This window comes from Flavobacterium sp. 83 (assembly GCF_000744835.1).
Classification (GTDB): Bacteria; Bacteroidota; Bacteroidia; order Flavobacteriales; family Flavobacteriaceae; genus Flavobacterium.
Genome location: NZ_JQMS01000001.1, coordinates 1,441,788 through 1,499,129, shown reverse-complemented (window position 1 = coordinate 1,499,129; position 57,342 = coordinate 1,441,788). Strand labels below are relative to the sequence as shown.

The window sequence follows — 57,342 nt, the reverse complement described above, 5'->3', positions numbered from 1 at the left end:
AATTTCCTAAATCTACTAAAAAAAAGATAATTATTCTACAAATGTAACATTTTAAACGAATTAAGCCACATCCTTGCCTTTTTTTAGTTCGATGACAGTGATTTCAGGCATTATTCCGACTCTACCCGGATAAGCATGAAAACCAAAACCTCTATTCACATAGACATATCGACCTAAATTTTCATATAAACCGGCCCACTGAGTGTATACATATTGCGCTAAACTCCATTTGAAATAACCTGGAATTTCAATCCCAAATTGCATTCCATGAGTGTGTCCAGATAATGTAAGATGGAAGTTTTTCTCATGATGCTGCACTTCGTAGTCCCAATGTGAAGGATCATGACTCATCAAAATTTTGAAATCTTCTTTATTTACATACTGTGATGCTTTATTGATATCACCCGCTTTCTTAAAATTTTGCCCCCAATTTTCCACACCAATCAGTGCAATTTTATCATTCCCTTTTTTGATAAAAGTATGCTCATTCAACATTAATTTAAAACCAATTTGCCCGTATAGATTTTTTATGTCTTGAAAATTTTTTTCTTTAGCCGCATCAGTTGGCCAAGTTACATATTCGCCATAATCATGATTCCCTAAAACTGAATATTTTCCATACTCGTGTTTTTTTATTCGGTTGAATGTTTCTATCCAAGGATGCATTTCTTTGGCATCTGTATTTACAATATCTCCGGTAAACAAAATCATATCTGAATTTTGCTCATTTACTAAATCTATTGCATAATTTATTTTTTCAGGATTATCAAAGCTGCCACTATGAACGTCAGATATTTGAGTAATCGTAAAACCATCAAAAGCATCAGGCAAATCTGGAAAAAAGATTCGTTGTTTGATTACTTTATAATTGTACTTACCAACGGTCACACCATATATTAAAGATAAAAAAGGAACTGCAGCCAACCCTAATCCAATCTGACTTACAAATTTTCTTCTAGAGGCTAAAAAAGTCACATTATCATTATTCTCAATAAAATAGTTTACTGATCCTGCTCCAATTCTAAAGATATCTTCTCCAAGTAATACGAGCGCTAAAACCATTTTTGGAACATACACTAGAAGCACTAAACCCATAGTAAACATTGTTTGCTTGGTCTGCCCTACTGAACGGTCAAATTGCATGAATGAATAAATAATAAATACTAATAGCAGAAAACTAATAATCTGATAACACACCAAAACCCACTTTACCTTTATTAAGGTTCGCAATGCTTGAAATGCATAAAGCTCAATAATAAGAAGTACAAAACACAATAACAGTATGCGAAGAATCATTTTATAATATTTTATACAAAATAACAAATTAAGAAAATACTTTTAGTTTTTATTAATCAAAATTTAACTAAAATCGCATCAAATATATCATTGCATCCCTTTTTTACAAAAAAAGCTGATAAATAAATTTATCAGCTCATCTTCAATTAAAAAAATCTTTAACAACTACCTTTTATAACCTATCTAAACAATTTAAAAAAGCAAAACAATAGTAATTAATTATTTTTTAGCTTTTGCAGGTTCGGCTTTAGCTGCTTCTACTTTTTTAGCTTTTTTTTCTGTTTTTTTAGTAGCTTTAACTTCTTTAGCAGGAGTTGTTTTTGCCGGAGCAGTTTGAGCGTTTACCATTACTGTAGTTCCTAAAACCATTGCAGCTAACATCAATACTTTTTTCATGATTGTGAATTTTATTATTAATAATTTGATTTATTTATAGACCAAATGTATTACCGCTAAATGAAGATTTAATGAAGATTCAGTACTTAGATAAATTTTAACTATTAATTATGTTTTTCATTATTGGCAAAACACAAACAAAATGTTGTCCCTTCATTAATTCTTGAAGTAACTTCTATTTTTATATGATGAAAAAGAGCAATACTATCAGCAATAGCAAGGCCTAAACCATTTCCTTCTTCATTAGCATCAATTCTAGAAAATCTATTGAATATCTGATCTTTTTGATTTTCATTCATTCCAATTCCAGTATCAGAAACTGACAAAAAATAATTAGAATCTAAAAATCCATCTATAATGGTAATGTTTCCGTTTTTTTTATTGTATTTAATAGCATTTACGATCAAATTATATAAAAGAATGTGAATTAGAGTTTTATTCCCAATAAAATGAAAATCATATTGAAGATTCATCGTAAAAGTCAATCTTTTTTCATCCATACGATCTTTCAAATCTTGATATAAATCAGTAATTAATTCTCCTAAATTTATGGTTTCATTAGACTCGTATTGATGGTTTTCAATTCTTGAAATAAGCAATAAATTATTGATTACTTTCTTGAGCATATCTAATATTTTTAAAGAATTTGCAATTTTATCAATAGCACTATCGTTTAGTGAATCATTCTGAAGTAAGTTTTCAAATTTGTTTTTTAATAATGCAATTGGGGTTAAAAGTTCATGAGAAACATTGGCAATAAATTGTTTCTCTTTCTTAAAAAGTTCACTTATCCGATTCATCATTTGATTCAAAACCATATCCAATTCCTGAAAATCTGCAGAATGAGAGTTTATAGGGGTATGATCAAACGTATCCGGTTCATTTACCCGACGGATTTTAGTATCGATAATTTTATAGAAAGGCTTCAATAGGTATTCTATATAAAAAGTATCTATCAAAAAAGTAACTAATAGAATAATAACAAGTACGATTAACACAAAAAATCGAATCGTAAAAGTTAGTTCCTCTACTTCACTCAGACTATTGCCTATTTCAAGCTGATAAGGCATTTTTTCATAAAGGAATTGGTATTGTAAAATTCTGTAGTCACCTTTTTCCTCCTCAATTATTCTAGGTTCATTGATAAAAACAGTTTTATCTATTTCGGAATTTATTGGCAATCTGGATAATTGCAAAAATTCATTATGTAATGTAGAAAAGCTTGCGTAGGTTTCCATTGAGTCATTTCTAACAATGAAATCATTGATTTCTTTCTTATCTAAATGTTCAATGAATTTTTGCTTTTTTTCTAATAAACTTTTATTAATATGCTTGTAAACTACTTTTTCAACCAAAATAGGTAACATCATCCATAAAACCAAAATTACAAGTAATCTGGTTATCGCATTGAAGATTGTTAATTGGTGTTTTATTTTCATAAATCAATCGTTTATCCGGTAACCAACACTTCTTACGGTCTCAAACCATTCAATAGGAGCATACTTTTCTAGTTTCTTACGCAAATTCCGTACATGCACATCAATAAAATTCGAATCAGAATTAACCTCAAGGATGTCACCCCAAATATGTTCTGTTAATTGTAATCTGGTAATTACTCGATTTTTATTTAAAACTAAATATTGAAATATATCAAATTCTTTTTTTGTGAGTTTAACTTGAATTCCATCACAATGCACTTTATAATCTTGAAGCTGTAAACTAAAGTCATGTATCTCTAAATCATTAACAACAAAACCGTGTATGCGTCTGATGATAGCAAATAAACGCGCGCCTAATTCTGTCAAAGCAAAAGGTTTTGTAAGATAATCGTCTGCCCCAAGCTGTAATCCATTAATTCTATCATCGAGTTCGCCACGAGCCGTCAATATTATGACTGCCATTTTAGATTGTATTTTCCGAACCGTTTTTAAAATCTCAAATCCGCTTCCATCAGGCAATCCTAGATCCAATAACATAATATCATAATCATTACTGCTAATTTCCTCTAATGCTGTGGCACAGTTTTTAGCAATTTTACAAACATAGCCACTCGTGGAAAGAAAATCTTTCAACTCAATAGCTAATTCAGCATTGTCTTCTACGATAAGAATATTCATAAATGATTTGTGTAGTAAAACTATTTAAAGTAACAAATAATGTAAATGTAACTGTTTTAATAGTTATAAATTTAACTGAAAGTTGGTAATAAAAAAAAGCTGATAAATTTATTTACCAGCTTTTTCAACAATTAACCCTTTTGTTTTGCCATCTTGGCAATTCATTTTACATTACTCAGAAAGCAAAACAAAAATGTTGATTATTTTTTTGCTTTAGACGTTTCTTTTGCTATAACAGCCGCTTTTTTCTCCGCTCTAGCTTTTTTGTGTTTTGAATGTTTTTCCATTCTCACTTCTTTGGCAGGACCTGTTTTTGCTGGAGTTGTTTTAGCATTTACCATAACACTTGTCCCTAACATAATTGCAACTAACATCAATACTTTTTTCATTTTTTCTAAATTTAATATTAATAATTTGTTATTTATAGATCAAATGTACTAGTGATAAATGAAGAAAAAATGAAGATTTGCTTGCCTAGGAAAATTTAACTTTTAATTAGATTTTAGAGCTTTATTAGAATTAAAAAAGACTTCACTTTTAATTAAAAAGTGAAGTCTTAAAATTATAAATACGCATTGGTTTTTATTTTATAGACAAATTCAACGAATACACATCCAAATTTATTTTTGTACCTGTATTTAGTCTTTTCACATGAACTTCTAGTGACTCATTATAATTTAAAGCAACTGTTCCCGTAACAGGAAAAGATTGAACATAACCGCTATTGGTATCAATATAAGTCTCTGTTTCTGGCAGAGGTACAACAGTAGTACCATTAGTTGAAATTTTTGCGATATAAAAAACATAGGTCGCATTTGTTCCACTAGTCACTTCAGCAAATGAAATCGAGGTATTTACCTGAAAAGTTCTCGTTTTTTTACCTACATATGTCAATCTTCCGCTAACATCTGATTTAACCCTAAATAAATTAGAAACACTTGTTGCATTAGTATTCACTTTATAATCTGTATTTTGAGCAGTTGCGGTAGTTCTTGTTGAAGAAGTGTTGTTACTATCATATAAAAAACCCGTAGCAAATGCATCTCCTTCATTTGGCACTCCTGCAGATCTAATTGCCCATCTATTATCAAAGTTATAACCAGTGTAACTACCAGTTGTATACCCTTTTATATATAGCCCAGTTGTAAGAGTTCCCGTAAAAACAACTGATTCTACTACTGCATCCCCTGTAATTGTTGGATTACTGGAAACATCAAGACCAACAACCGCACCATAAACTTCACTAAATCCTCCTGTTTTTTCAACTAAACCAAAAGTTCCTTGAAATGTTTCATAGGTTCCTGAATTATTTCCAAACCAAGCGGCATTACTAAGCAAGACTTTACTAATATCTTTATATACAATCCCAGTTGTATTCCCTAAATACTGAACAATACTTACAAAAGCTAATGCGAAATTTTCTATCTTACCTATATTAGAAGAACTTGCAATAATACAATCCCTCAAAACTAAACTTTGAGTTTGTGTTCCAGCCGCGATTGATCCTGTTCCAGTAACATTAAAAACATTCCCGCTTGTTGCTGTCAAAGTTAGTATCTTAATGGAACCTCCTGTTGTTCCTGTAAAAAGATCGCCTGACGCCTTAACTAATTTATCTTCCCCAGCATCCATACCAACAATATAAGAATTATTCAATTCAATTGGTAGATCAACATTAATAATGCCATTAATTTCATACAACGTATTTGCATCTAGCAGATATTTAGTACTTCCACCTGCTGTTTTTTCTGCAGCTAAAACTGTAGCTAAAACATCCGTAGATTTAATACGCTTGAACTTCAATCGCCCATCTTTATCTCCATATATTTTATTCCATAATGAGGCTGAAGAATCATAATATTGCAGCGCTTTGATATCCGTATCATAAACCATCAAACCATTTGCAGGGCTAACAATAGATGTCCTTTGCGCAGTTGTCATCCTTGGCGCTAACATCCCTTGGGTAGTAGAGCTTATATCTAAAACTGAACTCGCATCTGGCGTAACAGTTCCAATCCCAACTTGGGCAAACATACTTGTCGTTATTATCATGAAAAATAATAGACAGGCTGGCAATACCTTTTTAGAAGCGTAATTTTTTTTCATAATAAACAAATTAAAAGATTAAATATAAAGAATAACACGAGGACCTTATTCTGTACAATAAAGTTATAAAATATATCGTTTAAAAGCATAATTTAACCGATTAAATACATGATTTTTATTATTTTATATTTAAAATCATACAAATAATAAAATCTATTATAAAAAATTACTACTAATTAATATTGAAATTATTTTCACTCAAAATCAGTCCACTAAATAAATTTTAGTTAAAAAATTTGTTTAACATACTGATTTTGAAATACCCAACATAAGAATATGATTTCCAAGAAATATTCAAAACCCTCTTCTCTTTATCTGACAAGTTTTGTACTTTTGAAAACTATACAAAATTTCAATCATGTCACAACAAAAACGCCTGTTCCTTCTTGATGCTTATGCTTTAATCTTTCGTGGGTATTATGCTTTTATAAAAAACCCTAGAATCAATTCTAAAGGAATGGACACATCAGCCATCATGGGATTTATGAACTCATTAATGGATGTCATCAAAAGAGAGAAACCGGACCATTTAGCCGTTGCTTTTGATAATGGAGGCAGTCAATTGAGAAATGAAATATTCCCTGAATACAAAGCACATCGAGATGCAACCCCTGAAGCTATTAAAATTGCTATTCCATACATTCAAGATTTATTGAAAGCCATGCACATTCCTATCATAGAAGTAAAAGGGTATGAAGCTGACGATTTGATAGGAACTATTGCAAAACAAGCTGAAAAACAAAACTACAAAGTCTTTATGGTAACCCCAGATAAAGATTTTGCACAATTGGTTTCTGAAAATATTTTTATGTACAAACCCGCCAGAATGGGCAACGGAATAGAAATTTGGGGAATTCCAGAAGTTTTGGCAAAATTTGAAATTGAAAGACCCGATCAAGTAATTGATTTTCTTGGAATGATGGGAGATGCTGCAGATAATATCCCCGGGCTACCAGGTGTAGGAGAAGTAACTGCAAAAAAATTATTAAAGGAATTTGGAACAATGGAAAACCTTTTGGCAAATACAGACAAGCTAAAAGGCAAAATGAAGGAGAATATTGAAGCAAACAAAGAAAAAGGATTATTATCTAAAACTTTAGCAACTATTTTATTAGACTGCCCTGTAGTTTTTGATGAAACCGATTACGAATTATCAACTCCTGATGTGGAGAAAACAGATGCACTTTTCAACGAATTAGAATTCAGAAGAATGGCTGAGCAGTTTGACGCTATATTTAAAAAAGGTGGAACAGTAACAGTTACCAATCCTGTTGACGAAGCTAAATTATATAAAAAACCGCAAGCCAAGAACGAAGAGCAATTTGATCTTTTTGGAAGTACAATTCCAGATGAAACTTCAGATGAAACTCGTCATCAATATTACAATTCGTTAGAGAACTCTGAACATTCCTATCAAATTATTCAAGGTGAATTAGGGCTAAAATTATTATTACAAAATTTACGAAACCAATCTTCCGTTTGTTTTGATACTGAAACAACAGGATTAGATGCTTTGCATGCGGAATTAGTAGGAATCTCTTTTTCTTATGAAAAAGGAAAAGGATTTTATGTTCCCTTTCCAGAAAATCAAGATGAAGCACAATCTTTAATCGAAAAGTTCATTCCTTTTTTCGAAAATGAAAATATTGAGAAAATTGGGCAGAATTTAAAATACGATTTAAAAATTCTTTCTAATTACAACATTAAAGTAGAAGGAAAATTATTCGATACCATGATTGCACATTATCTGATTAATCCCGATATGCGTCATAATATGGATATTCTAGCAGAAACTTATTTGAAATATTCTCCGAAATCTATCGAAGCTTTAATTGGAAAAAAAGGAAAAAACCAGAAATCAATGCGCGACGTTGAACTGGAAGAAATAAAAGAATATGCAGTCGAAGATGCTGATGTAACTTTGCAACTCAAAGAAATATTCACTTTGGAATTAGACAAAACCGGTACCAAAAAGCTTTTTGAAGAAATCGAAATTCCATTGGTAAAAGTTTTGGCTGATATGGAAAAAGAGGGAATTCGTGTTGATGTAGCTTTCTTGAAATCTCTATCAAAAACATTAGATGATGATATTAAAATATTAGAAGCAAACATATTTGAAACTGCTGGAGAAAAATTCAATTTAGCCTCTCCAAAACAATTAGGCGATATTTTATTCGACAAATTAAAAATTGGAGGCGTTAAACAAAAGAAAACAAAAACTGGCCAATATGCTACAGGAGAAGAGATTCTAAGCTATTTGGCTTTGGAAAATCCAATAGTAAAAGACATTCTTGATTGGCGTCAATTAATTAAACTTCAAAACACTTACGTTGATGCTTTACCAAACCAAGTAGATAAAATCACGAACCGAATACATACCGATTATATGCAAACCGTAGCTGCAACTGGGCGTTTGAGTTCTAATAATCCTAACTTACAAAATATTCCGATTCGTACCGAACGTGGAAGACAAATCAGAAAAGCATTTGTAGCCAGAGACGAAAATTACACGATTGTTTCTGCCGATTATTCTCAAATAGAACTTCGCATTATTGCAGCATTGAGTGGTGAAGAAAACATGATTGCTGCCTTTCAAAATCATGAAGACATTCACAAATCTACCGCATCAAAAGTCTTTAATGTTCCATTAGAAGACGTTACTCGTGAACAACGAAGCCATGCCAAAACGGTAAATTTTGGTATTATTTATGGTGTTTCGGCATTTGGATTGAGTAACCAAACCTCGCTTTCCCGTTCCGAAAGCGCCGCATTGATTGAAGCCTATTATAAAACGTATCCAAGATTAAAATCTTACATACAAGAACAAATTGAATATGCACGAGAAAATGGATTTGTGCAAACAATTCTTGGCCGTCGCCGCTACTTGAAAGACATTAATTCCGCAAATGCCATCGTTAGAGGTGCTGCAGAAAGGAATGCCGTGAATGCTCCAATACAAGGAAGTGCTGCTGATATTATTAAAATTGCGATGATTAATATTCATGAAAAACTAACAGCCGAAAACTGGAAAAGCAAAATGTTATTACAGGTACATGATGAACTTGTTTTTGATGTTCATAATTCAGAGCTCGAAAAAATCCAACCTTTAATAAAATACGAAATGGAACATGCGTTTAAACTCGATGTTCCTTTGGATGTCGATTTAGGAGCCGGGAAAGATTGGCTAGAAGCGCATTAAGACAGTAATTTAAAACAAAAAAAGGCTAATTTAAATTAATAAATTAGCCTTTTTTTTTATAATTACAACTATTGAATGATCATCACTTTTTTCCAAGATTTTTCGTTTTCGTTTTGAAGTTCTATTAAATAAACTCCTGATTGTAAACCTCTCACTTCAAGATCTGAAGCTTTATTATTTTCGACATTTATAGTTTTTACCAAAACCCCAACTTGGGAATAAATACTAATTTTTCGTAAAGTTGATTTAGTTTTTATAATAAATTTATCATTCGCTGGATTTGGATAAATCACAGATGCATTCAAAGTAAAATCTTCTACTCCAAGAGTACTAAAATAATTAGAGAGGGAATATCCCCAATTGCTTTCGCCGTGATAACCCATTTGAAAAGCTGGCGCAATACCACTTCCTCTTGCCCAAGCAAAATCTATATTGGTATCAGAGAAATTGAAATTAAAATCGTTTACACCATCACCTAAAAAGTTTCTTTGTAAAATAATTGTCCTTACGCTTCCATTTACTGTGTCCGACAAAACAACCCAATTGTTTGTTACGTCAACATTTGGGGTAGTATAACCTCCAGCAAAATTGCAATCAATTATTGTATTTTGATTAACATAAACTATATCTTCTGCTGCTTTCATCCCTTCATTAAAGCCAAACTTTCCAAAATGTATTCCAAACCACCTGTCTGAAGGTCCCGTTATTTTTAAAGCAACCTTACTTGTTAAATTGTCTAAAGTTAAATTAGCCGTCATATCCGTAGTAAGGATCACTATTCCAGTAGATTTTTGTTGAGAAAAACCAACAAAGTAAAATAGTATTAATAATAAATTTACTAACTTTTTCATTTTTTACTTTAATAAATTTATTATTTTTTCATCTCCTAAAAATACAGCATACTCAAAAGCGGTTTTCCCTTTATTGTCAATTTTTGTTTTATCAGCATTATAAAATAAAAGTAATTTTACCAATACGATACTTTTAAACATAATGGCGAAAATCAAGGCAGTAGTTCCGTTTGAATCCGCACTGTTAACGTCCGCTTTGTTTTTTAATAACAACTGGGTTATTTGAATGTTCCCTTTAACAACTGCAGCCATTAGCGAGGTCCCCATAGGACTTGAAGTATTTACGTTGCTGTGGTGTTCAAGAAGAAATTTTGCCGTTTCGTAATTGTTGTGATAACAGGCTAAAATCAATGGTGAGAACCCATTTTCATTTGTCAAAAATATAGCTTTCGGGTTATTTTCGAAAATCTCTTTCATTTGTTTAAGATTTCCATTTCTTGACACATCAAAAACATCCAATTTCACTTGAGAAAAAGTAGTGTTGAAGAAAAGCAAATGCACAACAATAAAGTAGATTTTTTTCATACAGCTTTTATATAATACAAAGAAATATCTTTATATGCCTGAAAAAATTTAAACAATGTTATGTTTCTGTTATTTAACTAATTACTAAAGAGCCCTTGTAGATTCTCTTTCTTTCAATTTTGTTTTAATAACAACCGTCTCATACGGCAAATTCTCTTCTTTCGATTCTAATCTGTCAATAAGCAACTTAGCTGCAACTTCTCCTATCTCAATTCCATGCTGGCTAACAGTAGTTAGACTTGGCGATAACCTTCTTGATGCAAGAATGCCATCTGCAAAACCTATAATAGAAATTTCTTCCGGTACTTTATATCCTTTTTTGATAGCAATACGCAATGCAGCCACTGAGTCATTTTCCTCCAAGGCAAAAATCCCATCAATTATATTTTTCTCAAAAATGTTTTCAATTTTATCCTTTAAATCATCCTCTGAATCTGTACGAATAATTAAATTCTCATTCACAGGAATATTATTATTCGCCAATGCTTTAAGATACCCTTCACTTCGTAATATACCAACACTTAAATTATCTACCGAGGAGAATAAAGCTATATTCTTGCACCCTAAATCTATTAAATATTGAGTAGAATTTAAAGCAGAATCAAAATCATCAACTATTACTTTATCACAATCTACTCCCTCAGCAATTCTATCAAACATCACTATAGGAGTTCCATCATTAATAATTTCTTTGAAATGATTGTATTCATGAAGTTTTTGAGCTTCTTCTGAAACCGATAGAATAAAGCCATCAATTGTCCCATTACTCAACATTTCAAGGGTATGCGCTTCTTTTTCTAATGATTCATTAGAGATACACATTATTACATTATATCCTTTTTCATCAGCAATTTTTTCAATTCCGCTAAATACTTTTGCAAAAAAAGAATTCAGTATGTTAGGAATAATAACACCTATGGTTTTTGTCTTTCTGTTTTTAAGGTTTAAACCAATAACATTTGGTTTATAATTTTTAAGTTTTGCATATTCCTTAATTTTAATTTTTGTTAATTCACTTATTTCAGGACTATCGTTAAGTGCTTTTGAAACTGTTGAAACAGAAACATTTAATTCTTTTGCAATTTGTTTTAAAGTTGCTTTAGCTTTCATAGATCAGAATTTATTGTTTTTTGATGATTAAAAGAATCATTTAATTTATTTTCTTGTATAAAATTATAGTTATTTCGTAACATAAACCCCCTTTTACAAAACTATAATATACGTATTTTATTTCACAACAAATGTAATACAATTATTTAAAGACCTAATATAAGTATAATCCAAAAAACACATCATAAATTTATTTTAAATATACATTTGATTATCAGTACAAAAACATATAAAAAATATTCTTTTAAGGTATTTGTATTTAAAATAATTAATTGTACTTTTGCAACCCCTTTATTGGGGATGGAATGTTTAATTAAAAATATATTATGGACGCATTAAGCTACAAGACACAATCAGCAAGCAAAGCCACAGTTACAAAAGAGTGGATTGTTGTAGATGCTGATGGTCATAACTTAGGTCGTCTTGCTTCAAAAGTCGCTATGATTTTAAGAGGTAAGTACAAGCCAAGTTACACACCACACGTGGACTGCGGTGATAACGTAATCGTTATCAACTCAGAAAAAATCAACCTTACAGGTAACAAAATGGATGAAAAAACATACATCCGTCACACTGGTTACCCAGGAGGTCAAAGAACTTTAACTGCTAAAGTATTGCAATCAAAAAACCCTGCATTACTAGTTGAAAAAGCAATAAAAGGGATGTTACCTAAAAACAAATTAGGAGCTGAACTTTTTAGAAATTTAAATGTTGTTGTAGGATCAGAGCACAAACAAGGCGCTCAAAAACCTAAAACAGTTAACCTTAACGATCTTAAGTAATGGGAGTTATTCACAAAATCGGTAGAAGAAAAACCGCTGTTGCACGTGTTTATGTTTCGGAAGGAACAGGAGTAATCACTGTGAACAAAAAAGCATTCGAAACATACTTCCCAACTGCAACTTTACAATACAAAGTATTACAACCTATGTCTATGACAGAAAACGTAAGCAACTTTGACGTAAAAGTTAACGTTTATGGTGGTGGTTCAACTGGTCAAGCAGAAGCTGTAAGAATGGCATTAGCACGCGTTATGTGTGAAGTAAATGCTGAAAACAGAGGGATTTTGAAACCAGAAGGTTTATTGACAAGAGATCCAAGAATGGTTGAACGTAAGAAATTCGGTCAGAAGAAAGCTCGTAAGAGATTCCAATTCTCTAAACGTTAATATTACCTGTCTTGTTCAAATAGGACAAGACATTGTCAATTATTTATTGAAATTAAAAAAAACAGTTGTTGTTGCTCTCCTACTGAGGTAGGAAATAGTTTAGCATCTAAATGTATATAGCCGAGAAATCGCCATTTATGCATTGCTAATCAACAGAACGTAAACTAGAACAAAATGGCAAACAAAGTAGAAGTAAAAGAATTACTAGAAGCAGGTGTTCACTTTGGACACATGACTAGAAAATGGGATCCAAACATGGCTCCTTACATTTATATGGAGCGTAATGGTATTCACATTATCAATCTATATAAAACTGCAGCAAAAATTGAAGAAGCTAATGAAGCTTTGAAAAAAATCGCTGCATCAGGTAGAAAAATATTATTCGTTGCTACCAAAAAACAAGCAAAAGACATCGTTGCTGAAAAAGCAAAAGCTGCAAACATGCCTTACATCACTGAAAGATGGCCTGGTGGAATGCTAACTAACTTCGTAACTATCCGTAAAGCTGTTAAAAAAATGGCTACTATTGATAAAATGAAGAAAGATGGTACATTCATGACCCTTTCTAAAAAAGAGCGTTTACAAGTTGATCGTCTTCGTGCTAAATTAGAGAAAAATTTAGGTTCAATCGCTGACATGTCTAGACTACCAGCTGCATTGTTCGTAGTTGATATCAAAGCGGAACATATCGCAATAAAAGAAGCTCAAAAATTAAACATTCCAGTTTTCGCAATGGTGGATACTAATTCTGACCCAAGAGAGGTTGAATACGTAATCCCATCTAACGATGATGCTTCTAAATCAATTGATAAAATTTTATCTTTAGTTACAGCTGCAATTGTTGAAGGACTTTCTGATAGAGGTTCTGACAAAGAAGGTGACGCAACTGCTGAAGTTGTTGCTCCTGCTGCTGAAGCTGTAGAAGTTGCTCCTGCTGTAGAAGCTGCTGCTCCAACTGCAACTGAAGAATAAATAAACATTTAATTCCAAGTTTTAAATTCCTCTCCAAAAATAATTAGAAACAATATGTTGATAATTTAATAAAATTGGAAATTGGATTTAACACTTGGAATTTTTTACTTTTAACCTTAAAAAATAATACAACATGGCAACAATTACTGCTGCAGACGTAAATAAATTAAGACAAACTACAGGCGCCGGAATGATGGACTGTAAAAAGGCTTTAGTTGAAGCTGATGGAGATTTTGACAAAGCTATTCAAAACCTTAGAGAAAAAGGACAAAAAGTAGCTGCTAACCGTTCTGACCGTGAATCTTCTGAAGGAGCTGCTGTATCTTTTATTAATGCAGACAAAACTAAAGGAGCTATCATCACTTTAAACTGTGAGACAGATTTCGTAGGTAAAAACGAAGCTTTCGTAACTTTAGCTAAAGAATTAGTTGAAAGAGCGATTAACTACTCTTCTAAAGAGGAATTTTTAGCTTCAGATTTCAACGGAATTACTGTTGCTGAAAAACTAATCGAGCAAACTGGAGTAATTGGAGAAAAAATTGAAATCGGTGGTTTTGAAATTTTAGAAGGTGCTTTCGTTGGATCTTATGTTCACGTTAACAAAATTGCTGCTTTAACTGCAATATCTGCACCAATTGCTAATGGTGACGTTTTAACTAAAGACATCTCTATGCAAGTGGCTTCTATGGGAGCTGATACATTATCTTATAAAGATTTTGACCCATCTTTCGTTGATTCTGAACTTGCTGCTCGTATTGCTATCATCGAAAAAGAAAATGAAGAAGCAAAACGTTTAGGAAAAACATTGAAAAATGTTCCTAAACACATTTCTTTCTCTCAATTAACTGAAGAAGTTTTAAAACAAGCTGAAGAGGATGCTAAAGCTGAATTAAAAGCTGAAGGTAAACCAGAACAAATTTGGGATAAAATTATCCCTGGAAAAGTTCAACGTTTCATCTCTGACAATACTACTTTAGATCAAGAGAAAGCCTTATTAGATCAAAACTTCATCAAAGATGACAGTAAAAAAGTTAGCGATTATGTTAAAGGATTCAACGTTGAGATTACAGGTTTCAAAAGAGTTACTTTAGGATAATTTATTGCGAGGAACGAAGATTACATTAGTAAATTTCACAACCCGAATTTATATAAAATCCCATCTTATTTGAAAAAACGAGATGGGATTTTTCTTTTAAAAATAAAATCCTAAATTTGAAAAACTAATAATTTTTTATGTTTAGATCAAAAAAAGATGTTGTGTTTGTTATTCTAGCAGGAATCTTCATTACCAATGCAGTTGTAGCAGAATTAATTGGTGGGAAATTGATACAAGTTGGTCCTTTCGTTATGAGCATCGGAATTTTGCCGTGGCCAGTAGTTTTCCTAACTACCGACTTAATCAACGAATACTTTGGAGAAAAGGGAGTGAAAAAATTGTCCTATATCACCGCTTGCTTAATTGCCTATGCCTTCATCATTCTGCTTTTAGCAATACTTGTTCCCGCTGCAAAAGGAATTAGTCCCGTAAATGATTCCCAATTTTACGCAGTATTTGGTCAAAGTATGTGGATTATTGCCGGTAGTATAATTGCTTTTTTAGTTTCCCAATTAATTGATGTAACCGTTTTTTGGTTCTTCAAAAACAGAACAGGAGAACGAAAAATATGGCTCCGAACGACCGGTTCAACAGTAGTTTCACAATTATTCGATTCCTTTATTGTACTAGGAATTGCATTTTGGTTACCTGGAAAAATCAACTTTGACACTTTCCTTAGTTCTGCGATAACCGGTTATACATTCAAATTAGGAATTGCTATTTTATTGACTCCCTTGATTTATTTAGGACACCATTTAATAAAAAAATATTTATCAGAAGAAACAGAATAAATCATGCAAGAAAAAACAAGATGTAAATGGTGTGTTGGTATTGCTATTTACGAAAAATACCATGACGAAGAATGGGGTGTTCCAGTCTATGATGATCAAAAATTATTTGAATTCCTAATTTTGGAAACCTTTCAGGCTGGTTTAAGTTGGATTACAATTTTAAAAAAGAGAGAAAATTTCAAATTAGCTTTTGATAATTTTGACTATACGAAAGTTGCACTTTACACCGAAGATAAAATCCAAGAATTATTACAAGACACTGGTATTATTCGCAATCAATTAAAAATCCGTTCTGCGGTTTCAAATGCTATTTCGTTTATGAAAATACAGGATGAATTTGGCAGTTTTTCCAAATACATTTGGGAATTCACCGAAGGTCAACCAATAAATAACAATCGCAAAACGCTAAAAGAAGTTCCTGCCACCACTCCACTTTCGGACGCTATCAGTAAAGATTTAAAAAAACACGGGTTTAAATTCATGGGCTCTACAGTAGTTTATGCGCACATGCAAGCGACCGGAATGGTAGACGATCACATAGAAGATTGCTGGAAAAAACAGTAACTTTTTCAAAATCAATAACAAAAAAAGTTCGAAAAGTTTTATTTTTTTTCAAAATTTAAGAATTACGTATTAAATAATATCCTATTTTTGCTCCACACTTTAGGGGTGTCTACAACATTGTAGGCTGAGAATTACCCTCTGAACCTGATCTAGTTCATACTAGCGTAGGGAAAAGTAAGATGACTTCTGCGCATATTTATGCGCCATTGTAGCCATTCCTAAAGTATAACTGTATACTAAATTCAAAAGGAATGGAGCTCAAAATCAACAATCAAACAAAACAATTTGCATCTGACAGTCTAACTGTTCAAGCATTACTTGACTTGGAAATTCCCATAAAACAAAGTGGAATTGCCATAGCCATTAACAATACCGTGATTCCAAAATCCAACTGGAATTCCCATCTCATACAAGAAACCGACGACATTATTATCATTTCTGCAACTCAAGGAGGATAGTTTGGCTGCTCGGGCGGGCTATCCACTTCAAGTCCGCAGTTGCAAACCTATAAAATAGAGTCTTAGTCAAAGCTTCCTTACGGTCGCTTCACCAATCCTTATTTTATTAGGCTTTCCTCTTTACGGGCTTTCCATTACTATCCCTAGCAGAAGACGAAAATCCCTAAAATATTAAACTTCAAACAAATGAATAACGAAGAAAAAATCTCAAGAACTCCTTTTCCAAATTCGACAAAAATTTACGTAGACGGAACTATTCATCCCATAAAAGTAGCGATGCGTGAAATTGCATTGGCAGACACTAAAATGTCAAATGGCAGAATAGAAAAAAACCCTCCAGTAACCGTTTACGATACTTCGGGCCCATTTACGGACCCAAATATCGAAATTGACATTAGAAAAGGATTGCCGCGCATTCGCGAACAATGGATTCTGGATCGTAATGACGTCGAAGAGTTAACCGAAATCTCATCTGAGTATGGAAAAAAGCGCTTGAATGACGAAAGACTAAATGAATTGCGTTTTGAATATTTACACAAACCCATGCGTGCCAAAAAAGGAGCCAATGTGTCCCAATTGTACTATGCAAAACAAGGGATCATTACTCCCGAAATGGAATACATCGCCATTCGTGAAAACCAACGCTTAGAACTAATAAATGAACAAACTAAGACAATGCAATGCCAACACGCTGGTCAAAGTTTTGGAGCTAATACCCCAAAATCTAAAATCACACCTGAATTTGTTCGTAGCGAAGTGGCTAGAGGTCGTGCTATTATTCCAAATAACATCAACCATCCCGAAAGTGAACCTATGATTGTAGGCCGTAATTTCTTGGTAAAAATCAATGCAAACATTGGTAACAGTGCCGTGACCTCAACAATAGAAGAAGAAGTAGAAAAGGCAGTTTGGGCTTGCCGTTGGGGAGCTGACACGATTATGGACTTGTCAACAGGTAAAAATATTCACGAAACCAGAGAATGGATTATTAGAAATTCTCCAGTACCTATTGGAACGGTTCCTATTTACCAAGCTTTGGAAAAAGTTAATGGCGTTGCCGAAGATTTAACTTGGGGAGTATTCCGCGATACTTTAATAGAACAAGCCGAACAAGGTGTGTCTTATTTCACTATTCATGCCGGCGTTTTATTGCGTTACATCCATTTAACAGCCAACCGCGTTACCGGAATTGTTTCCCGCGGTGGTTCTATTATGGCAAAATGGTGTCTGTTTCACCACAAAGAAAACTTTCTTTATACTCATTTCGAGGAGATTTGCGAAATCATGAAACAGTATGATGTAGCTTTCTCATTAGGAGATGGTTTACGTCCCGGTTCTATTGCCGACGCAAATGACGCCGCACAATTCGCCGAATTGGAAACACTTGGAGAACTGACAAAAATAGCATGGAAACATGACGTTCAGGTATTTATTGAAGGACCCGGTCACGTACCAATGCACATGATTAAAGAAAACATGGACAAACAATTAGAACATTGTGACGAAGCTCCTTTTTATACTTTAGGACCATTAACAACAGATATCGCTCCAGGTTATGATCACATCACTTCTGCTATTGGTGCAGCGATGATTGGTTGGTACGGCTGCGCAATGTTATGCTATGTAACACCAAAAGAACACCTTGGCTTACCCAACAAAAAAGACGTTAAAGATGGTGTTATTACTTATAAGATTTCCGCACATGCAGCTGATTTGGCCAAAGGTCATCCAGGATCACAATACCGTGACAATGCATTGAGCAAAGCACGATTTGAATTCCGTTGGGAAGACCAATTCAACTTGTCATTGGACCCAGATACTGCTCGTGAATTTCATGATGAAACCTTACCAGCAGATGGTGCAAAAGTGGCTCATTTTTGCTCAATGTGCGGACCAAAATTCTGCTCTATGAAAATTTCACAAGAAATACGTGATGTTGCCGAAGCCGAAAAAGGGATGCAAGAGAAATCACAAGAATTTGTAGAAAGTGGAAAAGAAATTTATAGCTAAATAAATGATAGTTATTTCCAATCCCACTTTTATAAAGAATGAAATCAGCACTATACATGATCTTTTCGAGAATGGGATGGAGTTATTTCATGTTCGTAAACCCGATTTTTCTACAGCCGAAATGAAAGCTTTCTTATCGGAAATAAAATCAGATCATAGACGAAATTTAGTTTTACACAGCCATCATCAATTAGCAGAAGCAATTGGAATTAATCGCATTCATTTTACAGAAAAAATGAGAACCGAAACATCTGAAGAACGTTTAAAAAAATGGAAAGAAAAAAAATTTACACTCTCTACTTCCCTTCACAAAATGGTTGATTTTGAAAAATTATCTGATGTTTTCGATTATGCGTTTTTTGGACCCGTTTTCGAAAGTATTTCTAAACCAAATTACATTTCGAATCTTGATTTTAAAAAAGAATTGGAACAAAGAAAGAATAACATAACAACATTGATTGCGCTAGGAGGAATTACATCTGAGAGAATCAAAACTGCATTAGGATATGGTTTTGATGATGTGGCGCTTTTAGGCATCATTTGGAACAGCAACAACCCAATAGAAAATTACAAACTATGTCAACAAATCGCCCTTTCGTATTAACAATTGCAGGTTTTGATCCTTCTGGTGGTGCAGGAATTTTGGCAGATGCGAAAACATTCGAGCAACATCATGTCTATGGATTTGCAGTGAATACCGGTAATACCATTCAAACTGAAAATGAATTCTTCGAAATGCAATGGACTGACTTAGATTTTGTTTTGAAATCAATGGAAAAATTGTTCGACAACTATTCTATCAAAGCTGTAAAAATTGGAATTATTCCTTCATTGGATTATTTAAAAGAAATTGTTTCACTTATAAAAAAGCTTTCGCCAAAAACAAAAATAATTTGGGATACGGTTTTGAAGTCCAGTAGCGAATTCAATTTTACAACCATCGAGAACCAATATATTTTGATAGAAATCTTAAAAAAAATAGATTTAATAACACCCAATTACAATGAGATTCTACAATTGTCAACGGGAGAAAATAATCCTGTTTTAATTGCACTTGAACTGTCAAAATACTGTTCCACTTTACTTAAAGGAGGTCATAATCCATTTGCAGTAGGTATTGATTATTTATATACCGGAATTGAAATCTTCAGGCTTACGCCAAATAACACTTTAGTTTTCGAAAAGCATGGCTCCGGCTGTGTACTATCATCCGCTATTACAGCCAATTTAGCCTTGGGACAAGACCTAAAAACAGCATGCAGCAACGCTAAAAAGTATACAGAAACCTATTTACAATCTAACCAAACTAAATTAGGATATCATCATGTATAACCAATTACAATACATTTCGCAAGGAACCACAGTCAAAGAACAATTATACAACATCCATCAAGCTTTGGACAATGGCTGCGACTGGATTCAAATGCGATTCAAGTACCAGAAACCGAAAAAAACATTTGCTTTGGCGGAAGCCATAAAATTTTTGTGTGAAGAATACCTCGCCAATTTCATCATCAACGACAATGTAGATTTAGCCAAACAATTTGCTGCCGACGGTGTTCATCTTGGACTTTCGGATATGGGAGTTGCAGAAGCAAGAGAAATTTTGGGCAAAACCAAAATCATTGGAGCAACTGCAAATACGGTTGAAGACATAATCCGTCAAGTAAATAATGGTTGTGATTACATTGGTTTAGGTCCTTTTCAATATACAAAAACCAAAAATAATTTAAGTCCGATTCTGGGACTTGAGGGCTACGAATCCATAATTAGCAAACTGAAAGAGAAGCAAATTGAAATTCCCATCTATGCCATTGGCGGTATTACATTGGAAAATGTAGAAAGTCTAATGGAAACTGGAATTCATGGTATTGCGGTTTCTGGAATCATTACCAAAAGTGACCAAAAAAACAAACTCATTACTGAACTTAACGAAAAATTACATGGCAACTTCATTATATAAAATAGGAGACAAAACCTTCGAATCCCGCTTGTTTTTAGGCACAGGGAAATTCGGTTCCAACCAACAAATGGAAGAAGCCATTTTGGCGTCTGGGAGCGAATTAGTTACCGTGGCACTGAAACGTGTCGATTTAGAAACCGAAACCGATGCTATTTTAGCACATCTCAAACACCCAAGAATTAATTTATTACCCAATACTTCGGGTGCAAGAAATGCTAAAGAAGCCATTTTTGCAGCACAATTAGCCAGGGAAGCATTAGAAACCAATTGGCTGAAACTGGAAATTCATCCCGATCCAAGATTTTTATTACCTGATCCTATCGAAACCTTAAAAGCCACAGAAGAATTGGCCAAGTTAGGATTTATCGTTTTGCCTTACATTCATGCGGACCCCGTTTTGTGCAAACGTTTGGAAGACGCCGGAACTTCAGCGGTAATGCCTTTGGGCTCGCCGATAGGCAGCAACAAAGGATTAAAAACCATTGATTTTTTAGAAATCATTATCGAACAAAGTAGAGTTCCTGTAATTATTGATGCCGGAATTGGCGCGCCATCTGATGCAGCAAAAGCAATGGAACTTGGAGCTGATGCGGTTTTAGTAAATACTGCAATTGCTGTGGCAGGAAATCCAATACTGATGGCAGAAGCTTTCAGAGAAGCTGTAGTCGCTGGTCGAAAAGCATACGAAGCGCAATTAGCACAAAAAGTAAATCGAGCAGTGGCTTCGAGTCCTTTGACAGCATTTTTATATGAATAATCGTCCCTGAAAGGAAGAAAAAGCTAAACATGACAATCAAATGACGATTATTAAATAACCAACTAAACAATGAACACATTCAAATCAGTTTTTGATAATTATAATTGGGACACTATTAAAACCAAAATATACAGCACTAATTCACTACAGGTCGAATATGCATTAGCCAAAAACAAACGCAGTCTCGATGATTTTCTGGCATTAATTTCACCTGCTGCTAAGCCCTATTTAGAGCAAATGGCGCAACTGGCACATGAATTAACTAAAAAAAGATTCGGCAAAACGATTCAGATGTATGCTCCTTTGTATTTAAGTAACGAATGTCAGAACATTTGCACCTATTGTGGTTTTAGTTTGGATAACAAAATAAAACGAAAAACACTCACTGAAAGTGAAATTACGTTAGAAATTGAGGTCTTAAAAAAAGCGGGATTTGATCATGTTTTGTTGGTTACCGGCGAAGCCAATTATACGGTAAACATTCATTATTTTCTAAAGGCAATTACACAAATAAAAAATGACTTTTCCACCATTTCAGCCGAAGTGCAGCCTTTATCAACAGAAGAATACGAGCAATTACATGATGCTGGTGTCTATTCAATTTTAGTATATCAGGAAACGTATCATCGTGATGTTTATAAACAATACCATACAAAAGGGAAAAAATCCAATTTCGATTATCGTTTGGAAACACCGGATCGAGTAGGAACTGCAGGTATTCATAAAATTGGATTGGGTGTTTTATTAGGATTGGAAGATTGGCGTACGGACAGTTTTTTCAACGCCTTGCATTTAGATTATTTGCAAAAAACGTATTGGCAAACTAAGTATGCAGTTTCTTTCCCTAGATTAAGACCCGCAGAAGGAGTTATTGAGCCCAACTTTATCATGGATGATACCGATTTAACCCAACTCATTTGTGCCTACCGTTTGTGGAATGAAGATTTAGAAATCTCCATGTCAACCCGTGAAAATGAAAAATTTCGTGATAATATCATTCCTATTGGGATTACCAGTATGAGTGCCGGTTCTAAAACCAATCCTGGAGGCTATGTTGTGGATCCGCAATCCTTGGAGCAATTTGAAATCAGTGATGAGCGTTCAGCTTGGGAAATTGCAAAAGTAATTTCCAGTAGAGGATACGAACCCGTTTGGAAAGATTGGGATAAAACCTTCAGTCAAAAGCCGAATGTCGAAAGTCAAAGGATTTAAAATAATTTTGACTTTCAACTTTATGACTTTTCAACTTTAAGCTTAATAAATATGAGTATTATTCAAGACTTTTTACGATATAACAGACAAATGATATTGCCCGAGATAGGTGATTCGGGACAAGAAAAACTCAAGAAAGCTAGCGTTTTGGTAATTGGTGCAGGCGGACTGGGTTGTCCTATTTTACAATATATAGCAACGGCTGGAGTAGGAACCATAGGAATTGTAGATTTTGACACAATAGAATTGCACAACCTGCACCGGCAAATATTATATACTGAGAAACATGTTGGTCAATCAAAATCAATTACGGCAAAATCAGTTTTAGAAACTTTAAATCCATTGATTGCTGTTATCGCCTTTGAAGAAAAATTAACAATGGAAAACGCCGCACAAATTATTAAAGCCTTTGATGTGGTTGTTGACGGTTGTGATAATTTTGCTACACGCTATTTAGTAAATGATATTTGCGTAACGTTAGGAAAACCATTAATCTATGGCAGCATATTGAAATTTGAGGGACAAATGGCGGTTTTCAATCATAACGGAAGTAAGAATCTTCGGGATTTGTTCCCTGAACCTCCAAATCCAAAAGACGTTCCCAATTGTAATTTGAATGGCGTATTAGGTACGCTTCCGGGAATTATCGGCACAATGATGGCGAATGAAACTTTGAAACTGATTATGGATTTACCGACTTTAGAAAATGAATTAGTACTTTTTGATAGCTTGAATTGGAGTTTCAATAAACTTAAATTCTAAAAACTCAAAACATCCCCTACGCTAACAATCCCTTTTTCAACGCAGACTAAATTAGTCCCAAAAAGAACACTATTATCCACTTTTCGGTATTTACTTAATGTCTTTAGCGGTTCTTTTAATACAATACTTTTCAATGGATCATTATTAACCATTATGCATCTGCCGCAAGGTTTTACATTTTGGAAGGTAACATTGCCTATTTTTATAATACCAAAATGATCCTCTTCATGAGCAATGCTACTATTAATAACAATATTGGGTCTAAATCTAGCAATAGTAATTTTATCTTTTAATTTTTCATTTAAATGATCTAAACTTTCGCTCCCTACTAATAAATAGGGGTAACCATCGGCTAGACTAACATTAAAAGTAACATTCAATGCCGTACTTTTATGTTTTCGATCTCCAACTTCTAGGATTTTTACCAATTTACAAGTAAAACTAAGACATTCACTAAACCAATCGGAGGTCGTTTTATTAACTTCGAAAACTTCGCTTTGATCATCCCAAACAGGCACTGAAATTGGACTATTTAGACTTTCGTTAATAAAAAAAGTATGCTTTTTACCTTGATACGTGATCTCAATTGTATCTTCTAAAATTTGAGGCTGAAATTGACTGAGAATAGGATGCTCTCTTTGACTTATAAATTGATTATTTTCATCAATCAACATCCATCGTCTGTCATTTTCAAAACCCATTTCTTCGGCCTTGGCACTTTGACAGCTAATTCCTCCTAAACTTTTAATGGGATAGATGTAGATTTCGCTAATAAAAAGAATATTATCCATTATATATTAAAATTTAGTTGGCTACAAAAACACTTATTTTTCAAAATCAAAAATCAAAGAAAGATATCCAAACTTACTTTTTAGAAACATTCAAAATACTAATGAATTCGTTTCTGTCAATTTCCCTACAGCCTAAACTTTCGAGATGAGGATTATAAACCTGACAATCTAGCAATTTATAATTGGCTGTTTTCAATTGTTTTACCAAAGTAATAAAGGCTACTTTTGAAGCATTAGAAACTGTAGAAAACATACTTTCACCACAAAAAACATGACCTAAATCGACACCATACAAACCACCAACCAAAACCTCATCTTGCCAGACTTCTACTGATTTAGCAATACCTAATTCGTTCAATTTGCAATAGGCTTCAATCATATCATTGGTAATCCAAGTTCCATTTTGACCATCGCGTTTTATGTTTTGACAATTAGAGATTACCTCTCTAAAATTCTGATTAAACGTAACCTTGAAAATATTCCTATTGAGAATGTTACGCATACTCTTGGAAACAATCAATTCATCCAGAAACAAAACCATTCTGGGATTAGGTGACCACCATGTAATAGGTTCCCCATCTTCAAACCATGGAAAAATCCCATTCGCATAAGCAAGCTGTAGACGCTCAGTCGACAAATCTCCTCCAAGAGCAAGAATGCCCGAAGAATTAGTCTGCGAAACCGGAGGAAAGGATAATGCTGCAGTTAAATAATACATTCTTTATTAAAAAATAAAACCCGACAGTTAATAAAATAGCTGTCGGGTTTGATTATACATCAATAGAAAATCAAATGATTAAAATGGTAAATCGTCTGCTTCTTCTTCGTTTAAGTTTGTAGCTGGCGCAAATGCTGCAGCTGCAGGCATAGGAGGCATTTGTGCAGCTGGAGCTTCAGCTTGTAACTTTCCTATTCTCCATCCTTGGATTGTATTGAAATAAACAGTTTCTCCCTGAGGATTTGTCCATTCTCTACCTCTTAAATTAATATCAATTTTTACAGCTTCACCTGCTTGAAAACCGTTCAATAAGTCACATTTATCCTGAACAAACTGAACTAGAATATGTTGTGGATACTGCTCGTCAGTTGTAACAACTACATCTCTTTTTTTGAAACCTCCAGATCCAACTTCTTTAGTTTGATCGATCATTTTAATTTTTCCTGTAACTTCCATCTTCTATGTTTTAATTGTTTTGCTCTATTTTTTTCTTTCTGCCAAAAGTACTTTCCACGCTGAAAATACATCATTATTATCTAAATATTTTTTAGCTTCTAAATGTACTTTCACAACATCATCGGAACTTAAAACCCCTTTTACTGCAAAATTTTGCTGTACAAATATACTAACTTCCTCCAATGTAGGCAAGGCTTCTACATTTCCTAATTTACCTAAATCATTCCCATTAAAAACAATGCTTTCTTTTACAAAATTTGGAATTGCATCCACTCCAATTCCTAGTGTTGACAATGGTTTTGGCACTTCAAATAGTCCTTGATTTGATCTGGAATACCAGTTGCCACCTAATCTTGAAACTAAATCTATTTTATACTGATCAATTGCTCCGTTTTCGTCCAAAATAGATTCGTCAATATGAATACGCAATACTTCACAAAGAATCAAATTTCCTGCACCTCCTTCACTTCCCAAAGGAATAATCTGAGTAACTTTACATTCAAATTGAACCGGTGATTCTTTTACCCTGAAAGGCTTTACCACTTCGGAAGGAATTGGAGTCAAACCTGACTTTATAAACTCATTTACTCCATCAGCATATTCCGTACTTGCCAGAGAAGTTTGTTGAACCATATCATAATTCACCACATTAATTACTACTTCACGAGTTGCTTCGGCATTAATTAAAGTATGTTTAATCGAATTATCACGAACCCGTCTTGCCGGTGAAAAAATAAGGATTGGCGGATTGGCACTGAACACATTAAAGAAACTAAAAGGCGATACATTAGGAATTCCATTGACACCAATAGTACTTGCAAAAGCGATAGGTCTTGGTCCAACAGAGCTTTGCAAATAGCCTTGCAACTTAGCCGTTTCAATACTTTTGGGATCAATACTAATCATATATTTTTAATTTATCTTCTAAAGATACAAAAGTAGACAATTGAATCAAGTTTAAGAAGTAGTAATCGAGATTTAGAATAAAAACAAGGTGTGATTTTTTGAAAAAATATTCTTTGATTAAAACTAAAATACTAAAGCAATAATTTCGTTATATTTATAATTCAAAATTTAATTTATGCAGTTTTCTGAAAGAAGAAATACAACCCGTTGGATCATTATTTTCGCTTCCTTTTTAATAATTTCATTGATTCTTTGGAACACTTATACGTTTTTTCAAATCTTTAAAAATGAAGAACGATTAAAAATGAACCTTTGGGCAAAGGCTCAAAAAACTCTTATTAACGCTGGCGAAAATACAGATGTTGAACTTCCTCTTCAGATTTTCAGTAATAATACCTCAATCCCCATAATATTGACGGAAAATGATAGCATCATAAATACGGTAAATATTGATGATGCAATTGTAAAAAATAAAACTAAGGCAAATGCATTTTTACACGATTTGAAAAACGAAAACGACCCGATTGTAATTGAATATGTCCCTGGAAAATTTCAAAAACTATATTACGGTAATTCCGCATTACTGAATAAACTAAAATACTATCCCGTTGCATTAGTACTAATCATAGTGCTTTTTGGCGGATTGGTTTACAACTTTTACAGAAGTACAAAAATGGCCACGCAAAACAAACTTTGGGCTGGAATGGCTAAAGAAACCGCACATCAAATAGGGACGCCACTTTCCTCCTTAATAGGCTGGGTTGAACTCCTGAAATCCGAAAATGTAGATGAAACTACTACTTTCGAAATTGAAAAAGACATTGAACGTTTACAAACCATAACAGATCGTTTCTCAAAAATTGGTTCTGAACCAAAATTAGAAAACAAAGATATTGTAGCAGAAACACAGCAATCTTATGATTATTTACAATCCCGATTTTCGAAACAAATTGAATTTTCCTTTAAAGCGCCTAAATTTCCAATAATAGTATCATTAAACCCTACTTTACACAGTTGGACAATAGAAAATCTGGTAAAAAATGCTATTGACGCTATGAAAGGACGCGGAAAACTAGCTTTAGAAATAGAACAAGAAGGTGACTATGTAAAAATAAACATTATCGATTCCGGAGGTGGGATTCAGAAAAAGCAATTCAAAACTATCTTTGAACCTGGCTTTACCACTAAAAAACGCGGTTGGGGTTTAGGACTTTCTTTAACCAAGCGAATTGTGGAAGAATACCACAAAGGAACCATAAAAGTGCTTAACTCCGAAATAGGAAAAGGGACTACTATGCAAGTTAGTTTTAAAAAAGCAACTTAATTTAATGGAACTCCAGACCAAAAAACCTTTGTAAACATCGTTTTTCTTAAGGTTCTTGGTTTACTTAAATATTCTTGCACAAATTTTTCATGTTCTTTTGCCTGTCCTAAAACATCATTGATAGATTTTTTTAATGAACTTAAATTAGAAGAATTACTCTTTCCAACCGCACCAACGCTATAAATAGTGTCTTGGCATTGCGTTAATTTTTTAATCGGCAATTCGATCATTTGGCTGATTTCATCATCAGATAAAACGGGCTTGAACTTATTATTCCTATAATGAATAAATTCATTTAATAAATCAACAGCATCATTGTAATTGTTGACTATTGAATTCAATTTTTCAATATTTGTATTATGTAGCAAATAAGCGATTTCTTTTTTCTTACGTTCTAAACGTTCTAAAATTATTGAGTTTATCACACCGTTTTTCTCTATCCGTGCTGCAGATTCTAATAATTTATCACTTTCTGATAAAGCATTGTATTTCACAATTTCACTTTCAAAATTGAAGTACTTCTTTGACTTATTAATTTGAGTTAAACCTTCATAAAATTCATTATTGGTCGTAGGGTAATTTAGAAACTGCCACAAATAATCAAATGGAATATGGGAAGAAATTAATTTACTTGGTTCTACTTTAAAATAAGATTCATTTAATTTTTTGAAAAATCTCCCATTGTTTACATACCCTGAAGCCCAAGTAGGGTCAAATAAATACCACTTAGATCCAAGTTTTGCCGCACACCAAGCATGGGCCAAATTTGACACTTTCCCATATTGCTTAGTATAACCTTCAATTATATAGGATTGTATCCCCATTTTATTCATAATATCATTAAATACGGTAGCGTAATGAATACAAACACCTTTCCTTGTTTTCAAGGTTTTTAGTATTTGCTCTTGTGGAGTTATATTAAAATTAACAGAAAACATATTAGCGGCATCGTAGCTAATATTTGACGCAGTCCAATAAAAAGCCGCGCGTACTTTGTCCGTTTCTGTTTTAAAATTGGTATTTATATAATTGGCAATAGCCTCTGTAGAATTTGTAGAATTCGCTGAGATAGCATCCATTTTATTATCAATCAAAATATATCCTGAGCTATCCTGACCAAAACTTACAAGGGATAAAAATAAAGAAATCGCTAAATAAATATTTTTCATCTTAACGTGTAAACATATAAATTAAAAGGGAATAGATTTTCACCTATTCCCTTCCTTAACGAAAACCATACCAATTTATTTTTATTGAAAAAATATTATAAATTGGCTTTTATATGTATTGCCAATGCTTCAAATTCCTCTTTAGACATTGAAACCTTATTTTGAAAACGCATTTCATCCATTTCATTCAATGGTATCAAATGAACATGAGCATGAGGAACTTCAAGACCTATAACAGCCATTCCAATTCTTTTACACTGAACCGTTTTCTCTAATGCAATGGCTATCTTTTTTGAGAACTGCATAAGCCCGATATACAACTCATCTTCAATCTCAAAAATCTTATCAATTTCCTGTTTTGGAATACAAAGCGTATGTCCTTTTGCATTTGGATTTACGTCCAAAAAAGCGATAAAATTTTCATCCTCAGCAATTTTATAACAAGGGATTTCTCCGTTTATGATTTTTGTAAAAATACTTGACATCGTGAATATGATTAATTATTGAATTGATTAATCGATTAAACAATTAACCGATTGAACTTTTATATATTTAGTCGCGTGAAATTTCTAAAATCTCAAACTTCAAAACACCATTAGGAACCGTAATTTCAGCAAACTGACCAACTGATTTTCCTAGTAATCCTTTGCCAATTGGAGAAGTTACAGAGATTTTTCCAGTTTTTAAATCTGCTTCACTTTCAGCAACCAAAGTATATTTCATTTCCATTCCATTGGTTTGGTTTTTGATTTTTACGTTCGACAAAACCAATACTTTAGAAAGATCTAGATGCGTTTCATCTATTAATCTAGCGTTAGAATGTACTTCTTCCAGTTTTGCAATTCTCATTTCAAGCATTCCTTGCGCTTCTTTGGCTGCATCATATTCTGCATTCTCAGACAAATCTCCTTTGTCTCTTGCTTCAGCTATATCTGCAGATGCTTTTGGACGCATTACACTTTTCAAATAATCTAATTCTTCTCTTAACTTCTTTAATCCTTCCGCGGTGTAATAAGATACTGTGCTCATAATTTCGTCATTTATATAAATAGAAAAAATCCCATCAGGACGGGATTTCTTTCCACAAAGATACTATTAATTTTTTATAGCCTATAAATATATGTTAATCATATATAATTCAAAGTTAAATAAATTAAATTTGTTTCGCTAATTCTTTTAATATATTTTGAATAATGAAAAAACTGCTTTTGGTATCCCTGATTATTCCTTTTTTCTTTGCTTGCAGTGATAATGGTTTTAACAATAAAAACCCATATATACCTAATTACACTTTTACTTTAGATCTCAATATGAATTTGCCCGCTTACTCGATTCTACAATATCCTAGTAACGCAGTTTATTATTCTGGAGTTGGAGCCAAAGGGATCTTTGTATTCAATACAGGAAGTGGTTATAATGCATTCGATGCTGCGTGTCCTAATCAAGCACTGAGTACTTGTTCTACCATGACTATAAAAGGAATTAACGCTATATGCTCTTGTGATAATAAAGAATACAGTTTGTTTACGGGCCAAGCCCAAGGTGGTGCACAATATCCCTTAAAACAATATCGTGTGGAAGTTAATGGAAATATCCTTAGAGTGTACAATTAAAGCATAAAAAAATCCTGACAGTTAAACTATCAGGATTTTTTGTTTTAATCAATAATAACCTAAAACTTCAGCGTTAATCCAACCAAAAAGTTAATTCCGGCTTGTGGATAATAGTAGGGATAAACATCCCACATATACCCATTGGAAACATATTTCTTGTCTAAAACATTATTTATCAAACCAGTCACAATAATTGATTTAAAAACTGATTTTGGTTTGATTTCATAAGCTATATTCAAATCGTTCACGAAATAATCTGCCAACTTTGCAGCCGGTAATTCGATATTATTCATGTATTGTTTTCCTACAAATTTTTGCATCCAAGAGATCTGAAAATTTTCTATAGGTTTATAAACCAAAATATTTCCAACAATTACAGATGGTGAATAAGCAATATCAGTAGTTCCGTAATTCTCCCCTTCAACCGCTAAATCAATATTTTTATTAGCACTCAAGGTAAAATTAGGGCGAATGATAAATTGTTCCGATACCGCGATTGTAGCATCAACTTCAAGTCCTAAACGGTAACTTTTTTCGCTATTAGATCGAATTGGACTTCCTACATCATCTAATTTTCCAGTTAATATCAACTGGTCTTTGTAGGCCATATAATATACGTTCGAATTAAATTTCACTTTGTCAGAAGCATATCTCCAACCTAATTCAAAGTCATTCAACTTTTCTGGCTTAGCATTTCCGCCTTCATAATCCGTTCTGTTTGGTTCCCGATTAGCTCTTGCATAGGAAAAATAAAGCTTGTTTTTACTATTGATGTCAAAATTCAATCCCGCCTTTGGGTTGAAAAAATTAAAATTATCATTTACGGAACCAGTTTCATAACTATCTGCTTTATAATGTACATTTCTAAGTTGCAAATCTCCAAATAAACTTATTCCGTCCGTTATTTGATAGTTTGCTTTTGCAAAAACATTACCATCTGTTTTAGTTGCAAAATCATCATAATAATGATCTCCCAACTCACTTTGAGAGGCATAACGAGCCCAAATTACTTTTCCAAAATGACTGCCTTCATATTTATTGTAACCACCGCCAAAAATAACATCAAGCTTTTCAGTTGCATAATTTGCAGAAAATGTAGTTCCATAGAAATCATTATCCAACCATTTTTGACGAATTAAATCCGTTGTTGTTAAAACGCCTACTGGCTGCAATCCATAGTCAGAAAAATTAGCGTCTTCTTTATAATTTTCATAATATCCTTTTCCTTTAGTATAATGAAAAGCTAAATTAGTACTCCAATTACTAGATACTTTTTCGTTCCAATGTAATTGATAATGATCTTGTTGATAATTATCCGTTTCGTTATTATAATATCTTACATTACCTAACTCATCCGTAAAAATTCCAGAGGAATTAAACGTTCTGTCACTGTTTAAAGTTGCTTCGTCAATTCCGTTCCAAGATTGGTAGGTTTTTTCTTTTCCACCAAAAGCCAACGCTTTAATTAAAGTAGTTTTCCCTACATAAGTTCCTTGTAGAAAATACGATTTCAAGTCAGAAGCACCTCTATCTACATAACCATCTGATTTTAATGCTGACAAACGACCTGCAATTTCAAAATGGTCATTCATCAATCCTGTGCTAAATTTTACGGTATGCTTTTGAGTATTAAAACTTCCAAATGAATTAGAAATTTCTCCAGATGGTTTATCAGAATAGGAATCCGTCAACATGTTTAAACTCGCCCCAAAAGCACCTGCTCCATTTGTTGAAGTTCCTACACCACGCTGCAATTGCAGACTCTCCACCGAAGAGGCAAAATCCGGCATATTTACCCAATACGTTCCATGGCTTTCGGAATCATTATAAGGAATTCCGTTGATAGTGACATTAACTCTTGTTGCATCGCTACCACGAACACGGATTCCAGTATACCCCACTCCATTTCCAGCATCAGATGTCGTGACAACTGAAGGCAAATAATTCATCAAAATGGGAATGTCTTGTCCTAAGTTTCGAAACTTGATTTCTTTTTTGTCCAAATTACTAAAACTAACTGGTGTTTTTGAAGTAACACGAACTGCCGAAACCAAGACTTCATCCAGTTGGTTTACTTTTGTGGTGTCTTTTACTTGAGAAAAAGAGACTACAGAAAATAGAGAAAAGATAATAGATAACAGACGAATTAATACTAGGTTAGAAGGTTTCGTCTTTGTGCTGTGTGTGTTTTCGCCTTTGCGGCCAATAAAATAAAATAAAGTGTTCATCCGTAAAAAGATTACGAATAAAAGGGGGAATTATTCTTTTGTTAAATTAATAAATGATTGTTTCCTATGACAAATCGAATTATAAAACACTCTTTTCTGTCATTTTTTCCCTTGACAACATTACTTGTCCAGGTTCTTTGGGTATAATCTCAGCTCGTAATTTAGAGCACCCCTTTGAGACGGTACAAAAGTAGTTTTTTTAGTTTAAAGTTAAAAGCTTTAGAACATAAAAACAGAAAGAGACCTAATCTAGACTAGGTCTCTTTCTGTTTTTCTTGATTTCAGAAACATTTTTTTTATCTTTTATTCGCTTTCGGATAATTGACTTTGGAATTTTAGTAGCCTTTCGTTCTTTAGGAATAATTAACCCGTTAGTTATAATTTGTAAAAATCGTTTGATTACAATTTCTTTGTTTTTAAGTTGACTTCGATCTTCATCACAGTTCAAAATCAAAACCAAATCCGTTGTTAGCCTCGAAGACAATTTAGTTTCAAGCAACAATTTCTCTTCTTCGGTCAATGCTTGAGAATTTTTCAAATCAAAAGTTAAGACTACCTTAGAAGAAACCTTATTTACATTTTGTCCGCCGGCACCACTACTCCGAACAGCTTTAAGACCTAATTCGGTTATTATTTTTTCTCTTTTCAATTTTTTCAGGTTGGTGTGCCGTTTTTAATAAATCATTTACACTTTTCACGGGATTAAACGTGATTAAAGGAACCTGAACAAATATGGTGATCCAGTTTTTCATGGCACCATTCCATAATCCCGGCAATTCATATGATTTAACATCTCTTCCAAAAGCAGTTTTCTCGACTATAAATCCGCTATTATGATCTACAAACTGAACCAAATCATACTTCTCATTTTTGTAATTTTTTATCCCACAAACTAAATCTACAGGGTTAAAATGTGTAGATGCATTTAGAATTTTATTTTGATTTTCATTCAACCTGTCAACTTGTGAACTTTCTACGATTTGTAACGAAATACCTCCTTCATAGTCTTTTACCCAAAAAGGACCTCCACCTGCTTCACCCTCATTTTTAACCATCCCACAAACTCTTATGGGTTTGTTTAAAACGGATTGTATTTCGATAACTTTATTCTCAAAAGTAAACTTTCGGAATTCATCTGAAATTCTGATATTTAATTTTTCCTTCAAAAAAAGAAGAATTTCATCCATGTTTTCTTCTTGAATTTCTCCATCATCAAACGCCTGCAAATATTTAAATATTTGTTGTTGTAATTCAATTAAAATTCCTGCTAATGCTTTTTTATATATTCCAGTTTTTTCAACATTATTCTGAATTACGTTATCGATATTTTTAATAAATACAATATCTGAATCCAATTGATTCAAATTTTCTATTAACGCACCATGACCTCCTGGTCTAAAAAATAACCTCCCATTTTCATCTCTAAAAGGGTTGTTCTCAAAATCAACTGCAATGGTGTCTGTTTTCTTATTCTGACAAGAATAGTTTACATTTATTGCTGTTTTTGATTTTGTTTCAAAGCCATCTTTAAGTTTATCAATAATGCTTTCAAATTGTCCAAAATGGGTTTCAGAAACCGTAAAATGCAAATTTGAACTATTATTTGAATTTGTATAGAAAATGCATTCATCAAGATGTTCTTCGACTGGCGTTACGATTTTTTTTTGGTTTTTATGGAAAGGCAATGCCCCTTTAGGTTTGCTTGAAAAATCGAAATGATTTTTAGCTAAAAGTAATTGTATGAAATAATAGTTTTTATAATCTCTCTCAAGAGATTCAAAATTAGGAAATTCTTCTCTAAGCTTCTTGTCAATTGTCTTAAAAAATGGGAATTTTTCTAAACCTACAATAAAAATTGAAAGCTCAAGATCTTTATTTTTATTTATATATCCATTAATTGTATCATTTTCAATATCATAATCTTTCATGAAAGTGATCAAAAACTTAAACATTCTGGTTGCCGCTCCAGAAGCAGGTACAAATTTTTCCAGTTTAAAATTTGATTTGTTTTCATCAAAAAAAACTGCTTTCTCTTGAAAATCACTTTCAGATAATTTTAAAATTCCGTCTAATAAAGTTGCTGGTTTTACCAGATTACTCTTTACTATTCCATTTCTAAAGAAATTCAATTGTAGTTTGATGTTTTCCAATGAAACTTCATTTTCATAAATTTGAACAAAATCAATAGATGAGAAACCTATTTTTTTGGCTTCTGTCAAATTATCAATGATTGAAATAGCTTTGTTTAATCGTGAAATTTTATCTCCAGAAAGAGTAATAAATGGCTTTTTGTTTTCTATTAAAGATTGCTTGAAAGCATTAAACATCAATTTTCTTTCTTTGGAATCATCTCTTAAGTCGTCTTTCTCCCACGGAAGATCAATATCAGTCAGAAAAAACAAATCATATTCATGTTCAAGAGCTGCTTGGTTTAATAAGGGATTGCAATAGTTATAATACACTTCTGAAAACACCTTGGTAACCATTAAATTAGTATCACAAAAAAGATATCCATTGGCTGTAGATAAAAATTCATTTTCTAATTTTATCTGACCATAAGCAATTGGTAACATATCATCAATATCGCAAACACCTTGATTTATATCCCACTTTTCTTGAAGATAGTCTCGAGCAAATTCGGGAACCCATTCTGTTTTGTAATATTCCGCAAGCTGTTTTGCTAATGTAGTTTTACCCGTACTTTCAGGACCAAAAAGGGCGATTTTTACAATTTTGGTAATTCCGGACTGTTGGTATTGTATAAGTTTTTTTTCCATTCTAAATAGCCATAAACGGCAACAATTGTGAATATTATATATTGAAAACTTGTAAAGGTAAAACCTTTTGCGAAATATAGAGGAATAGAAATGACATCTCCAATAATCCAAAATATCCAATTCTCGATTTTTCTTTTTGCCATTAACCACATCCCTATAAAGAAAACACCTGTTAAAAAGGTATCAACGAAAGCATACCAAGTAGTGAACTTATCAAAATAGTGATAAACTGAAACTACAAATACAATTGTAAATATAAAAATAATTATGGAAATTCGTTTTTCATAATTGGAAATTTTTGAAATTGGGTATTCGACAATGTTTCCTTTCTTCCGTGTCCAATGGTACCAACCATAAATACTCATTATAAAATAATAACCATTGATCATCATATCACCCCATAAAGTCCATTTCCACAACAAGTAAACATAAATAAATGTACTCACTAATCCGGTTGGAAAAACCAAAATATCATCTTTTTTGGCATACCAAACACTTAATAAACCAAATAGCACTGCTATAATTTCTAAAACTATATCAATCGTAGGATACTCTCGATATTGAGAAAACAAATATTCAAACATTAGATAATTTTATTATTAATTTTATTTAAAAAAGTTCATGTCATTTTCAAAAGCTGTCCCTATTATGACTAAATCGGCACCCGAATCATATGCATTTTGAATTCCTTGCAAATCTACTATACCACCGCCAACAAGTAATGGTATTTCAATATTTTGAGAAACTAATTCAATCATTTTTAACGGGACGGCTTGTTTTGCACCACTTCCCGCTTCCAGATAAACCAACTTATTGCCTAACATTTCGCCTGCTTGTGCCGTTGCCAATGCCAATTCGGGATTATTCCTATCTAAAGGTTTGGTTTTACTTACGCGTTCTACAGCTGTTTCTGTTCCGCTTTCGATTAAAATATATCCTGTGGAAATGATTTCGAGTTGAGTTTGTTTTAAAATAGGAGCCGCTTTTACTTGATGTTCTATTAAATAATCTGGATTTCTTCCTGATATCAGAGATAGAAATAAAATAGCATCGGCTAGATCTGAAATTTGAGATGGATTTCCGGGAAAAAGAACAACCGGCAACTGGCAGTCTTGTTTAATCTTTTGTATTAATTCGCTAAGAATATTGTTTTCAACGATGCTTCCGCCAACAAAAACATGAGTTGCAGGTGATTGGTTTATTTTTTCAATTAAAATTTCTACAGTATTCAAATCGACTTTATCGGGATCCAGAAGAATGGCCAACATCTTTTTGTTTCCTAACTTGCCTTGGAGTAGTTGATTGTAAATATTTTGCTTCATAGAGGTGTAAAAGTAAAAGTTTTTTTTAAGTCTAAGAACTATTTTTGAATCAATTATATTTGTCATACAGTTCTCAACCAAAACAAATACAATATTATGATAGCTACTGAATTACTGGAAAAATATGGCGCCACTTTAAAGTTGTATAAAAAAACAAAGACCATTTTTATAGAAGGAAATCTAGCGATGCATTACTATCAAATACTTTCAGGAGAAGTAAAAATGAATAACTTTAACGATGACGGTCGGGAATTCATTCAAGGTTTTTTTAATAAAAATCAAAGTTTTGGAGAACCTCCTTTATTTTTAAATCGTCCCTATCCAGCTAATGCAATAGCTGTTGAAGATTCAGAAATCCTAAGTATTTCAAAAGATAATTTTATGAAATTGCTAAATGAAAACCCATCAGTATCCATAAAAATAATTGAGAATCTGGCCCAACGTTTGCATTATAAATCGGTTATGGCAGCTGAGATTTCCACTCACGAACCGGAACACAGGGTATTGCGGCTCATTGATTATTCTATTGCTTATCTTAATTTTAAAGAAGATAAAAACGGATATCGAATCGATTTAACCCGGCAGCAAATTGGCGATTTAACCGGACTCCGCGTAGAAACTGTTATTCGAGCCATTAAATCATTAGAAAAAAAAGGAGTTTTGAAAATCATTAACCGAAAAGTGTACCGTTAATTTTCGCTTTATGATTTAAGTCATAAAAAACTGGATGGAAGTGCAACTAAATTTGCTCTATAAAATTCACACACTATGACACTCTATAAAAAAACATTCGAAAATTTTGAACAAAATTTTATTGGTTCTTCAACAATGGCAGTTATTGGACAAAGTTGTCTAGGTGCCGCTGCTGCAATGTTTATTCTATCTAACGGCACGTCTATTTTACAAATGACACAATTGGCCATTACTGTTTTAATTTGCATGTTAGTAAATACTTCTATATTGTCTCAAATGAACCATAAATTAGTATTCAACCTCATCATTTCAAGCGTGCTTTGTAGCATTTTGTTTATTATTTTAAATAACGTTGCTTTATGAAAAAAATAATTGAAAATCGAGACGACTTGACCCTTCTCGTCCATTCATTCTATACTAAAATAAGAGCCGACAAAGAAATCGGATTCTTTTTTAATGAAACGATTACCAATTGGGATGAACACTTAGAAAAGCTGACGGATTTTTGGGAAATGAATTTATTTGCGATAAAGAAATACAAAGGAAACCCCATTGCGGTGCATAATGAAGTAGACAAACATTTTGATCATCGGATTTCGCCTAATGAATTTGGCATTTGGTTGAACTTATGGTTCGAAACTTTAGATGAACTTTTTGAAGGTGAAAATGTCGAAATATTGAAGCGAAGAGCCCGAAAAATGGGTACGTTCCTTTATATGAATATTTTTGAAAGTAGAAACAAAGAATTATTGACTTAGTTTTGGCAAGAAGATAAAACAGATTATGCGATAGAAGACTAAATACTACTTTTCGAAAGCGTAAACCAAAGTGAAATCTTGTTTCCCCTCTTCGTTCTGAAAGCTTTCGGGAAACGACTCTATTTCTTCAAAATGAATATTAAAATTCTTTACTAAATTATTAAAATGAAGTTGGGTATTGTGTTGTTTATCGTTTAATTCAAATGAGTAAACACTTATATGGTCTTTAAAACTGATTCCTTTTTCGTTTCGGATTTTAAAAATGGCTTCTTTAGCACCCCAAATAACGGTCAATTTTCGAATGTATTCTTCACTATCTGAATCCAAAAATTGGAATTCTGTATCACAAAATTTATCGGCGATTCGGGTAATTTTATCTCTTTGCAACTCGATGTCGATCCCTACGGTTTTATCACTGATAATAATTGCCGAAAAATTATGGGAATGCGTTATCGAAATGTGATTTTCTCCATGAAGATGTGGTTTCCCGAATTCGTCATAATACAAATCTAAATCCGTTTGGCCCGCTTCCTGCAATAACATGCGAACACTGAGGAATGCGCGCTGGTGCATTTCGGATTTCATTCCTTCCAGTCGGATTCGATTACTCTCGTTTAAGACAACTTGTTCGAATAATTCCGTATAGGATTCGGTTACTTTCCAAACAAGGATTTTTGTTGTAGAATTGAATTTTATCGTTTTGAAAAGCGGCATCGTGTTCTGGTTTCGTTTTTAGCCCCGGTAGCAGCGGCATCCTTTTTTCACGCTTTTTTGCGTGAAAAAAGATATAGCGAATAACGGGAAATAGCTCCTGAAACTGAAACAAGTTCAGCTTTAAGAAATTATTTAGTTAATGTTCAAAAGATTAGCAAATTAAACAATTCATAAATCTTTTAGAAAACAGTAAAATTCTAAAGTTATTACGTAAATTTGCAAAAATTTTTACAATACAAATATACTATAAATGAGTACATCGACTATGCCTTTTGTGGCTTTCAAAGTTAAAGACATTTCTCTAGCAGCTTGGGGAAGAAAAGAAATTGAACTAGCAGAAGCTGAAATGCCAGGTTTAATGGCGCTTCGTGCGGAATACAAAAACGAACAACCACTTGCTGGTGCTCGTATTGCAGGATGTTTGCACATGACAATCCAAACTGCGGTTTTGATTGAAACTTTAATTGCTCTTGGTGCTGAGGTGACTTGGAGTTCTTGTAATATTTTCTCTACTCAAGATCAGGCTGCTGCTGCAATTGCTGCTGCAGGAATTCAAGTTTATGCTTGGAAAGGTTTGAACGAAGAAGATTTTGACTGGTGTATTGAGCAAACCTTATTCTTTGGTGAAGACAGAAAACCATTGAACATGATTCTTGATGACGGTGGAGATTTGACGAATATGGTTATTGACCGTTTCCCAGAATTGGTTGCTGGTATCAAAGGTTTGTCTGAAGAAACTACTACTGGTGTTCACAGATTATACGAAAGAGTGAAAGCGGGAACATTGCCAATGCCGGCAATCAATGTTAATGACTCAGTTACTAAATCGAAATTTGATAACAAATACGGTTGTAAAGAATCTGCAGTTGATGCGGTTCGTCGTGCAACTGATATTATGCTTGCTGCAAAAAGAGTAATCGTTTGTGGTTACGGTGACGTAGGTAAAGGAACTGCGGCTTCTTTTAGAGGTGCTGGTTCTATTGTTACTGTTACTGAAATTGACCCAATTTGTGCGCTTCAAGCTGCAATGGACGGTTTTGAAGTAAAGAAATTAGACACAGTTATTGCTACTGCTGATATTATCATTACGACTACTGGAAATAAAGATATTGTTTTGGGTTCTCATTTCGAAAAAATGAAAGACAAAACTATCGTTTGTAACATCGGACATTTTGATAACGAAATTGATATGGCTTGGTTGAACGAAAACCATGGCGCATCAAAGATCGAAATCAAACCACAAGTTGACAAATATACTATCGCTGGAAATGACATCATCATTTTGGCTGAGGGTCGTTTGGTAAACCTTGGTTGTGCTACAGGCCACCCAAGTTTTGTAATGAGTAACTCATTTACAAACCAAACTTTGGCTCAAATTGAATTGTGGAAAAACAGCGCAGCATACAATAATGATGTGTACATGTTACCTAAACATTTAGATGAGAAAGTAGCGATGTTACACTTAGCTAAACTAGGTGTTGAATTGGAAACGTTACGTGTTGATCAGGCTGATTATATTGGAGTTCCAGTTGAAGGTCCATTCAAACCAGAATATTACAGATACTAGTCTGAAATTAGTTTTTTAGATTATTAGAACCCTTGCAGAAATGTGAGGGTTTTTTGTTTTTATTCTTTAAAAAATTGCATTATAAAAGCGCTTTTGGGTTAATTGAAGTAAAATATTCTAAACCAAAAAGTAATAATACAACAGCAATAAATTGATATTAACTATCATAATTCAAAAAACACACTGAGATGCGATATTATTAACATTAACGCTGTGTACATCTCAATGACAAACTAACTTTCAAAAGAAAAGTCTATCTTATGCTAAACGTAAATTGTATCAACCTCAGCTAGATCTGAAGCTAACTATTAATAAACAAGCATTATTTCCTAAGAAATATACACCACAACCCAGTTCTAATTTAAGTTTATGGTATCTTTGATTACTTATAAAATTTAAAAGAATTTCTTTGTTTGAAGAACTCCATATAAAGCTTGTAAAAACCTTAATTATATAATCATGAATACTTATTCCATCATTGCCCAACTAATAATCGCATTGTCTGTAGGTTATGTTTGGATTTTTAGATTTGATAACATTGTAAAAGAATTTAAACAATACGGACTTTCTGATTTGACACGAAATATGGTAGGCGCTTCAAAAATAGTGTTAGCAACATTATTAATAACTGGAATATGGTATCCAGAACTCATTTTTATCCCTGCTCTTTTAATGGCTTTTTTAATGGCTTCGGCACAGTTTTTTCATTTCAAAGTAAAAAATCCATGGATCAAACATCTTCCTTCTTTACTACTTTTGGCAATATCTCTTTTTGTGGCAATATACGTTTCCAAATAATCAAAATATGAGTTATTTAGATATACTTATTTTATTTTCAGCAACTTCTTTTCTTATTTACGGAATAGCTTATTTTGTATCAACGAACATGAAAAATGAGTTTAAGCGATTTGGACTTGAAAAATTTGGACCATTAACAGCTGTTTTAGAATTGGCGGGAGCTATTGGTTTGTTTATTGGCATTGGGATTCAGAACAACACTATCTTGCTTCTGGCCTCAGGAGGGTTGGCTTTGTTAATGCTTCTTGGCACTGGAGTTCGCATCAAGATGAAAGATTCTTTATTAATATCTCTACCAGCGTTTTTTTATTTCGTACTTAACACCTACATTTTGTATAGGACTTTAATGTAAATTTATTCGAAATAGTTTTATTTATTTGTCACCAAAATACTATTTAATCAGATTTCAAATTAAAACAAAAAACCCGTATCGATAAAAATCGAAACGGGTTTTTTAATAATTGAGAAAATCAATTATGCTTCAACTTCAAATGGAAGTATAGAAACATATGATTTGTTATCTCTTTTCTTTTGGAAGAAAACAACTCCATCTACTCTTGCGTGTAGTGTGTGATCTTTACTGATGTAAACATTTTCACCTGGATTATGTTTTGAACCTCTTTGTCTTACGATGATGTTCCCAGCAATAGCAGCTTGACCACCAAAAATCTTAACACCTAAACGTTTTGATTCTGATTCTCTACCATTCTTAGAACTACCGACACCTTTCTTGTGAGCCATGACGTATTAGTTTTATTTTGTTATTATTCTTGTGTATCTTCTTTTTTAGCTTTAGCTGCCTTTTTCTTAGGAGCTTCAACTTCTTCTGTAGTTGCTTCAACTGCTGCTTTTTTAGGAGCTGCTTTCTTAGCACCTGATGCAGTAATACCTTCAATTACAATTTGAGTAAGATATTGTCTGTGACCGTTTCTCTTTTTGTATCCTTTTCTTCTTTTCTTTTTGAAAATGATAACTTTATCTCCTTTTAAGTGTTGTAACACTTTAGCTTCTACTGAAGCACCTTCTATAGCTGGGGCGCCTATTGTGATTGTACCGTTATCATCTAACAAATAAACTTTGTCGAAAGAAACTTTCGATCCTTCTTCATTTGCCAAACGGTGAACGTAAACCTTAAGGTCTTTGCTTACTTTGAATTGTTGCCCTGCTATCTCTACGATTGCATACATACTGAATAGTTTTAATAATTTTTAAGGTTGCAAATATACAATTAAATATTTATCCTGCAATCCCTCAAGCGAAAAAATACTTCATCTGTTTTAAACTTTGTTTTTCAACACTTTATATATTCCTAAACAGTATTTATCCAGTCAAAATTTGTTAAAATTAATCGAAACTTTAAATGACCAAGCAATCGTAATTAAAAAAAGGTATTTTTGAAGTATAAATATTTTTCGTTTTTATCTATTGTAAATAGAAATGTATTAATCCGTATGAAAAAATTAATAATAATGTTAAGTACTGCACTTATGCTAGGAGGAATAGCTTCGGCTCAAAAAATAGCTTTTGAAGAATATGATTTAGATAATGGCATGCATGTCATATTACATAACGATCCATCGGCGCCAGTGGTTTTGACTTCTGTAATGTATCATGTAGGTTCAAAAGATGAAACACCGGATAGAACTGGATTTGCTCATTTCTTTGAACATCTTTTATTCGAAGGAACAGAAAATATTAAACGTGGCGAATGGTTTAAAATCGTAACTTCTAATGGCGGGATAAATAACGCCAACACTTCTGATGATCGTACCTATTATTATGAAGTATTCCCATCAAACAATTTAGAATTAGCACTTTGGATGGAATCCGAAAGATTAATGCATCCTGTAATCAATAAAATTGGCGTAGACACTCAAAACGGAGTGATCAAAGAAGAGAAACGAAGTCGTTACGACAATCAGCCTTATGGTAATATTATTGGTGCTGTAAAAGAAAATATGTTCAAGAATCATCCGTACCGTTGGACTACAATTGGCTCGATGGAACATTTAGACGCAGCCACTTTAGAAGAATTTCAAGCTTTTAACAAGAAGTTCTACATTCCTAACAACGCAGTTTTGGTAGTCGCAGGAGATTTCGAAAAAAACAAAGCCAAAGAATGGATTCGTAACTATTTTGGATCAATCAAAAAAGGAAAAAAAATAAAAAAACAAACCTTTGCAGAAGAACCAATTACACAAACTATAAAAGCGACATACGAGGATCATAATATCCAAATACCAATGGTTGTGGCTACTTACAGAACTCCTTCGATGAAAACTAGAGATGCGAGAGTTTTAGATTTAATTTCTTCCTACTTAAGCGATGGAAAAAGTTCTAAATTATACAAGAAAATTGTTGATGAGAAAAAAATGGCTTTACAAATAGATGCTGTTGGTTTTAGTCAAGAAGATTACGGTATGTATATTTTGTATGGTTTGCCAATGGGCACACATACTTCTGCCGATTTAATAAAAGAAGTTGACGAAGAAATTGTAAAAATACAGACCGAATTGATTTCGGAGAAAGATTTTCAAAAATTGAAAAATACATTTGACAATCGTTTTGTGAATAAGAATGGAAATTTAGAAGGAATAGCTGAAAATTTAGCGACTTACTATTTGCTTTATGATGATGTGAATTTAATTAACACAGAGATTGATTTATTTCATTCCATAACTCGTGAAGAAATTAGAGAGGTAGCCAACAAATATTTAAATCCAAATCAAAGACTTATTTTGGATTATGTTCCTTCAAAAGCGGAGGCTCAAAATTAAGATCTTTTCAATCATGAAAAAAACAACTATTCTATTATTCATTTTGTTCATAACAGGAATCATGCAAGCACAAAATCGTCCACAACCAAAACCTGGAGCCACTCCAGTTGTAAATATAAAAAAACCGCAAACCTTTACTTTAGACAATGGTTTAAAAGTAATGATTGTAGAAAATCACAAATTACCCAGAGTAACTTTTAACCTTGCATTAGACAACGCTCCATTTGCAGAAGGCACTAAAAAAGGTGTCGATGAATTATGCAATAACCTGATAGGAAACGGAAGTGTAAAAATTGCGAAAGACGCGTTCAACGAAGAAATTGATTTTTTGGGTGCCAACATCAACTTCAGTTCGCAAGGCGCTTATGCCAGTTCTCTTTCTAAATATTCAGGAAGAATATTAGAACTCATGGCTTCAGGAGCATTGCATCCAAAATTCACGCAAGAAGAATTCGATAAAGAGAAAGCCAAATTACTAGAAGGACTTAAAGCGCAGGAAAAAAGCGTACCCGCAATTGCTAACAGAGTGGTTGATGCACTTGCCTTTGGAAAAAACCATCCTTCCGGCGAATACATGACCGAAGAAACACTTAAAAACGTAACGCTTGCTGATGTGGAATCCAATTATCAAAACTACTTCGTTCCCGAAAATGGATATTTGGTAATTATTGGAGATATTAAATATGACGATGTTAAACCTATTGTTGAAAAGCTTTTTGGTTCATGGGAAAAAAGAAGTACTCCAAAACTGACCTATGCTGCTCCCCAAAATGTACCTTTTACTCAAATCAATTTTGTTGATGTCCCCAATGCCGTTCAATCAGAGATTTCATTGGTAAACACCGTAGATTTAAAAATGAGCGATAAAGATTTCTTTCCCGCAGTTATTGCCACTTATATTCTTGGCGGAGATTTCAATAGTTACCTCAATATGAATTTAAGAGAAAAAAATGGTTGGACTTATGGTGCAAATGCAATCATAGGCTCCGGAAAATACGTAACAAAAATAAGATCTGCTTCAGCTGTAAAAAGTACCGTCACCGATAGTGCAGTTGTGGAATTCATTAAAGAAATTAAAAAAATAAGAACAGAAGAAGTATCTCCTGAATTACTTAAAAACGTAAAAGCCGGCTACATTGGACGATTTGTAATGCAAGTAGAAAAACCACAGGCAATTGCACGATATGCTTTGAACATTGAAACCGAAGATCTCCCTGCTGATTTCTATGAAAATTACATCAAAACAATCAATGCGGTAACGCAAGACGATATTCTTCGTGCTGCTAACAAGTATTTCCTTTTAGATAACACACGAATTATAATTGCAGGAAAAGGCTCAGAAGTGCTTCCGGGATTAGAAAAACTAAATATCCCTATATTTTATTTTGACAAATACGGCACTCCTACAGAAAAACCCGTTTACAAATAAAATACCATAGTTTTATTTTAAAAACCAACAAAGGCTGTCTTTATTGAACTGCCTTTGTTGGTTTTACTATCGTATCACCTGCAATCCGCAACCTAAAAACTACTTTTTTGCAGATAAATATACTCCTATCAAAATAATAAAAGCGCCAAAAAACTGAACTGGTGTTAACATTTCATCGTCTAATAACCCCCAGAAAAAAGCAACTATTGGAATCAAATAAGTAACAGAAGTAGCAAAAACCGGCGAGGACATTTGGATTAATTTAAAGAACAGAATATTAGCGATTCCAGTTCCTACCACTCCTAATATCATGATAAACAAAACCGAATGCTGTACGGTATCAACATGAATTACATCAAAAAAACCAGAGAAAAATAAAATAAGCAATGTTGGCAACAACAGAAATGCAAAATTCCCGGTAGTGATACTCAACGGACTCAAATCATGTAAATATTTTTTTAATAAATTTACGTTTATAGCATAGCAAATTGAAGCAACTATGACTAAAATAGCGTAATAATAATTTTGCTCCGGATGGTTTATTGCTCCGTTAAAAACCAAAAGCATACTTCCTACAAGACCTATAAAAACCCCCCAAACCTGACTTCTTTTGAAATGTATTCCAAAAGCCATCGCTCCCAAAATCAACGTATTTAATGGAGTCAGGGAATTAAGAATCGCGGTTATGGAACTATCAATTTCAGTTTCGGCAATGGCAAAAAGATACGCAGGAGTAAATGTCCCAAACAACGAAGTAAGTGCAATGTATTTCCATTTTCCTTTTGGAATTTTCATTAAACTTTTAAAACCTATTAATAATAAAAAAATGGCTGCAAACAAGATCCTTAAAGAACCTAACTGCAACGCAGTTAAACCAACCAATCCCTTTTTTATTAATATAAATGAACTTCCCCAGATTAAGGCAAGAATCATCAAGTAAACCCATTTCAATTGTCTTGCATTCATAAATCTAATTTTGCCCCAAAATTGTAATAATTTTATGAAATAGCACTTCTTTTTTTTATTAATTTTGCAGCTGATAATTAGACCTTTAATTTAAATCCAAATAAAAATGAATTTCACAAAATCAATAGTAGCGATAGCCCTTGCAGGTCTTTTATTTGTAAGTTGCAAAAAAAACACTGAAGAAACTACTGCAACTACAACAGCTTCAACAGAAAATACCGCTCCAAAAGTTAAAAAAGAAATTGCAGTCGCTAACTTGCAAACAGCCAGTTTTAAAGTAGACGGGATGACTTGTGCTATTGGTTGTGCCAAAACAATAGAAAGCGAATTATCAGATCTTGATGGTGTACAAAAAGCTACCGTAGATTTTGATAAAAAACTGGCAACTGTAACTTTTGATAAAACGGTTCAAAATCCTGAGAGCCTTACTAAAGTTGTCGAAGCAACCGCTGACGGAAAAACATATAAGGTTTCGAATATGAAATCGTAATCGAAATTATTTCATTTCATAAAAAAAGCTTCTCAATTGAGAAGCTTTTTTTTAACCATAGAAGAAATTGCTTTCAATAAATTTTCTATTAAAATCATTTCCACTTCAAGGTTTCCATTAACCTTTGCATATCATTTTTGACATAACTTGCCGCTGGCATAATAGAATCAAAATTAGGTTTAGCATAGAAATAAATAGATCCTGTCACAAAATGTTTTGTACTATCTGTTGCGTAGAATTGTGAGTTTGTCGCCGCATTCCCATCTACTTGATAAAACATACCATATACCTTTTTTTGAGGATTTAAATACGGTTGTTCCAATATATCATCAGCTTTTATCACATGCTCATAAGTCAATTTTTGAGCGTCTTTCAATAATTTTGCGATATTATTATTTACTGGTTTATAAGTCAAATAAATAGTGGCTTTCATTTTTGGATAAGTAATAGTAAATCCACAATCTTTCTCTCCTTTGATAACCGCTTCTGAATTCATCTCGAAAGCAAAAGGACATTCATTTTCAAAACCTACATATTTTGCCTCGGGATAATCCAATCGTAAATAGCTGGATGGTTTTGGTATAACATCGTCTTTGCAGCTAATGCTCAATAATGACAATAGTATAGTTGAAAAAGTGATTATTTTTTTAAACATTTTTAATTATTCAATCGTTACTTTTATTTGTTTAATTCGTTTCTTATCTACCGATTCTACAGTGAATTGGCAGTTTTCAAATGAGATTTTCTGATCTTTTTTTGGAAAATTTCCTAAAATTTCAAGAATAAATCCAGCTAATGTTTCAGCTTCTCCTTTTTTAATTTCGAATAACTCTTCGTCAACATCAACAATTCTATAAAAATCCTTGAGATTTATTTTCCCTTCAAAAAGGTAATTATTGTCATCAATTTGAGAAAAATTGATATTTTCATCATCAAATTCATCACTGATATCACCTACAATTTCCTCAATTACATCTTCAAGCGATACTAATCCAGAAGTTCCCCCGTATTCATCAACTACAATAGCTAAATGACTTTTCATACTTTGAAAATCTTTCAGCAAATTGTCTAATTTTTTATTTTCAGGCACAAAAAACGGTTCTCTTACTAATGACTTCCAATCAAATTCACTCGTATTAATGTGCGGCAATAAATCTTTTACAAACAAAACGCCTTCTATCTGATCTATATTATCTCGGTAAACAGGAATTCTGGAATATCCTTTTTCTATAATTTTTGGGCAAATAACTGAAAACGGTTCGTCAATTTCCAAAGCAAAAATATCAATTCTTGGACTCATCACCTGTTTTGTATCTGTATTACCAAAACTCACAATTCCTTCTAATATTTTTTGCTCATCAGAGGAAGTTTCTTCTGAATCAGTAAGTTCTAACGCTTGTGACAATTGATTTACGGAAAAATTTGTCTTTTGTTTTCCTAATTTATTATGCAAATAAATAGTCGTTTTTCGCATCGGTAGGCTTATTGGCGAAAGCAATTTATCTAGCGCTGCAACAGGATACGCAATCAACTTGGCAAACTTAATATTGTTTCTACTGGCATAGACTTTTGGCAAAACCTCTCCAAATAACAACAATAGAAAAGTAACCACAATTACTTCAAGAATGAATTTTAAAATAGGTGATGTTACGGCTGCAAACAGGTTTTTCCCAACAAATGAAAATAAGATTACAACCCCAATGTTGATGAAATTATTGGCGACAAGAAGAGTAGCTAAAAGCTTTTTGGGCTTTTCTAAAAGATCAGAGATAATTTTTCCTTTTGAAACATTTTCGTGTATTGTTTCATCAATGTCTTTTTGTGACAATGAAAATAAGGCTACTTCAGCTCCTGATACAATTGCAGAACAAAAAAGTAAAGCAAAAATACCCACAAAACCAAACACTAAGTCAGTGTCTATTGCGTACGAAAAAAATAAACTGGGCTCTGGGTCCAAATTAAAAAAGATTAGTTAAACAATCAAAACGGTAAATCATTGACTGGCAAACCGTTATTTTGCGGGTCAAAGTTAGTGTTTTTTACGGATTCTGGATTTTGAATTTGTTTACTGTTCTCGTTATCCTTTTTTGTGGATAAAAAAGTAAATTCGGTTACTTGAATTTCAGTTGTATATTTAGTAGAGCCATCTTCTGCCTGCCATTGACGCGATTTTAAACGGCCTTCTATATATATTTTATCTCCTTTTGAAAGGTACTTTTCACAAAGCTCAGCCGCTTTATTGCGCACGACCAAATTATGCCATTCAGTAGAAGTGATTTTCTCATTGGTTGTCTTGTTGATGTAAACTTCATTTGTAGCCAGTTGAAATCTACCGATACAATTTCCTCCATCAAAATAATGCATTTTGACATCATCTCCCAAATAGCCAATTAGCATAACCTTATTTAATGTTCCGTTCATGGTATTTAAATCGTATTTCTATCAAAGATACATTTTTTCAGAAACTTTATTAATCGTTTTTAATAAAATTATGGATGACAATGGGAAAGGGAAAGGATGTCAATGTCTCGGTATCTATTCCGTTTTGAATTGCACCTTGTATATTTACTTTCCAAAACTTGATATACAAGTGTTGATGCGAAAGTTTATGAATGATACTCTTTTCATTATACTCCATTATACTAACAATCCCATTATTAATAAAAAATTCATTTAGAATACGCGAGCTTATAAAGTCAAAACCCTCCTCTTTCTCTGTTTCAATTAAAGGAAACTCATATAGATTATGCCAAATTCCTTTGTCAGTTCGCTTTTGAATTACTGTATTTTTATTCTCATCATTAGCCACTAAGTAATTAAAATATCGTTTTCTAACTTTGAGTTTCTTAGATTTTACGGGCAATTGATCTACTTTATTTTTCTGCAAAGCGGCACAACTTTCGTTAAAAATACAAATACCACAATTGGGACTTTTAGGAACACATTGTAATGCGCCAAACTCCATGATAGCTTGATTGAAAATCGCAGGATTGTCTTTTGGCATTAATTCAAAAGCCAAGGCAGCAAATTCTTTTTTGGCGGAAGCCGCAGCAATATCTGTTTCTACATCAAAATAGCGTGACAAAACCCTAAACACATTCCCATCAACCACAGGAACCACTTCATTATAGGAGAAGGAAGCAATTGCAGCAGCGGTATATTCTCCAACACCTTTCAACTGCAATAACTCCTTATAAGTTCCGGGAAAAACACCCGATAATTCGTCCGCAACATATTGAGCCGTTTTATGTAAATTTCGGGCACGAGAATAATACCCCAAACCTTGCCAAAGTTTCAAAACCTGTTCTTCATCGGCTTTCGCCAAATCAAAAACAGTAGGAAATTCAGCTGTAAAAGACAGAAAATAAGGCGTCCCTTGCGCGACCCGGGTCTGTTGCAACATGATTTCAGAGAGCCAAATAGGATAAGGATTGGTGGTATTTCGCCAAGGCAAATCGCGTTTGTTTTGTAAATACCATTGTATTAGCAAGTTAGAAAAAGTCATGTTTTAATTATTTATAGGCAAAAGTAAAAGTTTATGTTATTAAAATTTAATGAATTAGCTTGAATAATTGTTTTTTAAATTCCTATATTTGCAAACTCAAAAAAATAGTACAACATAATAAATAGGAAAGAAAATGACGAAAGCAGATATCGTAGCAAAAATTTCAGAGAAATTAGGTCTTGAAAAAGGAGATGTGCAAGCAACTGTAGAGACTTTTATGAATGAAGTTAAAAATTCATTAGAAACTGGAGACAATGTTTATTTAAGAGGTTTTGGAAGTTTTATAGTAAAAACTAGAGCAGAGAAAACAGGTAGAAATATCTCTAAAAATACAACAATAAAAATTCCTGCACATAACATTCCTGCATTCAAACCTGCAAAAGTTTTTGTTGAGGGTGTAAAAATAAATAACGAAGCAAAATAATATATTAATTAATCATAAATCTTCAAGATATGCCAAGCGGTAAAAAAAGAAAAAGACATAAGGTAGCAACTCACAAACGTAAAAAAAGAGCGAGAGCTAACCGTCACAAAAAGAAAAAGTAGTTTTAAACTACTTTTTTCTTTTTAAACGTTCATTGAAATTGAAAGTTAGTAATCAGTATTCAGTTTTTAGTATTCCGTTAACTTCGAACTTAACACTGCAAACTGCCAGCTAATTTTCCCCGGGTTCAATACCTGTTAAATATTGTTTAATCCATTTGTTCGTCTCGACGAATAGATAAAAAATTTACAGCGTGAATAAAGAATTAATCATTAGATCTAGTTCTGAAGCCGTAGATTTTGCCTTATTAAAAGATGGAAAACTAATTGAATTACACAAAGAAGAAGAAAAAAGCAACTTCCAGGTAGGTGATATTTTCATTGCCAAAATCAGGAAACCAGTTGCCGGACTTAACGCTGCTTTTGTAAATGTAGGCTTCGAAAAAGATGCTTTTTTACATTATCACGATTTAGGTCCTAACTTATCTTCCCAACTGAAATTCATAAAACTTGTAAGCGCAGGTAAATTAAAAGATTTCTCCCTAAAAACCTTTCAGTTTGAAAAAGAAATAGATAAAGATGGTACCATTACTGATGTATTAAGTGCCAATCAGTCTGTTTTAGTACAAGTCGTCAAAGAACCTATATCTACCAAAGGACCAAGAATTAGCGCTGAGCTTTCTCTTGCCGGAAGATTTATAGTTTTGGTTCCGTTTTCTGACCGCGTTTCTATTTCTCAAAAAATAGAAGACAAAAAAGAAAAAGAACGCTTGAAACGATTAGTGCAATCCGTCAAACCAAAAGGATTTGGTGTTATTGTTCGCACAGTAGCCGAAGGCAAAAATACAGCCGAATTAGAAAAAGATTTGCAGAACCTGCTTAGCAGATGGACTGCAATGTGTAAAAAATTACCAACTGCTCATCATCCTTCCAAAGTATTAGGAGAACTCAACAGAGCTTCTTCAATATTAAGAGACGTATTTAATGATACCTTCAGTGGTATTCAAATTGATGACGAAGAGTTGTACAACCAAACCAAGGATTATTTGCAAGAAATTGCACCTTCAAAACAATCAATTGTTAAGTTTTATCAGTCAAATGATACGCCAATTTTTGAGAAATACAATATAGAGAGACAAATCAAAACATCCTTTGGAAAAACTGTTTCCATGAGTAAAGGAGCTTATCTTATTATTGAACACACTGAAGCTTTGCACGTTATAGACGTAAATAGTGGAAATCGTTCTAATAAAGCTACTAACCAGGAAGATACAGCCATGGAAGTAAATATGATTGCTGCTGCTGAAATTGCAAGACAATTGCGTCTTCGTGATATGGGTGGAATAATCGTAGTAGATTTTATCGATATGTCAAATCCAGAAAATCGTAAAGTTTTGTTCGAATTCCTAAGGGAAGAAATGAGCGACGATAAAGCAAAACATAAAATCTTACCTCCGAGTAAATTTGGATTAGTTCAAATTACAAGACAAAGAGTAAGACCAGAAGTAAACATTAAAACTAGAGAAGAAGACCCAAACAATGAAAATGGAGAAATTGAAGCTCCTATATTAATCATTGATAAAATTGCTTCCGATTTAGAAACAGTTTTAAAAAACCACAAAGAAGTAGTACTCAATGTACATCCGTTTGTGGCCGCATACCTTACCAAAGGTTTTCCATCATTACGTTCAAAATGGTTTCTTGAACATAAAAAGTGGGTGAAAATCATACCTCGTGACGCTTACACGTATTTAGAATATCATTTCTACGATAAAAAAGAAAATGTTATTATAGAATAAATTAAAACCGCCTTTCGTGAGATTGGCGGTTTTTTTATGCCTTTTTTTTAAGCTTTCAACTCTATTTCCTTAATATTTGATTTACAATTTAATTTTGTTTTTATAATCTTTCATTTTTATTAAAAACTCAATTAGCAGGTAATTTTACAAAAATAAATTTTTGTAAAATGAATACAGTTTTTAATGTTGTATATAAAAACAGTCTCTTCTATAGGAACGGTTTGTTGTTAATGGGAATTATTGGTTTTTTTTTATGTCGTTTTTCAAAATCTGAAGGATTTGTTCTTTTGAATAGTTTTCATACAAAATCACTAAATATTTTTTTTCAGAACATTACTTTTTTAGGCGATGGAATCTTTATTCTGTTTGTCAGCTTCATTATTCTTGTTTTTTTTAAAAAACATAGAAAACTAGCATTCCTTTTATTATTAGCATATTTAGTTTCTGGAGTTTTCGCACAGATTTTCAAATCTTTGATCAGTTCGCCTCGGCCAAGTGTCTATTTTGAGATGCATCATTACAAATACTATCTTGACACTTTTGCAAATAGCCGAGTTGGATTTAGAAGTTTTCCTTCAGGACATTCTGCCTCCGCTTTTGCAATGGCAACAATATTTTCAATTTATGCCAATAGAAAATATGTTTGTATTTTTTCACTAGTCTTTGGTCTTTTAGTAGGATATTCAAGAATATATTTAGCGCATCATTTTTTAATTGATGTTTTGGGAGGTATTTTTATAGGTATTGTTTCTGGTTCCTTATCTGTGATTTGGTATGATGCAGTTCGATTAAAAATCATTAAAATATTTAAAAAGAACTCTTTTGCACCCAATCCCTGGGCAAATGCTTTTTCTAATTCTTCTTTAATTAATAGATAAATGGATATTTTTCGATTTATAAAATTTGGCTTGGTTGGTGTTTCTGGACTTGTGATTGATTTTTTTATTACTTGGCTTTTTAAAGAAAAAATAGGTTTAAACAAATATGTCTCAAATGGTTTGGGTTTTTTATTTGGTGTTATAAATAATTATTTCCTTAATAAATATTTTACTTTTCAAAATAACGACAGTAATCTTGCCTCACAATTTTTTAGTTTTTTAATGATTTCTATTATAGGTTTTGCACTGAATACTTTCCTACTCTATCTGCTTCAAAAAAACACTAAAATCAATTTTTATGTCTGTAAAGCAATTGTAACGATTATGGTTTTCTTTTGGAATTTTAGCGCTAACACACTGTATACTTTTAAAATACAATGATAGAAAAACACAAAATACTCATCCTAATATGCATTGCAACTTTAATGCGAAGTATTATTGCCGCAACAATAGGACTTGGCAACGATGAAGTTTACTATCTTACTTATGCCCAACATTTACAATGGAACTATTTTGATCATCCTCCGATGGTTGCATTGCTTATACGCCTGACTACAGTTAATTTACTTTTTACAAGTGAATTTTTCATCCGGTTGGGTCCCATTCTTTTAGCGGCAATAAATACGTATTTAATTTATGGTATTTGTAGTAAAATAAAAAATGAAAATGCTGGTTTTTTGGCTGCTTTGTTGTTTTCTTGCTCCTTTTATTCCAGCATAATTGCTGGGGTGTTTATTTTACCGGATGCTCCACAACTATTTTTTTGGATGGTTAGTATTTCCTTACTAATTAAAATTGTTTCAGCGATTGAAACTGGTAAGAATTTTAATTATAGCATTTTGATGTTTGGCATAGTCGCTGGATTGTGTATTATGAGTAAGATACATGGTGTGTTTTTATGGATAGGTTTTGGTTTATATATTTTATTTTATAAAAGATGTCTACTTTCAAATGGGTATCTTTATGCTTCGGTAATACTTTCATTAGTTATCATTTCTCCTATTTTGATCTGGAACATTGACAATCAATTTATCACATATACTTTCCATAGCAATAGAGTTGCAATAAATAGAGGAATTAATCCTAGTAGTTTTTTTAGAGAATTTTTAGGTGGTATTTTTTATAATAATCCAATTAATTATTTTTTGATTATTACGGCATTAATTGCTGTTTACAAAAATAGAATCACTATTTCGATACCCATAAAGCGACTTTTACTTTTATTAAGTCTGCCATTAATTCTTTTATTATTTTTTATTTCATTATTTAGAGACACTTTACCACATTGGTCAGGGCCTGCATTTGTAGCGTTAATTATACTTACGGCTTGCTATCTTGCAGAGGTTGCACAGGATTTAAATGTTAATTTTAGACTACCAAAATTAGTAGTCACTTCTTGTGTTTTTATAGTATTTATTTCATTCACAGGGATTGGACTAATCAATTACTATCCAGGCACAATAGGCAATCATCAAGAAGAATTATTAGGTAAAGGTGATTTTACATTAGATATGTATAATTGGGACTTTTTTAAAAATGAGTTTGATAAAATACATACTAAAGACCTACAATCCAGAAAAACGAAGACTACTTTTATCATTAATAACAAATGGTTTCCTGGCTCTCACATTGATAATTATATTGCGCAACCACTGCATTTAGATTTTATTGCAATTGGGAAACTCGAAGATATTCATACTTACGAATGGCTGAATAAGTATAGAAAAAAAATTAAAATGGGTGATGATGCTTATTTTATTACTGTTTCTACTAATTTTCAGGATCCCAACGAGCAATACAAATTGATTTTTTCGAAAATCAATTCTCCCATAATTATAAAACAGTTCCGAAATAAAAAGCCAGTGAGGAATATGTTTGTTTATTTACTTGAAGGCTATAAAGGAAGATAAAATGTGAAAGCAAGTCACTGACATGCATAAGCTACTTTCTTCTTTCTGCAAAAAATCGCTTCATCAACTCCGAAGCTTCATTTGCCATAATTCCAGAAACAACAGTAGTTTTAGGATGTAATTGCGTTCCCATTTTACCAAAACCCCGGTTTTCATCGGTTGCACCAAAAACAATTTTCGAAATTTGGCTCCAATACAAAGCGCCAGCACACATTTGACAAGGTTCCAAAGTCACATAAAGCGTACAGCCAATTAAATATTTGCCACCAAGATAATTTGCAGCAGCAGTAATAGCTTGCATTTCGGCATGAGCTGTTACATCAACCAGCATTTCGGTAAGGTTATGACCTCGTGCTATCACTTTATTGTCGATTACAATAAGGGCACCAACAGGAATTTCGCCTTTTTCGAAAGCCATTTCAGCTTCCTGCAAAGCTTTTTTCATAAAATATTCGTCGGTGAAAGGATTTATCATAGTATAGACCGCAAATTCGCAATTTAAATTCTTTGTGAAACAACTTTTTTTATCGAATGCAAAAATACAATTTCAAATCGTACCTTTGCTTTATGTCAGATAATTTACTTTCAAACATCAATAACCCAACCGATTTACGCTTACTAGAAGAAGCCCTACTTCCTCAAGTTGCTCAAGAATTACGTAATTTCATTATTGACATTGTATCCGTAAAAGAAGGGCATCTCGGCGCAAGCCTTGGAGTTGTAGAACTTACTATTGCCCTGCATTATGTTTTTGACACACCAAACGATTTATTAATATGGGATGTAGGACATCAAGCCTACGGACATAAAATACTGACGGGCAGAAGAGAAAATTTTCATACCAACAGGCAATTGGGCGGCATTTCCGGTTTCCCAAAAAGAAGTGAGAGTATTTACGATGCTTTTGGCGTAGGCCACTCCTCTACTTCAATTTCGGCAGCTTTAGGAATGGCGATTGCTTCTAATTTGAAAGGCGATTTCAACAAACAACACATTGCGGTAATTGGTGATGCTTCCATAGCATCAGGAATGGCTTTTGAAGGCTTAAATCATGCAGGTGTTACTGATGCTAATTTATTAGTAATTCTCAATGATAATGCTATTGGAATTGACCCAAGCGTAGGCGCATTGAAAAAATACCTCACTGCCGTAAAAGAAGGAAAGAACCCAAGACAAAATAACATGATTAAGTCCCTGAATTTTAATTATTCAGGTCCGATAGACGGTCACGATATTTTTGCTGTTGTCAACGAATTGAAACGTTTACAAAAAATAAAAGGCCCAAAATTCCTGCATATCATTACCACAAAAGGAAAAGGATTGCAACAAGCTGAAGAAAATCAGGTGAAATACCATGCACCAGGAAAATTTGATGCCAACACAGGTGAAATCCATATAAAATCGGAAGAAAATTTACCACCAAAATACCAAGATGTTTTTGGTTTAACCCTATTGGATTTAGCCAAAAAGAATGAAAAAATTATCGGAATTACACCCGCAATGCCTTCTGGAAGCTCCTTGAAATTTATGATGGATGCGTTTCCAAAACGTGCTTTTGACGTGGGAATTGCAGAGCAGCATGCAGTAACTCTTGCGGCCGGAATGGCAACACAAGACATGATGGTTTTTTGCAATATTTATTCTACTTTTTTACAAAGAGGTTACGATCAGCTGATTCATGATGTGGCTTTGCAAAATCTACCGGTTATTTTTTGTTTGGATAGAGCAGGATTAGTTGGTGAAGACGGAGCAACACATCACGGCGTTTTTGACTTGGCTTATTTACGTTGCATTCCAAATATGATTGTACATGCTCCAATGAACGAAATAGCATTACAAAACATCTTATATACAGCACAATTGGGGTTAAACCATCCAATAGCAATTCGTTATCCGCGTGGTCGCGGTGTCATTGTTA

62 protein-coding genes and 1 riboswitch (1 of these 63 cut by a window edge) are annotated in these 57,342 nt (G+C 33.0%); of the genes, 32 read left to right on the top strand and 30 right to left on the bottom strand.

The window, feature by feature from the left end:
* Positions 1-60 precede the first annotated feature (60 nt).
* The 6 genes from T410_RS06610 to T410_RS06590 all read right to left on the bottom strand — a co-directional run bounded on the left by T410_RS06610 (position 61) and on the right by T410_RS06590 (position 5,915).
* A complete protein-coding gene (locus T410_RS06610) occupies positions 61-1,296 on the bottom strand; it encodes a metallophosphoesterase (protein ID WP_035669737.1) in 1,236 nt (411 codons plus the stop codon).
* A 219-nt stretch (positions 1,297-1,515) separates the two neighbouring features.
* A complete protein-coding gene (locus tag T410_RS17035; RefSeq protein WP_193743729.1) occupies positions 1,516-1,692 on the bottom strand; it encodes a hypothetical protein in 177 nt (58 codons plus the stop codon).
* A gap of 104 nt (positions 1,693-1,796) precedes the next feature.
* Positions 1,797-3,131 carry a HAMP domain-containing sensor histidine kinase gene (locus T410_RS06605; protein WP_238567349.1) on the bottom strand — a complete coding sequence of 445 codons (1,335 nt, stop codon included), beginning with the start codon at positions 3,129-3,131 and terminating at the stop codon, positions 1,797-1,799.
* Positions 3,132-3,134: 3 nt separating this feature from the next.
* Entirely contained in the window at positions 3,135-3,809 is a 675-nt protein-coding gene (locus T410_RS06600; protein WP_035669734.1) for a response regulator transcription factor, read from the bottom strand.
* 200 nt (positions 3,810-4,009) lie between these two features.
* Positions 4,010-4,198 carry a hypothetical protein gene (locus T410_RS06595; protein ID WP_035669731.1) on the bottom strand — a complete coding sequence of 63 codons (189 nt, stop codon included), beginning with the start codon at positions 4,196-4,198 and terminating at the stop codon, positions 4,010-4,012.
* A 193-nt stretch (positions 4,199-4,391) separates the two neighbouring features.
* Entirely contained in the window at positions 4,392-5,915 is a 1,524-nt protein-coding gene (locus T410_RS06590; RefSeq protein ID WP_035669728.1) for a hypothetical protein, read from the bottom strand.
* Between the two features lie 358 nt (positions 5,916-6,273).
* Between T410_RS06590 and polA the strand changes: the two genes are divergently transcribed.
* Complete coding sequence (polA, locus tag T410_RS06585) at positions 6,274-9,114, top strand: DNA polymerase I (RefSeq protein WP_035669726.1); 2,841 nt, start codon at positions 6,274-6,276, stop codon at positions 9,112-9,114.
* Between the two features lie 68 nt (positions 9,115-9,182).
* Here the strand turns inward: polA and T410_RS06580 are convergent, their stop codons facing one another.
* The 3 genes from T410_RS06580 to T410_RS06570 form a co-directional block, all read right to left on the bottom strand.
* The gene (locus tag T410_RS06580; RefSeq protein WP_035669723.1) at positions 9,183-9,965 is read right to left on the bottom strand and encodes a T9SS type A sorting domain-containing protein; all 783 of its coding nucleotides are present in this window, start codon (positions 9,963-9,965) and stop codon (positions 9,183-9,185) included.
* A gap of 3 nt (positions 9,966-9,968) precedes the next feature.
* Positions 9,969-10,490, bottom strand: a complete 522-nt coding sequence (locus tag T410_RS06575) for an ankyrin repeat domain-containing protein (protein ID WP_035669720.1) — start codon at positions 10,488-10,490, stop codon at positions 9,969-9,971.
* An 84-nt stretch (positions 10,491-10,574) separates the two neighbouring features.
* A complete protein-coding gene (locus tag T410_RS06570; RefSeq protein ID WP_035669717.1) occupies positions 10,575-11,600 on the bottom strand; it encodes a LacI family DNA-binding transcriptional regulator in 1,026 nt (341 codons plus the stop codon).
* Positions 11,601-11,926: 326 nt separating this feature from the next.
* Between T410_RS06570 and rplM the strand changes: the two genes are divergently transcribed.
* The 14 genes from rplM to T410_RS06500 all read left to right on the top strand — a co-directional run bounded on the left by rplM (position 11,927) and on the right by T410_RS06500 (position 23,353).
* A complete protein-coding gene (rplM, locus tag T410_RS06565; RefSeq protein WP_035669714.1) occupies positions 11,927-12,382 on the top strand; it encodes a 50S ribosomal protein L13 in 456 nt (151 codons plus the stop codon).
* Entirely contained in the window at positions 12,382-12,768 is a 387-nt protein-coding gene (gene rpsI, locus T410_RS06560; protein WP_035669712.1) for a 30S ribosomal protein S9, read from the top strand. The genes rplM and rpsI overlap by 1 nt, the downstream gene beginning before the upstream one ends.
* A gap of 174 nt (positions 12,769-12,942) precedes the next feature.
* The gene (gene rpsB, locus T410_RS06555; RefSeq protein WP_035669709.1) at positions 12,943-13,740 is read left to right on the top strand and encodes a 30S ribosomal protein S2; all 798 of its coding nucleotides are present in this window, start codon (positions 12,943-12,945) and stop codon (positions 13,738-13,740) included.
* A gap of 133 nt (positions 13,741-13,873) precedes the next feature.
* Positions 13,874-14,836 carry a translation elongation factor Ts gene (gene tsf, locus T410_RS06550; protein ID WP_035669707.1) on the top strand — a complete coding sequence of 321 codons (963 nt, stop codon included), beginning with the start codon at positions 13,874-13,876 and terminating at the stop codon, positions 14,834-14,836.
* Between the two features lie 137 nt (positions 14,837-14,973).
* The gene (locus T410_RS06545) at positions 14,974-15,627 is read left to right on the top strand and encodes a queuosine precursor transporter (RefSeq protein WP_035669704.1); all 654 of its coding nucleotides are present in this window, start codon (positions 14,974-14,976) and stop codon (positions 15,625-15,627) included.
* Between the two features lie 3 nt (positions 15,628-15,630).
* Entirely contained in the window at positions 15,631-16,191 is a 561-nt protein-coding gene (locus T410_RS06540) for a DNA-3-methyladenine glycosylase I (RefSeq protein WP_035669701.1), read from the top strand.
* 91 nt (positions 16,192-16,282) lie between these two features.
* A riboswitch (TPP riboswitch) is annotated at positions 16,283-16,379 on the top strand.
* Positions 16,380-16,442: 63 nt separating this feature from the next.
* On the top strand, positions 16,443-16,649 hold the full coding sequence (thiS, locus tag T410_RS06535; protein WP_035669698.1) for a sulfur carrier protein ThiS: 207 nt from the start codon (positions 16,443-16,445) through the stop codon (positions 16,647-16,649).
* A 186-nt stretch (positions 16,650-16,835) separates the two neighbouring features.
* Entirely contained in the window at positions 16,836-18,659 is a 1,824-nt protein-coding gene (thiC, locus tag T410_RS06530; protein ID WP_035669695.1) for a phosphomethylpyrimidine synthase ThiC, read from the top strand.
* Positions 18,660-18,663: 4 nt separating this feature from the next.
* Positions 18,664-19,263: a thiamine phosphate synthase gene (locus T410_RS06525; RefSeq protein WP_035669692.1), complete on the top strand. Its 600-nt coding sequence runs from the start codon at positions 18,664-18,666 to the stop codon at positions 19,261-19,263.
* Positions 19,236-19,991: a hydroxymethylpyrimidine/phosphomethylpyrimidine kinase gene (locus T410_RS06520; protein ID WP_035669690.1), complete on the top strand. Its 756-nt coding sequence runs from the start codon at positions 19,236-19,238 to the stop codon at positions 19,989-19,991. Before T410_RS06525 ends, T410_RS06520 begins: the two co-directional genes overlap by 28 nt.
* Positions 19,984-20,622, top strand: a complete 639-nt coding sequence (locus tag T410_RS06515) for a thiamine phosphate synthase (RefSeq protein WP_035669687.1) — start codon at positions 19,984-19,986, stop codon at positions 20,620-20,622. Before T410_RS06520 ends, T410_RS06515 begins: the two co-directional genes overlap by 8 nt.
* Positions 20,603-21,379: a thiazole synthase gene (locus T410_RS06510; protein WP_035669685.1), complete on the top strand. Its 777-nt coding sequence runs from the start codon at positions 20,603-20,605 to the stop codon at positions 21,377-21,379. Before T410_RS06515 ends, T410_RS06510 begins: the two co-directional genes overlap by 20 nt.
* A 69-nt stretch (positions 21,380-21,448) precedes the next feature.
* Entirely contained in the window at positions 21,449-22,591 is a 1,143-nt protein-coding gene (gene thiH / locus T410_RS06505) for a 2-iminoacetate synthase ThiH (protein WP_035669682.1), read from the top strand.
* 51 nt (positions 22,592-22,642) lie between these two features.
* The gene (locus T410_RS06500) at positions 22,643-23,353 is read left to right on the top strand and encodes a HesA/MoeB/ThiF family protein (RefSeq protein ID WP_035669680.1); all 711 of its coding nucleotides are present in this window, start codon (positions 22,643-22,645) and stop codon (positions 23,351-23,353) included.
* On the opposite strand, the gene T410_RS06495 is transcribed toward T410_RS06500, so the two are convergent.
* The 4 genes from T410_RS06495 to T410_RS06480 all read right to left on the bottom strand — a co-directional run bounded on the left by T410_RS06495 (position 23,350) and on the right by T410_RS06480 (position 26,224).
* Positions 23,350-24,144, bottom strand: a complete 795-nt coding sequence (locus tag T410_RS06495; RefSeq protein ID WP_035669678.1) for an MOSC domain-containing protein — start codon at positions 24,142-24,144, stop codon at positions 23,350-23,352. The genes T410_RS06500 and T410_RS06495 overlap by 4 nt on opposite strands.
* 73 nt (positions 24,145-24,217) lie before the next feature.
* Positions 24,218-24,862, bottom strand: coding sequence for a leucyl/phenylalanyl-tRNA--protein transferase (aat, locus tag T410_RS06490; RefSeq protein WP_035669676.1), 645 nt, complete (start codon positions 24,860-24,862; stop codon positions 24,218-24,220).
* A 78-nt stretch (positions 24,863-24,940) separates the two neighbouring features.
* The gene (locus tag T410_RS06485) at positions 24,941-25,318 is read right to left on the bottom strand and encodes a DUF3127 domain-containing protein (protein ID WP_035669673.1); all 378 of its coding nucleotides are present in this window, start codon (positions 25,316-25,318) and stop codon (positions 24,941-24,943) included.
* Between the two features lie 24 nt (positions 25,319-25,342).
* Entirely contained in the window at positions 25,343-26,224 is an 882-nt protein-coding gene (locus T410_RS06480) for a flavin reductase family protein (protein WP_035669670.1), read from the bottom strand.
* A gap of 175 nt (positions 26,225-26,399) precedes the next feature.
* On the opposite strand from T410_RS06480, the gene T410_RS06475 reads away from it, so the two are divergent.
* Positions 26,400-27,548, top strand: coding sequence for a PAS domain-containing sensor histidine kinase (locus tag T410_RS06475; RefSeq protein WP_035669667.1), 1,149 nt, complete (start codon positions 26,400-26,402; stop codon positions 27,546-27,548).
* Here the strand turns inward: T410_RS06475 and T410_RS06470 are convergent.
* The 3 genes from T410_RS06470 to greA form a co-directional block, all read right to left on the bottom strand.
* The gene (locus tag T410_RS06470; RefSeq protein WP_035669665.1) at positions 27,545-28,717 is read right to left on the bottom strand and encodes a transglutaminase domain-containing protein; all 1,173 of its coding nucleotides are present in this window, start codon (positions 28,715-28,717) and stop codon (positions 27,545-27,547) included. The genes T410_RS06475 and T410_RS06470 overlap by 4 nt on opposite strands.
* Before the next feature lie 95 nt (positions 28,718-28,812).
* The gene (locus T410_RS06465; RefSeq protein ID WP_035669663.1) at positions 28,813-29,202 is read right to left on the bottom strand and encodes an HIT family protein; all 390 of its coding nucleotides are present in this window, start codon (positions 29,200-29,202) and stop codon (positions 28,813-28,815) included.
* Positions 29,203-29,269: 67 nt separating this feature from the next.
* Positions 29,270-29,746, bottom strand: coding sequence for a transcription elongation factor GreA (gene greA, locus T410_RS06460; protein WP_035669662.1), 477 nt, complete (start codon positions 29,744-29,746; stop codon positions 29,270-29,272).
* A 164-nt stretch (positions 29,747-29,910) separates the two neighbouring features.
* Between greA and T410_RS06455 the strand changes: the two genes are divergently transcribed.
* On the top strand, positions 29,911-30,330 hold the full coding sequence (locus T410_RS06455) for a hypothetical protein (protein ID WP_035669660.1): 420 nt from the start codon (positions 29,911-29,913) through the stop codon (positions 30,328-30,330).
* 59 nt (positions 30,331-30,389) lie between these two features.
* On the opposite strand, the gene T410_RS06450 is transcribed toward T410_RS06455, so the two are convergent.
* From T410_RS06450 to T410_RS06430, 5 genes are all read right to left on the bottom strand, one after another.
* Entirely contained in the window at positions 30,390-32,558 is a 2,169-nt protein-coding gene (locus T410_RS06450) for a TonB-dependent receptor (RefSeq protein ID WP_035669659.1), read from the bottom strand.
* Positions 32,559-32,802: 244 nt separating this feature from the next.
* A complete protein-coding gene (arfB, locus tag T410_RS06445) occupies positions 32,803-33,207 on the bottom strand; it encodes an alternative ribosome rescue aminoacyl-tRNA hydrolase ArfB (RefSeq protein WP_035669658.1) in 405 nt (134 codons plus the stop codon).
* Positions 33,170-35,335, bottom strand: a complete 2,166-nt coding sequence (locus T410_RS06440) for a DUF4301 family protein (RefSeq protein ID WP_051929367.1) — start codon at positions 35,333-35,335, stop codon at positions 33,170-33,172. Before T410_RS06440 ends, arfB begins: the two co-directional genes overlap by 38 nt.
* The gene (gene pnuC / locus T410_RS06435; RefSeq protein WP_035669657.1) at positions 35,284-35,919 is read right to left on the bottom strand and encodes a nicotinamide riboside transporter PnuC; all 636 of its coding nucleotides are present in this window, start codon (positions 35,917-35,919) and stop codon (positions 35,284-35,286) included. The genes T410_RS06440 and pnuC overlap by 52 nt, the downstream gene beginning before the upstream one ends.
* A 21-nt stretch (positions 35,920-35,940) precedes the next feature.
* On the bottom strand, positions 35,941-36,657 hold the full coding sequence (locus T410_RS06430; RefSeq protein WP_035674193.1) for a geranylgeranylglyceryl/heptaprenylglyceryl phosphate synthase: 717 nt from the start codon (positions 36,655-36,657) through the stop codon (positions 35,941-35,943).
* Between the two features lie 96 nt (positions 36,658-36,753).
* Between T410_RS06430 and T410_RS06425 the strand changes: the two genes are divergently transcribed.
* From T410_RS06425 to T410_RS06415, 3 genes are all read left to right on the top strand, one after another.
* Positions 36,754-37,350 carry a Crp/Fnr family transcriptional regulator gene (locus tag T410_RS06425; RefSeq protein ID WP_035669655.1) on the top strand — a complete coding sequence of 199 codons (597 nt, stop codon included), beginning with the start codon at positions 36,754-36,756 and terminating at the stop codon, positions 37,348-37,350.
* 75 nt (positions 37,351-37,425) lie between these two features.
* Positions 37,426-37,713: a hypothetical protein gene (locus tag T410_RS06420; protein ID WP_035669652.1), complete on the top strand. Its 288-nt coding sequence runs from the start codon at positions 37,426-37,428 to the stop codon at positions 37,711-37,713.
* Entirely contained in the window at positions 37,710-38,108 is a 399-nt protein-coding gene (locus tag T410_RS06415) for a group III truncated hemoglobin (RefSeq protein ID WP_035669650.1), read from the top strand. The genes T410_RS06420 and T410_RS06415 overlap by 4 nt, the downstream gene beginning before the upstream one ends.
* A 45-nt stretch (positions 38,109-38,153) precedes the next feature.
* Here the strand turns inward: T410_RS06415 and T410_RS06410 are convergent, their stop codons facing one another.
* Positions 38,154-38,822 carry a 4'-phosphopantetheinyl transferase superfamily protein gene (locus T410_RS06410; protein ID WP_035669647.1) on the bottom strand — a complete coding sequence of 223 codons (669 nt, stop codon included), beginning with the start codon at positions 38,820-38,822 and terminating at the stop codon, positions 38,154-38,156.
* A gap of 250 nt (positions 38,823-39,072) precedes the next feature.
* On the opposite strand from T410_RS06410, the gene ahcY reads away from it, so the two are divergent.
* The 3 genes from ahcY (at position 39,073) to T410_RS06395 (ending at position 41,539) form a co-directional block, all read left to right on the top strand.
* The gene (ahcY, locus tag T410_RS06405; protein WP_035669645.1) at positions 39,073-40,389 is read left to right on the top strand and encodes an adenosylhomocysteinase; all 1,317 of its coding nucleotides are present in this window, start codon (positions 39,073-39,075) and stop codon (positions 40,387-40,389) included.
* A gap of 459 nt (positions 40,390-40,848) precedes the next feature.
* On the top strand, positions 40,849-41,187 hold the full coding sequence (locus T410_RS06400) for a DoxX family protein (protein WP_035669643.1): 339 nt from the start codon (positions 40,849-40,851) through the stop codon (positions 41,185-41,187).
* Between the two features lie 7 nt (positions 41,188-41,194).
* Complete coding sequence (locus tag T410_RS06395) at positions 41,195-41,539, top strand: DoxX family protein (RefSeq protein ID WP_035669641.1); 345 nt, start codon at positions 41,195-41,197, stop codon at positions 41,537-41,539.
* Between the two features lie 122 nt (positions 41,540-41,661).
* Here T410_RS06395 and rpmA read toward each other — a convergent pair whose 3' ends face one another.
* Together rpmA and rplU are read right to left on the bottom strand one after the other, a co-directional pair.
* On the bottom strand, positions 41,662-41,928 hold the full coding sequence (gene rpmA / locus T410_RS06390) for a 50S ribosomal protein L27 (protein WP_035669638.1): 267 nt from the start codon (positions 41,926-41,928) through the stop codon (positions 41,662-41,664).
* 23 nt (positions 41,929-41,951) lie between these two features.
* The gene (rplU, locus tag T410_RS06385; protein WP_035669635.1) at positions 41,952-42,374 is read right to left on the bottom strand and encodes a 50S ribosomal protein L21; all 423 of its coding nucleotides are present in this window, start codon (positions 42,372-42,374) and stop codon (positions 41,952-41,954) included.
* Between the two features lie 264 nt (positions 42,375-42,638).
* Here rplU and T410_RS06380 point away from each other — a divergent pair, with 264 nt between their 5' ends.
* On the top strand, positions 42,639-43,964 hold the full coding sequence (locus T410_RS06380; RefSeq protein WP_035669632.1) for a pitrilysin family protein: 1,326 nt from the start codon (positions 42,639-42,641) through the stop codon (positions 43,962-43,964).
* Positions 43,965-43,977: 13 nt separating this feature from the next.
* Positions 43,978-45,393: a pitrilysin family protein gene (locus tag T410_RS06375; RefSeq protein ID WP_238567348.1), complete on the top strand. Its 1,416-nt coding sequence runs from the start codon at positions 43,978-43,980 to the stop codon at positions 45,391-45,393.
* A gap of 99 nt (positions 45,394-45,492) precedes the next feature.
* Here T410_RS06375 and T410_RS06370 read toward each other — a convergent pair whose 3' ends face one another.
* Positions 45,493-46,359: a DMT family transporter gene (locus T410_RS06370; RefSeq protein WP_035669629.1), complete on the bottom strand. Its 867-nt coding sequence runs from the start codon at positions 46,357-46,359 to the stop codon at positions 45,493-45,495.
* Positions 46,360-46,465: 106 nt separating this feature from the next.
* On the opposite strand from T410_RS06370, the gene T410_RS06365 reads away from it, so the two are divergent.
* Positions 46,466-46,849 carry a heavy-metal-associated domain-containing protein gene (locus tag T410_RS06365; RefSeq protein ID WP_035669626.1) on the top strand — a complete coding sequence of 128 codons (384 nt, stop codon included), beginning with the start codon at positions 46,466-46,468 and terminating at the stop codon, positions 46,847-46,849.
* A 94-nt stretch (positions 46,850-46,943) separates the two neighbouring features.
* Here T410_RS06365 and gldD read toward each other — a convergent pair whose 3' ends face one another.
* The 4 genes from gldD to mutY are packed head-to-tail and all read right to left on the bottom strand — an operon-like array spanning position 46,944 to position 50,354.
* The gene (gene gldD / locus T410_RS06360) at positions 46,944-47,504 is read right to left on the bottom strand and encodes a gliding motility lipoprotein GldD (protein WP_035669623.1); all 561 of its coding nucleotides are present in this window, start codon (positions 47,502-47,504) and stop codon (positions 46,944-46,946) included.
* Between the two features lie 6 nt (positions 47,505-47,510).
* Positions 47,511-48,806 (bottom strand): gliding motility-associated protein GldE, encoded by a 1,296-nt coding sequence (locus tag T410_RS06355; protein WP_035669619.1) that lies wholly within the window; start codon positions 48,804-48,806, stop codon positions 47,511-47,513.
* 23 nt (positions 48,807-48,829) lie between these two features.
* Positions 48,830-49,270 carry a single-stranded DNA-binding protein gene (locus tag T410_RS06350; protein ID WP_035669616.1) on the bottom strand — a complete coding sequence of 147 codons (441 nt, stop codon included), beginning with the start codon at positions 49,268-49,270 and terminating at the stop codon, positions 48,830-48,832.
* A 49-nt stretch (positions 49,271-49,319) separates the two neighbouring features.
* A complete protein-coding gene (gene mutY / locus T410_RS06345) occupies positions 49,320-50,354 on the bottom strand; it encodes an A/G-specific adenine glycosylase (protein WP_035669613.1) in 1,035 nt (344 codons plus the stop codon).
* Positions 50,355-50,487: 133 nt separating this feature from the next.
* Here mutY and T410_RS06340 point away from each other — a divergent pair, with 133 nt between their 5' ends.
* The 5 genes from T410_RS06340 to T410_RS06320 all read left to right on the top strand — a co-directional run bounded on the left by T410_RS06340 (position 50,488) and on the right by T410_RS06320 (position 55,424).
* The gene (locus tag T410_RS06340; RefSeq protein WP_016989051.1) at positions 50,488-50,778 is read left to right on the top strand and encodes an HU family DNA-binding protein; all 291 of its coding nucleotides are present in this window, start codon (positions 50,488-50,490) and stop codon (positions 50,776-50,778) included.
* Positions 50,779-51,091: 313 nt separating this feature from the next.
* Positions 51,092-52,636 carry a ribonuclease E/G gene (locus T410_RS06335; RefSeq protein ID WP_035669610.1) on the top strand — a complete coding sequence of 515 codons (1,545 nt, stop codon included), beginning with the start codon at positions 51,092-51,094 and terminating at the stop codon, positions 52,634-52,636.
* Between the two features lie 167 nt (positions 52,637-52,803).
* Positions 52,804-53,514: a phosphatase PAP2 family protein gene (locus T410_RS16445; RefSeq protein WP_051929366.1), complete on the top strand. Its 711-nt coding sequence runs from the start codon at positions 52,804-52,806 to the stop codon at positions 53,512-53,514.
* Entirely contained in the window at positions 53,515-53,895 is a 381-nt protein-coding gene (locus T410_RS06325) for a GtrA family protein (RefSeq protein ID WP_035669608.1), read from the top strand.
* A complete protein-coding gene (locus T410_RS06320) occupies positions 53,892-55,424 on the top strand; it encodes a glycosyltransferase family 39 protein (RefSeq protein WP_035669606.1) in 1,533 nt (510 codons plus the stop codon). The genes T410_RS06325 and T410_RS06320 overlap by 4 nt, the downstream gene beginning before the upstream one ends.
* A 31-nt stretch (positions 55,425-55,455) precedes the next feature.
* Here T410_RS06320 and T410_RS06315 read toward each other — a convergent pair whose 3' ends face one another.
* Complete coding sequence (locus tag T410_RS06315) at positions 55,456-55,899, bottom strand: nucleoside deaminase (protein WP_035669604.1); 444 nt, start codon at positions 55,897-55,899, stop codon at positions 55,456-55,458.
* 92 nt (positions 55,900-55,991) lie between these two features.
* Between T410_RS06315 and T410_RS06310 the strand changes: the two genes are divergently transcribed.
* Positions 55,992-57,342: the 5' portion of a 1-deoxy-D-xylulose-5-phosphate synthase gene (locus tag T410_RS06310; protein ID WP_035669602.1), read on the top strand. 431 nt of this gene lie beyond the right edge of the window; only the first 1,351 of its 1,782 coding nucleotides appear in the window; it begins with the start codon at positions 55,992-55,994; its stop codon lies off the right edge, out of view.

What these genes read in the sequence shown, in the direction of transcription:
- T410_RS06610 (WP_035669737.1), bottom strand. Translation starts at nt 1,296, where the DNA reads ATGATTCTTCGCATACTGTTATTGTGTTTTGTACTTCTTATTATTGAG.
- T410_RS17035 (WP_193743729.1), bottom strand. Translation starts at nt 1,692, where the DNA reads ATGAAAAAAGTATTGATGTTAGCTGCAATGGTTTTAGGAACTACAGTA.
- T410_RS06605 (WP_238567349.1), bottom strand. Translation starts at nt 3,131, where the DNA reads ATGAAAATAAAACACCAATTAACAATCTTCAATGCGATAACCAGATTA.
- T410_RS06600 (WP_035669734.1), bottom strand. Translation starts at nt 3,809, where the DNA reads ATGAATATTCTTATCGTAGAAGACAATGCTGAATTAGCTATTGAGTTG.
- T410_RS06595 (WP_035669731.1), bottom strand. Translation starts at nt 4,198, where the DNA reads ATGAAAAAAGTATTGATGTTAGTTGCAATTATGTTAGGGACAAGTGTT.
- T410_RS06590 (WP_035669728.1), bottom strand. Translation starts at nt 5,915, where the DNA reads ATGAAAAAAAATTACGCTTCTAAAAAGGTATTGCCAGCCTGTCTATTA.
- polA (WP_035669726.1), top strand. Translation starts at nt 6,274, where the DNA reads ATGTCACAACAAAAACGCCTGTTCCTTCTTGATGCTTATGCTTTAATC.
- T410_RS06580 (WP_035669723.1), bottom strand. Translation starts at nt 9,965, where the DNA reads ATGAAAAAGTTAGTAAATTTATTATTAATACTATTTTACTTTGTTGGT.
- T410_RS06575 (WP_035669720.1), bottom strand. Translation starts at nt 10,490, where the DNA reads ATGAAAAAAATCTACTTTATTGTTGTGCATTTGCTTTTCTTCAACACT.
- T410_RS06570 (WP_035669717.1), bottom strand. Translation starts at nt 11,600, where the DNA reads ATGAAAGCTAAAGCAACTTTAAAACAAATTGCAAAAGAATTAAATGTT.
- rplM (WP_035669714.1), top strand. Translation starts at nt 11,927, where the DNA reads ATGGACGCATTAAGCTACAAGACACAATCAGCAAGCAAAGCCACAGTT.
- rpsI (WP_035669712.1), top strand. Translation starts at nt 12,382, where the DNA reads ATGGGAGTTATTCACAAAATCGGTAGAAGAAAAACCGCTGTTGCACGT.
- rpsB (WP_035669709.1), top strand. Translation starts at nt 12,943, where the DNA reads ATGGCAAACAAAGTAGAAGTAAAAGAATTACTAGAAGCAGGTGTTCAC.
- tsf (WP_035669707.1), top strand. Translation starts at nt 13,874, where the DNA reads ATGGCAACAATTACTGCTGCAGACGTAAATAAATTAAGACAAACTACA.
- T410_RS06545 (WP_035669704.1), top strand. Translation starts at nt 14,974, where the DNA reads ATGTTTAGATCAAAAAAAGATGTTGTGTTTGTTATTCTAGCAGGAATC.
- T410_RS06540 (WP_035669701.1), top strand. Translation starts at nt 15,631, where the DNA reads ATGCAAGAAAAAACAAGATGTAAATGGTGTGTTGGTATTGCTATTTAC.
- thiS (WP_035669698.1), top strand. Translation starts at nt 16,443, where the DNA reads ATGGAGCTCAAAATCAACAATCAAACAAAACAATTTGCATCTGACAGT.
- thiC (WP_035669695.1), top strand. Translation starts at nt 16,836, where the DNA reads ATGAATAACGAAGAAAAAATCTCAAGAACTCCTTTTCCAAATTCGACA.
- T410_RS06525 (WP_035669692.1), top strand. Translation starts at nt 18,664, where the DNA reads ATGATAGTTATTTCCAATCCCACTTTTATAAAGAATGAAATCAGCACT.
- T410_RS06520 (WP_035669690.1), top strand. Translation starts at nt 19,236, where the DNA reads ATGTCAACAAATCGCCCTTTCGTATTAACAATTGCAGGTTTTGATCCT.
- T410_RS06515 (WP_035669687.1), top strand. Translation starts at nt 19,984, where the DNA reads ATGTATAACCAATTACAATACATTTCGCAAGGAACCACAGTCAAAGAA.
- T410_RS06510 (WP_035669685.1), top strand. Translation starts at nt 20,603, where the DNA reads ATGGCAACTTCATTATATAAAATAGGAGACAAAACCTTCGAATCCCGC.
- thiH (WP_035669682.1), top strand. Translation starts at nt 21,449, where the DNA reads ATGAACACATTCAAATCAGTTTTTGATAATTATAATTGGGACACTATT.
- T410_RS06500 (WP_035669680.1), top strand. Translation starts at nt 22,643, where the DNA reads ATGAGTATTATTCAAGACTTTTTACGATATAACAGACAAATGATATTG.
- T410_RS06495 (WP_035669678.1), bottom strand. Translation starts at nt 24,144, where the DNA reads ATGGATAATATTCTTTTTATTAGCGAAATCTACATCTATCCCATTAAA.
- aat (WP_035669676.1), bottom strand. Translation starts at nt 24,862, where the DNA reads ATGTATTATTTAACTGCAGCATTATCCTTTCCTCCGGTTTCGCAGACT.
- T410_RS06485 (WP_035669673.1), bottom strand. Translation starts at nt 25,318, where the DNA reads ATGGAAGTTACAGGAAAAATTAAAATGATCGATCAAACTAAAGAAGTT.
- T410_RS06480 (WP_035669670.1), bottom strand. Translation starts at nt 26,224, where the DNA reads ATGATTAGTATTGATCCCAAAAGTATTGAAACGGCTAAGTTGCAAGGC.
- T410_RS06475 (WP_035669667.1), top strand. Translation starts at nt 26,400, where the DNA reads ATGCAGTTTTCTGAAAGAAGAAATACAACCCGTTGGATCATTATTTTC.
- T410_RS06470 (WP_035669665.1), bottom strand. Translation starts at nt 28,717, where the DNA reads ATGAAAAATATTTATTTAGCGATTTCTTTATTTTTATCCCTTGTAAGT.
- T410_RS06465 (WP_035669663.1), bottom strand. Translation starts at nt 29,202, where the DNA reads ATGTCAAGTATTTTTACAAAAATCATAAACGGAGAAATCCCTTGTTAT.
- greA (WP_035669662.1), bottom strand. Translation starts at nt 29,746, where the DNA reads ATGAGCACAGTATCTTATTACACCGCGGAAGGATTAAAGAAGTTAAGA.
- T410_RS06455 (WP_035669660.1), top strand. Translation starts at nt 29,911, where the DNA reads ATGAAAAAACTGCTTTTGGTATCCCTGATTATTCCTTTTTTCTTTGCT.
- T410_RS06450 (WP_035669659.1), bottom strand. Translation starts at nt 32,558, where the DNA reads ATGAACACTTTATTTTATTTTATTGGCCGCAAAGGCGAAAACACACAC.
- T410_RS06440 (WP_051929367.1), bottom strand. Translation starts at nt 35,335, where the DNA reads ATGGAAAAAAAACTTATACAATACCAACAGTCCGGAATTACCAAAATT.
- pnuC (WP_035669657.1), bottom strand. Translation starts at nt 35,919, where the DNA reads ATGTTTGAATATTTGTTTTCTCAATATCGAGAGTATCCTACGATTGAT.
- T410_RS06430 (WP_035674193.1), bottom strand. Translation starts at nt 36,657, where the DNA reads ATGAAGCAAAATATTTACAATCAACTACTCCAAGGCAAGTTAGGAAAC.
- T410_RS06425 (WP_035669655.1), top strand. Translation starts at nt 36,754, where the DNA reads ATGATAGCTACTGAATTACTGGAAAAATATGGCGCCACTTTAAAGTTG.
- T410_RS06420 (WP_035669652.1), top strand. Translation starts at nt 37,426, where the DNA reads ATGACACTCTATAAAAAAACATTCGAAAATTTTGAACAAAATTTTATT.
- T410_RS06415 (WP_035669650.1), top strand. Translation starts at nt 37,710, where the DNA reads ATGAAAAAAATAATTGAAAATCGAGACGACTTGACCCTTCTCGTCCAT.
- T410_RS06410 (WP_035669647.1), bottom strand. Translation starts at nt 38,822, where the DNA reads ATGCCGCTTTTCAAAACGATAAAATTCAATTCTACAACAAAAATCCTT.
- ahcY (WP_035669645.1), top strand. Translation starts at nt 39,073, where the DNA reads ATGAGTACATCGACTATGCCTTTTGTGGCTTTCAAAGTTAAAGACATT.
- T410_RS06400 (WP_035669643.1), top strand. Translation starts at nt 40,849, where the DNA reads ATGAATACTTATTCCATCATTGCCCAACTAATAATCGCATTGTCTGTA.
- T410_RS06395 (WP_035669641.1), top strand. Translation starts at nt 41,195, where the DNA reads ATGAGTTATTTAGATATACTTATTTTATTTTCAGCAACTTCTTTTCTT.
- rpmA (WP_035669638.1), bottom strand. Translation starts at nt 41,928, where the DNA reads ATGGCTCACAAGAAAGGTGTCGGTAGTTCTAAGAATGGTAGAGAATCA.
- rplU (WP_035669635.1), bottom strand. Translation starts at nt 42,374, where the DNA reads ATGTATGCAATCGTAGAGATAGCAGGGCAACAATTCAAAGTAAGCAAA.
- T410_RS06380 (WP_035669632.1), top strand. Translation starts at nt 42,639, where the DNA reads ATGAAAAAATTAATAATAATGTTAAGTACTGCACTTATGCTAGGAGGA.
- T410_RS06375 (WP_238567348.1), top strand. Translation starts at nt 43,978, where the DNA reads ATGAAAAAAACAACTATTCTATTATTCATTTTGTTCATAACAGGAATC.
- T410_RS06370 (WP_035669629.1), bottom strand. Translation starts at nt 46,359, where the DNA reads ATGAATGCAAGACAATTGAAATGGGTTTACTTGATGATTCTTGCCTTA.
- T410_RS06365 (WP_035669626.1), top strand. Translation starts at nt 46,466, where the DNA reads ATGAATTTCACAAAATCAATAGTAGCGATAGCCCTTGCAGGTCTTTTA.
- gldD (WP_035669623.1), bottom strand. Translation starts at nt 47,504, where the DNA reads ATGTTTAAAAAAATAATCACTTTTTCAACTATACTATTGTCATTATTG.
- T410_RS06350 (WP_035669616.1), bottom strand. Translation starts at nt 49,270, where the DNA reads ATGAACGGAACATTAAATAAGGTTATGCTAATTGGCTATTTGGGAGAT.
- mutY (WP_035669613.1), bottom strand. Translation starts at nt 50,354, where the DNA reads ATGACTTTTTCTAACTTGCTAATACAATGGTATTTACAAAACAAACGC.
- T410_RS06340 (WP_016989051.1), top strand. Translation starts at nt 50,488, where the DNA reads ATGACGAAAGCAGATATCGTAGCAAAAATTTCAGAGAAATTAGGTCTT.
- T410_RS16445 (WP_051929366.1), top strand. Translation starts at nt 52,804, where the DNA reads ATGAATACAGTTTTTAATGTTGTATATAAAAACAGTCTCTTCTATAGG.
- T410_RS06325 (WP_035669608.1), top strand. Translation starts at nt 53,515, where the DNA reads ATGGATATTTTTCGATTTATAAAATTTGGCTTGGTTGGTGTTTCTGGA.
- T410_RS06320 (WP_035669606.1), top strand. Translation starts at nt 53,892, where the DNA reads ATGATAGAAAAACACAAAATACTCATCCTAATATGCATTGCAACTTTA.
- T410_RS06315 (WP_035669604.1), bottom strand. Translation starts at nt 55,899, where the DNA reads ATGATAAATCCTTTCACCGACGAATATTTTATGAAAAAAGCTTTGCAG.